At 69.0% G+C, this 47,579-nt stretch carries 47 protein-coding genes, 1 tRNA gene and 2 pseudogenes; 20 read left to right on the forward strand and 30 right to left on the reverse strand.

Features of this window, described 5'->3' with window-relative positions:
* Positions 1 to 155: 155 nt before the first annotated feature.
* Positions 156 to 626, reverse strand: coding sequence for an NUDIX domain-containing protein (locus MFF64_RS01635; protein WP_099901301.1), 471 nt, complete (start codon positions 624 to 626; stop codon positions 156 to 158).
* 132 nt (positions 627 to 758) lie between these two features.
* Complete coding sequence (locus MFF64_RS01640) at positions 759 to 1,457, reverse strand: fumarylacetoacetate hydrolase family protein (protein WP_099901303.1); 699 nt, start codon at positions 1,455 to 1,457, stop codon at positions 759 to 761.
* 125 nt (positions 1,458 to 1,582) lie between these two features.
* On the opposite strand from MFF64_RS01640, the gene MFF64_RS01645 reads away from it, so the two are divergent.
* Both MFF64_RS01645 and MFF64_RS01650 read left to right on the forward strand, forming a co-directional pair.
* Positions 1,583 to 3,052 (forward strand): FAD-binding oxidoreductase, encoded by a 1,470-nt coding sequence (locus MFF64_RS01645; protein WP_238189306.1) that lies wholly within the window; start codon positions 1,583 to 1,585, stop codon positions 3,050 to 3,052.
* Complete coding sequence (locus MFF64_RS01650) at positions 3,049 to 4,119, forward strand: hypothetical protein (protein WP_099903741.1); 1,071 nt, start codon at positions 3,049 to 3,051, stop codon at positions 4,117 to 4,119. Before MFF64_RS01645 ends, MFF64_RS01650 begins: the two co-directional genes overlap by 4 nt.
* A gap of 22 nt (positions 4,120 to 4,141) precedes the next feature.
* Here the strand turns inward: MFF64_RS01650 and MFF64_RS01655 are convergent, their stop codons facing one another.
* From MFF64_RS01655 to MFF64_RS01665, 3 genes are read right to left on the reverse strand one after another with little or no spacing between them, the layout of a single operon-like run.
* Entirely contained in the window at positions 4,142 to 4,921 is a 780-nt protein-coding gene (locus MFF64_RS01655; protein WP_099903739.1) for an ABC transporter ATP-binding protein, read from the reverse strand.
* Positions 4,909 to 5,664, reverse strand: coding sequence for an ABC transporter permease (locus MFF64_RS01660; protein WP_099903737.1), 756 nt, complete (start codon positions 5,662 to 5,664; stop codon positions 4,909 to 4,911). Before MFF64_RS01660 ends, MFF64_RS01655 begins: the two co-directional genes overlap by 13 nt.
* Positions 5,665 to 5,673: 9 nt before the next feature.
* Entirely contained in the window at positions 5,674 to 6,729 is a 1,056-nt protein-coding gene (locus MFF64_RS01665) for an ABC transporter substrate-binding protein (RefSeq protein ID WP_238189249.1), read from the reverse strand.
* 296 nt (positions 6,730 to 7,025) lie between these two features.
* Here MFF64_RS01665 and MFF64_RS01670 point away from each other — a divergent pair, with 296 nt between their 5' ends.
* The 8 genes from MFF64_RS01670 to MFF64_RS01705 all read left to right on the forward strand — a co-directional run bounded on the left by MFF64_RS01670 (position 7,026) and on the right by MFF64_RS01705 (position 15,483).
* Positions 7,026 to 8,258 carry an urea ABC transporter substrate-binding protein gene (locus MFF64_RS01670; RefSeq protein ID WP_099902069.1) on the forward strand — a complete coding sequence of 411 codons (1,233 nt, stop codon included), beginning with the start codon at positions 7,026 to 7,028 and terminating at the stop codon, positions 8,256 to 8,258.
* Between the two features lie 220 nt (positions 8,259 to 8,478).
* Complete coding sequence (locus tag MFF64_RS01675; protein ID WP_238189252.1) at positions 8,479 to 9,345, forward strand: branched-chain amino acid ABC transporter permease; 867 nt, start codon at positions 8,479 to 8,481, stop codon at positions 9,343 to 9,345.
* On the forward strand, positions 9,346 to 10,392 hold the full coding sequence (locus MFF64_RS01680) for an ABC transporter permease subunit (RefSeq protein ID WP_238189253.1): 1,047 nt from the start codon (positions 9,346 to 9,348) through the stop codon (positions 10,390 to 10,392).
* Positions 10,393 to 10,409: 17 nt separating this feature from the next.
* Positions 10,410 to 11,138, forward strand: a complete 729-nt coding sequence (locus MFF64_RS01685; RefSeq protein ID WP_099902531.1) for an ATP-binding cassette domain-containing protein — start codon at positions 10,410 to 10,412, stop codon at positions 11,136 to 11,138.
* Positions 11,135 to 11,836 carry an ABC transporter ATP-binding protein gene (locus MFF64_RS01690; protein ID WP_099902529.1) on the forward strand — a complete coding sequence of 234 codons (702 nt, stop codon included), beginning with the start codon at positions 11,135 to 11,137 and terminating at the stop codon, positions 11,834 to 11,836. Before MFF64_RS01685 ends, MFF64_RS01690 begins: the two co-directional genes overlap by 4 nt.
* A gap of 236 nt (positions 11,837 to 12,072) precedes the next feature.
* Positions 12,073 to 13,587, forward strand: coding sequence for an amidase (locus MFF64_RS01695; RefSeq protein WP_238189256.1), 1,515 nt, complete (start codon positions 12,073 to 12,075; stop codon positions 13,585 to 13,587).
* An 8-nt stretch (positions 13,588 to 13,595) separates the two neighbouring features.
* Positions 13,596 to 13,892, forward strand: coding sequence for a putative quinol monooxygenase (locus tag MFF64_RS01700; protein ID WP_238189257.1), 297 nt, complete (start codon positions 13,596 to 13,598; stop codon positions 13,890 to 13,892).
* A gap of 10 nt (positions 13,893 to 13,902) precedes the next feature.
* Positions 13,903 to 15,483, forward strand: coding sequence for a GMC family oxidoreductase (locus MFF64_RS01705; protein WP_099899726.1), 1,581 nt, complete (start codon positions 13,903 to 13,905; stop codon positions 15,481 to 15,483).
* Between the two features lie 420 nt (positions 15,484 to 15,903).
* Here the strand turns inward: MFF64_RS01705 and MFF64_RS01710 are convergent, their stop codons facing one another.
* The 6 genes from MFF64_RS01710 to MFF64_RS01735 all read right to left on the reverse strand — a co-directional run bounded on the left by MFF64_RS01710 (position 15,904) and on the right by MFF64_RS01735 (position 23,008).
* The gene (locus tag MFF64_RS01710) at positions 15,904 to 18,129 is read right to left on the reverse strand and encodes a xanthine dehydrogenase family protein molybdopterin-binding subunit (protein ID WP_099899720.1); all 2,226 of its coding nucleotides are present in this window, start codon (positions 18,127 to 18,129) and stop codon (positions 15,904 to 15,906) included.
* Positions 18,130 to 18,151: 22 nt separating this feature from the next.
* The gene (locus MFF64_RS01715) at positions 18,152 to 19,120 is read right to left on the reverse strand and encodes an FAD binding domain-containing protein (RefSeq protein ID WP_238189259.1); all 969 of its coding nucleotides are present in this window, start codon (positions 19,118 to 19,120) and stop codon (positions 18,152 to 18,154) included.
* Positions 19,121 to 19,130: 10 nt separating this feature from the next.
* On the reverse strand, positions 19,131 to 19,808 hold the full coding sequence (locus MFF64_RS01720) for a 2Fe-2S iron-sulfur cluster-binding protein (RefSeq protein ID WP_099899713.1): 678 nt from the start codon (positions 19,806 to 19,808) through the stop codon (positions 19,131 to 19,133).
* Between the two features lie 474 nt (positions 19,809 to 20,282).
* Positions 20,283 to 20,702 carry a hypothetical protein gene (locus MFF64_RS01725; RefSeq protein WP_099899707.1) on the reverse strand — a complete coding sequence of 140 codons (420 nt, stop codon included), beginning with the start codon at positions 20,700 to 20,702 and terminating at the stop codon, positions 20,283 to 20,285.
* 201 nt (positions 20,703 to 20,903) lie between these two features.
* Positions 20,904 to 21,392 carry a GNAT family N-acetyltransferase gene (locus tag MFF64_RS01730; protein ID WP_238189261.1) on the reverse strand — a complete coding sequence of 163 codons (489 nt, stop codon included), beginning with the start codon at positions 21,390 to 21,392 and terminating at the stop codon, positions 20,904 to 20,906.
* A complete protein-coding gene (locus tag MFF64_RS01735) occupies positions 21,389 to 23,008 on the reverse strand; it encodes an OpgD/OpgG family glucan biosynthesis protein (protein WP_099899705.1) in 1,620 nt (539 codons plus the stop codon). The genes MFF64_RS01730 and MFF64_RS01735 overlap by 4 nt, the downstream gene beginning before the upstream one ends.
* A gap of 706 nt (positions 23,009 to 23,714) precedes the next feature.
* Between MFF64_RS01735 and MFF64_RS01740 the strand changes: the two genes are divergently transcribed.
* Together MFF64_RS01740 and MFF64_RS01745 are read left to right on the forward strand one after the other, a co-directional pair.
* On the forward strand, positions 23,715 to 24,881 hold the full coding sequence (locus tag MFF64_RS01740; protein ID WP_238189263.1) for a type III PLP-dependent enzyme: 1,167 nt from the start codon (positions 23,715 to 23,717) through the stop codon (positions 24,879 to 24,881).
* A gap of 181 nt (positions 24,882 to 25,062) precedes the next feature.
* Positions 25,063 to 25,599, forward strand: coding sequence for a GNAT family N-acetyltransferase (locus tag MFF64_RS01745; protein WP_099903122.1), 537 nt, complete (start codon positions 25,063 to 25,065; stop codon positions 25,597 to 25,599).
* Positions 25,600 to 25,792: 193 nt separating this feature from the next.
* Here the strand turns inward: MFF64_RS01745 and MFF64_RS01750 are convergent, their stop codons facing one another.
* From MFF64_RS01750 to paaG, 4 genes are all read right to left on the reverse strand, one after another.
* Positions 25,793 to 26,422, reverse strand: coding sequence for a TetR/AcrR family transcriptional regulator (locus MFF64_RS01750; protein WP_099903120.1), 630 nt, complete (start codon positions 26,420 to 26,422; stop codon positions 25,793 to 25,795).
* A 21-nt stretch (positions 26,423 to 26,443) separates the two neighbouring features.
* Positions 26,444 to 27,778 (reverse strand): phenylacetate--CoA ligase PaaK, encoded by a 1,335-nt coding sequence (gene paaK, locus MFF64_RS01755; protein ID WP_238189265.1) that lies wholly within the window; start codon positions 27,776 to 27,778, stop codon positions 26,444 to 26,446.
* Between the two features lie 263 nt (positions 27,779 to 28,041).
* Positions 28,042 to 28,434 (reverse strand): hydroxyphenylacetyl-CoA thioesterase PaaI, encoded by a 393-nt coding sequence (gene paaI / locus MFF64_RS01760; protein WP_238189308.1) that lies wholly within the window; start codon positions 28,432 to 28,434, stop codon positions 28,042 to 28,044.
* 35 nt (positions 28,435 to 28,469) lie between these two features.
* Entirely contained in the window at positions 28,470 to 29,276 is an 807-nt protein-coding gene (gene paaG, locus MFF64_RS01765; protein WP_099906212.1) for a 2-(1,2-epoxy-1,2-dihydrophenyl)acetyl-CoA isomerase PaaG, read from the reverse strand.
* 237 nt (positions 29,277 to 29,513) lie between these two features.
* On the opposite strand from paaG, the gene MFF64_RS01770 reads away from it, so the two are divergent.
* The 4 genes from MFF64_RS01770 to MFF64_RS01785 all read left to right on the forward strand — a co-directional run bounded on the left by MFF64_RS01770 (position 29,514) and on the right by MFF64_RS01785 (position 34,457).
* Positions 29,514 to 30,671, forward strand: coding sequence for an ABC transporter substrate-binding protein (locus tag MFF64_RS01770; protein WP_099906210.1), 1,158 nt, complete (start codon positions 29,514 to 29,516; stop codon positions 30,669 to 30,671).
* Positions 30,672 to 30,898: 227 nt separating this feature from the next.
* Positions 30,899 to 31,936 (forward strand): branched-chain amino acid ABC transporter permease, encoded by a 1,038-nt coding sequence (locus tag MFF64_RS01775; protein WP_099906208.1) that lies wholly within the window; start codon positions 30,899 to 30,901, stop codon positions 31,934 to 31,936.
* Between the two features lie 2 nt (positions 31,937 to 31,938).
* Complete coding sequence (locus MFF64_RS01780) at positions 31,939 to 33,702, forward strand: branched-chain amino acid ABC transporter ATP-binding protein/permease (RefSeq protein ID WP_099906206.1); 1,764 nt, start codon at positions 31,939 to 31,941, stop codon at positions 33,700 to 33,702.
* A complete protein-coding gene (locus tag MFF64_RS01785) occupies positions 33,699 to 34,457 on the forward strand; it encodes an ABC transporter ATP-binding protein (protein ID WP_099906204.1) in 759 nt (252 codons plus the stop codon). Before MFF64_RS01780 ends, MFF64_RS01785 begins: the two co-directional genes overlap by 4 nt.
* A 64-nt stretch (positions 34,458 to 34,521) precedes the next feature.
* On the opposite strand, the gene MFF64_RS37780 is transcribed toward MFF64_RS01785, so the two are convergent.
* Positions 34,522 to 34,644, reverse strand: coding sequence for a hypothetical protein (locus tag MFF64_RS37780; RefSeq protein WP_273557133.1), 123 nt, complete (start codon positions 34,642 to 34,644; stop codon positions 34,522 to 34,524).
* Positions 34,645 to 35,383: 739 nt separating this feature from the next.
* On the opposite strand from MFF64_RS37780, the gene MFF64_RS01790 reads away from it, so the two are divergent.
* Positions 35,384 to 35,668: a hypothetical protein gene (locus MFF64_RS01790; RefSeq protein ID WP_099900951.1), complete on the forward strand. Its 285-nt coding sequence runs from the start codon at positions 35,384 to 35,386 to the stop codon at positions 35,666 to 35,668.
* Positions 35,669 to 35,882: 214 nt separating this feature from the next.
* Positions 35,883 to 35,958 (forward strand) — tRNA-Ile (locus MFF64_RS01795).
* Between the two features lie 66 nt (positions 35,959 to 36,024).
* Here MFF64_RS01795 and MFF64_RS01800 read toward each other — a convergent pair.
* The 5 genes from MFF64_RS01800 to MFF64_RS01815 form a co-directional block, all read right to left on the reverse strand.
* Complete coding sequence (locus MFF64_RS01800) at positions 36,025 to 37,005, reverse strand: tyrosine-type recombinase/integrase (protein ID WP_438823054.1); 981 nt, start codon at positions 37,003 to 37,005, stop codon at positions 36,025 to 36,027.
* The gene (locus MFF64_RS38575) at positions 36,891 to 37,190 is read right to left on the reverse strand and encodes a helix-turn-helix domain-containing protein (protein ID WP_438823053.1); all 300 of its coding nucleotides are present in this window, start codon (positions 37,188 to 37,190) and stop codon (positions 36,891 to 36,893) included. Before MFF64_RS38575 ends, MFF64_RS01800 begins: the two co-directional genes overlap by 115 nt.
* A gap of 3 nt (positions 37,191 to 37,193) precedes the next feature.
* Positions 37,194 to 37,769, reverse strand: coding sequence for a DUF1643 domain-containing protein (locus MFF64_RS01805; protein ID WP_238189269.1), 576 nt, complete (start codon positions 37,767 to 37,769; stop codon positions 37,194 to 37,196).
* Positions 37,759 to 39,009, reverse strand: coding sequence for a zinc finger-like domain-containing protein (locus MFF64_RS01810; protein ID WP_238189271.1), 1,251 nt, complete (start codon positions 39,007 to 39,009; stop codon positions 37,759 to 37,761). Before MFF64_RS01810 ends, MFF64_RS01805 begins: the two co-directional genes overlap by 11 nt.
* 499 nt (positions 39,010 to 39,508) lie before the next feature.
* Positions 39,509 to 40,069: a hypothetical protein gene (locus MFF64_RS01815; RefSeq protein WP_238189273.1), complete on the reverse strand. Its 561-nt coding sequence runs from the start codon at positions 40,067 to 40,069 to the stop codon at positions 39,509 to 39,511.
* 133 nt (positions 40,070 to 40,202) lie between these two features.
* On the opposite strand from MFF64_RS01815, the gene MFF64_RS01820 reads away from it, so the two are divergent.
* A complete protein-coding gene (locus MFF64_RS01820; protein ID WP_238189310.1) occupies positions 40,203 to 40,382 on the forward strand; it encodes a hypothetical protein in 180 nt (59 codons plus the stop codon).
* A gap of 29 nt (positions 40,383 to 40,411) precedes the next feature.
* On the opposite strand, the gene MFF64_RS01825 is transcribed toward MFF64_RS01820, so the two are convergent.
* The 6 genes from MFF64_RS01825 to MFF64_RS01850 are packed head-to-tail and all read right to left on the reverse strand — an operon-like array spanning position 40,412 to position 42,711.
* Positions 40,412 to 40,756, reverse strand: a complete 345-nt coding sequence (locus tag MFF64_RS01825; RefSeq protein ID WP_238189275.1) for a hypothetical protein — start codon at positions 40,754 to 40,756, stop codon at positions 40,412 to 40,414.
* The gene (locus MFF64_RS01830) at positions 40,749 to 41,042 is read right to left on the reverse strand and encodes a hypothetical protein (RefSeq protein WP_238189277.1); all 294 of its coding nucleotides are present in this window, start codon (positions 41,040 to 41,042) and stop codon (positions 40,749 to 40,751) included. Before MFF64_RS01830 ends, MFF64_RS01825 begins: the two co-directional genes overlap by 8 nt.
* Positions 41,039 to 41,539 carry a hypothetical protein gene (locus MFF64_RS01835; RefSeq protein ID WP_238189279.1) on the reverse strand — a complete coding sequence of 167 codons (501 nt, stop codon included), beginning with the start codon at positions 41,537 to 41,539 and terminating at the stop codon, positions 41,039 to 41,041. The genes MFF64_RS01830 and MFF64_RS01835 overlap by 4 nt, the downstream gene beginning before the upstream one ends.
* On the reverse strand, positions 41,536 to 41,874 hold the full coding sequence (locus MFF64_RS01840; RefSeq protein WP_238189281.1) for a helix-turn-helix domain-containing protein: 339 nt from the start codon (positions 41,872 to 41,874) through the stop codon (positions 41,536 to 41,538). The genes MFF64_RS01835 and MFF64_RS01840 overlap by 4 nt, the downstream gene beginning before the upstream one ends.
* The gene (locus MFF64_RS01845) at positions 41,871 to 42,281 is read right to left on the reverse strand and encodes an HNH endonuclease signature motif containing protein (RefSeq protein WP_133123328.1); all 411 of its coding nucleotides are present in this window, start codon (positions 42,279 to 42,281) and stop codon (positions 41,871 to 41,873) included. Before MFF64_RS01845 ends, MFF64_RS01840 begins: the two co-directional genes overlap by 4 nt.
* A 1-nt stretch (position 42,282) precedes the next feature.
* Positions 42,283 to 42,711, reverse strand: a complete 429-nt coding sequence (locus MFF64_RS01850) for a hypothetical protein (RefSeq protein ID WP_238189283.1) — start codon at positions 42,709 to 42,711, stop codon at positions 42,283 to 42,285.
* A 9-nt stretch (positions 42,712 to 42,720) separates the two neighbouring features.
* Between MFF64_RS01850 and MFF64_RS01855 the strand changes: the two are divergent.
* Positions 42,721 to 43,206, forward strand: a pseudogene (locus MFF64_RS01855) (DUF4113 domain-containing protein); the annotation flags it as partial.
* A gap of 215 nt (positions 43,207 to 43,421) precedes the next feature.
* On the opposite strand, the gene MFF64_RS01860 reads toward MFF64_RS01855, so the two are convergent.
* The 3 genes and pseudogenes from MFF64_RS01860 to MFF64_RS01870 all read right to left on the reverse strand — a co-directional run bounded on the left by MFF64_RS01860 (position 43,422) and on the right by MFF64_RS01870 (position 47,380).
* Positions 43,422 to 45,710 (reverse strand): eCIS core domain-containing protein, encoded by a 2,289-nt coding sequence (locus tag MFF64_RS01860; protein ID WP_238189285.1) that lies wholly within the window; start codon positions 45,708 to 45,710, stop codon positions 43,422 to 43,424.
* 248 nt (positions 45,711 to 45,958) lie between these two features.
* Positions 45,959 to 46,213: pseudogene (locus tag MFF64_RS01865) on the reverse strand (integrase core domain-containing protein); the annotation flags it as partial.
* 93 nt (positions 46,214 to 46,306) lie between these two features.
* Positions 46,307 to 47,380 carry an alpha/beta hydrolase family protein gene (locus MFF64_RS01870; RefSeq protein ID WP_238189287.1) on the reverse strand — a complete coding sequence of 358 codons (1,074 nt, stop codon included), beginning with the start codon at positions 47,378 to 47,380 and terminating at the stop codon, positions 46,307 to 46,309.
* Positions 47,381 to 47,579: the final 199 nt, after the last annotated feature.

The raw sequence follows: 47,579 nt of genomic DNA on the forward strand, positions 1-47,579 counted from the left end.
ACCCTCGACCCCAACCTTGGCAAGGTTGTGCTCTACCCCTGAGCTACACCCGCTCGCTGTTTTCCGCCGGCGACACCGTGGCGGCGCCGATGAGCGGCATAAACACCATTCCGCCGGGGAGCGCAAGGGGTTGCGGAGCCGGCTTCCGGCCCTCCCTACCAGGTGGCGGCGGGGGGTGAGCCGTCCCGGATCTCGGCGAGCCGCGCCCGGGTCGCCGGGGTGGTCTCCGGCGGCAGGGCGTCGAGGGGGAAGAAGGCGGCGGCGGCGATCTCGCGGTCGGGCCTCTTCGGCACCGGCACCGTGAAGGCCCGGGCGACGTAGAGCGCGACGTGGTCACGCTTCGAGGCGCGGTCGTTGAAGTAGAAGCCGTGCAGGGCCGGCGTCGCGCTCGCGTCGAGGACGATCCCGGTCTCCTCGCGGAACTCCCGGGCCATCGCCTCGAGCGCCGTCTCGCCCGGCTCGACGCCGCCGCCCGGCAGGTGCCAGCCATCCATGTAGGTGTGGCGCACGAGGCAGACCCGGTTCTCCGGATCGATCGCCGCCCCGCGCACCCCCAGGGTCATTCCGCGGGTGAAGCGCCAGACGAGGTGGGCGCCCCGCATCAGCAGAGCCTGTCGGCGCGTCATCCCGCGATCTCCTCTTCTCATCCGATTGCGTCGTGCCATCGACTTGTCGATGGCGCGACGTTCGGCGCATCAGTGCCGGCGCCCGTGTGGGCTGAGCCGATGTCTTCGAACAGGTCCGAAGACGCTGCGGTGTCAGACGACGGTCAGGCGGATCTCGCCGACGCCCTCGATCGTCCCGACCATGGTCTGGCCGCGGGTGACCGCGCCGACGCCCTCCGGCGTGCCGGCGAAGATCACGTCGCCGGGCTCCAGGACGAAGTAGGTCGACAGGTAGGCGATCTGCTCGGCCACCGACCAGATCATGTCGGAGAGGTCGCCCTTCTGGCGCACGGCGCCGTCGACCGACAGGGTGATCGCGCCCTTGGCCGGGTGGCCGATGACGGAAGCGGGCTTGAGGGTACCGACCGGGCCCGACAGGTCGGCGGCCTTGCCGAGCTCCCACGGGCGGCGCAGCGCCTTGGCCTCGTCCTGGACGTCGCGGCGGGTCATGTCGAGGCCGACCGCGTAGCCGTAGACGTGGTCGAGGGCCTGGTCCACCGGGATGTCGCGCCCGCCCTTGGCGAGGGCCACCACCAGCTCGACCTCGTGGTGGTAGTTCGCGGTCTTCGGCGGATAGGGGTGCTCCACCGTCTCGCCGTCCGGCACCATCTGCAGGGCGTCGGCGGGTTTCATGAAGAAGAAGGGCGGCTCACGGGTCGGGTCGGCCCCCATCTCCCGGGCATGGGCGGCGAAGTTGCGCCCGACGCAGTAGACCCGGCGCACCGGAAACAGGTCGTCGGTGCCTTGGATCGGGAGCGCGGTGCGCGGCGGGTTCGGGATCACGGAGAGCATGAGGCTGCGGTCTCGGACGAGTTTCGCGAAGGGCCGCGCATCTTGGAAAAAGGGCCGGCCGACCGCTATCTAGAGGGCGGTTCCGCGGTACGCCATCCCGCCCCGCCGCAACCCCCTCCCTCATGATGCGTCCCCCCGTGACCCACAACCTGCTCGACACTCTCGCGGCCCGCCTCGGGCCCGCGCACGTCCTCACCGACGCGGCCGACATCGCCCCCCACCTCGGCGAGACCCGCGGCCTCTACCACGGGGAGGCGCTCGCCGTCGTGCGGCCGCGCGACACCCAGGAGGTCGCCTTCGTGGTCGGGACTTGCGCCGCGGCGCGGGTGCCGGTGGTGGCCCATGGCGGCAATACCGGGCTCGTCGGCGGGGGCGTGCCGTTCGGCGGCGTGGTGATCTCGCTCGCCCGCCTCGACCGGGTGCGGGCGGTCGATCCGCTCGACGCCACCATCACGGTCGAGGCCGGCTGCGTGCTCGCCAACGTCCAGCAGGCGGCGGACGCCGCCGGCATGCTGTTCCCGCTCTCGCTCGCCTCCGAGGGCTCCTGCCGCATCGGCGGCAACCTCGCCACCAATGCCGGCGGCACCGCGGTCCTGGCCTATGGCAATGCCCGCGAGTTGACGCTCGGCCTCGAAGTGGTGCTGGCGGACGGGCAGGTCTGGAACGGCCTGCATGCCCTCCGCAAGGACAATTCCGGCTACGACCTGAAGAACCTGTTCGTCGGCTCGGAGGGCACGCTCGGCATCATCACCGCCGCCGTGCTGCGGCTGCACCCCAGGCCCGTCTCGAAGGCGACCGCGTTCCTCGGCCTCGCTTCGGCCCGCGCGGCGCTCGAGGCCTTCGGGCGCCTGCGCGACCGACTCGGGCCCCGGCTCACCGCCTTCGAGTACGTGCCGCGCTTCCCCCTGGAGGTGGTGCTGCGCCACCTGCCCGGCGCGGTGCGCCCGCTCGAAGGCGACCACGCTGCTTATGCCCTCGTCGAGGTCTCCTCGCCGGCGCCCGACGCGCCCGGGGAGCTGGAGGCGCGGCTCGGCGACCTGATCGAGGCCGGGCTGGTCGAGGACGCGGTGCTGGCCCAGAGCGAGGCGCAGGGCGCCGCCCTGTGGCGCCTGCGCGAGAGCCTGTCGGAGATGCAGGGCTACGAGGGCGGCTCGATCAAGCACGACGTCTCGGTGCCGGTCTCCCGGGTGGCGGAGTTCCTGGAGCGGGCGAGCGCCGCCTGCGAGGCGGCCCTGCCGGGGGTGCGGGTCTGCGCCTTCGGACATTTCGGCGACGGCAACATCCACTTCAACCTGACCCAGCCGGTCGGGGCCGAGAAGGCCGCCTTCCTCGCCGAGTGGCCGCGCTTCAACCGCATCGTCCACGACATCGTGCACGGCATGAACGGCTCGATCGCCGCCGAGCACGGCGTCGGGCTGATCAAGCGCGACGAGCTGCCCCGCTACAAGGACCCCGTCGCCCTCGACCTGATGCGCCGCCTCAAGGGCGCCCTCGACCCGCTGGGCATCCTCAATCCCGGCAAGGTCCTGGCCGCGGAAGGCGCGCCGGAGGCGTTCCCGGCCCGAACTCTCCCAGGCAAAGTCACGGCGGCATGATCTCGCTGTTTCGCCAGGCGTCTGCGGCGCCCGTGGGCCTCACCGCGGCGTCCCTGCTCGGCGCCTTCGAGAGCCTCGGCGACAATTGCGAGTTCGGCATCGCCCAGCGCTATGCCGGCACCGATCCCCTCGGGCTGTTCCGCCTCTCCTCAGCGCCGATCGCCGACCTCACCCACGCGGTCGAGACGCAGTTGGCCCATTACGGCGGGGCGGACGACATCGAGGTCCGGGTCGGTGCCGGCGGCTACCTGTTCTGCCACAGCCGCCGTTACGGCTTCGCCTACCATACCGGCGACATGGCGCCCCGGGTGAAGCCCGCCGATATCCTCGCGCGGGAGATCCGCCGGGTCGGCTACCTCAAGGAACGGCTGCTCGCCGACCTCGCGGCAGGGGACAGGATCCTCGTCCGCAAGGGACCGCCTGGAGAGACGGAGGGTGCGGTGCGCCGCCTCTTCGCGGCCCTGCGGGCAATCGGTCCAGTGACCTTGCTGCGGGTATGCGAGGCGGGCGAGGTCCCGCCGGGGCGGGTCGTCTGGCGCGGCGAGGGCCTGATGCAGGGCGCGCTGCCCCATTTCGCCCCCTATGCCGCGGCGACCGATGCCGATCTCGCGGGCTGGCTCGCGGTCTGCGGCCGGGCCTACGCCCTGCGCCACAGCCTGGTCGAGCCCCCTGCCCTGGCACCGGACGGCCCGCCGCTCTTCGAGGCACCGGGGACCGACCGCCACGCGCTCGACGCCGCGTCGCCCGATCCCGGAATGCTCGCAATCTCCCACCCGGTCGACGGCCTGCGGCCGAACCGCCTCCATGTCGTCGCCGCGGAGATCCGGCTGCCGGAGGATTTTTCCGGGACGCGGGCCGCCGTCACCTTCGTCGACGCCGCACCCCATGCCCGCCGGGAGGCGGACCTCGCCCGCCGCGGCACCTGGCAGACCGTCTATGGCGCCACCCGGATGCGCAAGCGCCAGAGCGAGGCGACGATCGGCCTGATGCTCGCGGGTCCGGCCGGCACGGCGGTCGAGACGCGCGGCTGGCGGGTGACGGAGGGGTGCCTGCCGGGGGTGGGGTGAGCGCGTGGACGACGCGCCGTCGTCACCGCGCCTCCTGCAGATCCGGACGCCTCTCGCCCGCGACCCCCGCCAGATCCTCCCGAATGCCCTGCGCGAGCGCCTTCAGCTCCGGCGCCGCCCGGTCCCGCGGCTGGCTTGCCTCGATCCGGTGGGCGGCGACGATGCGGCCCGGGCTGCCGGCCAGAACCACGACCCGGTCGGCGAGGTAGACCGCCTCCTCGATGTCGTGGGTGACGAACAGAACGGTCTGGCCCGAGGCGCGGCAGAGCCGGGCGAGCTCGTCCTGCAGGGTCTCGCGGGTCAGCGCGTCGAGGGCCGAGAACGGCTCGTCCATCAGCAGCACGTGCGGCTCGACCGCCAGGGCGCGCGCGAGCGACACCCGCTGGCGCTGGCCGCCTGAGAGCTGGAACGGCCAGCGCCCGGCGAGCGCGCCCAAGCCCACCCGGTCGAGGGCGGCTTGCGCCCGCCGGCGCCGCTCGGCCCGGGGCAGGCGCAGCTTCTCGAGCCCGAAGGCGACGTTGTCGAGGACCCGGCGCCAGGGCAGCAGGCGCGAATCCTGGAAGACCAGGGCGACTGCCCGGCGGCCGGGCTCGGGCTCGCTCAACCTGACGGTGCCGGCACTGGGCTTCACGAGGTCGGCGATCACCCGCAGCAGCGTCGACTTGCCGACGCCCGAGGCGCCGACGATCGCCAGGAACTCGCCCGGCTCGATGTCGAGATCGAGGCCGGAGAGCACCGTCGTGCGGGCGCCGTCGCGGGTGAAGGTGAGGGCGAGGCCCTGGATCGCGATCAGGCCCGCCATCGGAGCATCCAGCCTTGGAGGGCGGTGAAGGCGGCGTCGAACACGCCGTAGAGCAGCGCCATGGTGAGCATGTAGACGACCACGATGTCGGTCGCGAGGAGCGTCGAGGCCTGCATCATCCGTTGCCCGAGCCCCGCGACGCCGAAGATCTCGGCCGCCACCACCGCCATCCAGGCCTGCCCGATGGCCGTGCGCACGCCGACCAGGATGCCGGGCATGGCCGCCGGCCACACCACCGTGACCAGGCGCTCGAGGGCGGAGCGGAAGCCGAAGGCGGCGGCGAGCTCGATCAGATCCCGGTCGACGCCGCGGATCGCCCCGTGGCTCGCGAAGTAGACGATCCAGAACACCCCGATGGCGACGATGAACAGGGCCGCCTCCGGGCTGACCCCGAACCAGATGATGGCGAAGGGCACCCAGGCGAGGCCCGGCACCGGACGCAGGACCCGCACGATCCAGGCGGTCAGGCCTTCGGCCGTGCGGGACATGCCCGTCAGCGTGCCGACGGCGATGCCGAGGCCGACGCCGAGGGCGAGGCCGCCCAGGTAATGCCCGAGGCTGCCACCGATGGCAGTGAGCCACTGGCCGGAGCGCAATTCGCGCAAAAAGGCCTCCGGCAGGACCGAGGGCGGCGGCAGGAAGGCCGGGTTGACGAGACCGAGCCGCGGCACGGCCTCCCACAGGGCGAAGAAGGCGGCGAGCCCCAGGAGCGGGAGCAGCGCCGCCGCGGGGCGGGATCTCATCAGCGGCGCTTACTTGCCCGCGACCGCACGCTCGTAGAAGCGCGGCTCGAACAACCCGTCGAGGGAGACCTCGCGGTCCAGCGCCCCGATCTTCACCTGGAAGCGCTGCATCGCCGCCGTCGCCTCGACGATGGCACGCGGATCGGCGGCGAAGCGCGTCGCCGGGGAGGCCAGCGCCCGCCGGATGGTGGCAGTGTCGACGAGGCCCTTGCCCAGCGACGCCTCGATGATCGGCGCGACGCGCTCCGGCTCGCGGCCGATCAGGTCGACCGCCCGCACGACGCCCGTCACGATCGCCTGTACGGCCTCCGGCTCCTTGTCGAGCAGGGCGCGCGTCACGGCGACGACGGTGCCGGGCTGGTTCGGGAACATCTCGCCGCCGAGCGCCATCAGGCGGATCGCCGGGTTGCGGCCGGTGACGATGGAGACCGCGGGCTCGCGCAGGGTGCCGCCCTCGACCGCGCCGGCGAGCACCGCCTGCTGGGTCGCGTCGATCCCCATCGAGACGATCGTCACGTCCTTCGGGTCGGCCTTCGCCACCTCCCACAGCCAGTACTGCAAGGTGGTGTTGGGCACGGAGCCGAGGGGCTGGGTCGCGAGCCGCGCCGGCGTGCCGGCGGATTCCCGGTAGCGCCGGAAGACCTCGGCCGGGGCGACGCCCTTCTCGGCGAAGCGGGCGAGCTTCGGGCCGGCGACGAAGACGTTCTCCTCGACCGAGGTGGCGGCCACGACCTTCACGTCGATCCCCTTCGAGCGGGCGACGCCGAGCGGCGCCACGCCGGCGACGTAGACGTCGAGGGTGCCCGATGCCAGGGCCTGGATCATGTTCGGGCCCGACTCGAAGGTCGTGACGGCGAGCGACAGCCCCGCCTCCTTCAGCCAGCCCTCCTTCTCGGCGACGAAGATCGGCGCGGCGGCGAGGATCGGGATCACGCCGACCCGCAGCGGCGCGGCGCGGCCCTGCGCCAGGGCCGAAGTCGTCAAGGCCGGCATCCCGGCTCCCAGCGCGGCACCGGCCGCCAGGACCGGGGCTGCCCCGAGGATGCTGCGTCGCGTGATGGTCATGGCCGGCCGTCTGTGGGGGAAGAGACACGTCCGCTTAGGGCATCCTCCTGCGGCAGCGCAAGAATGGCGCCGATATAAGAAAAATCTCCCATATATCAATTCAATACTGGAATTTTCTGCTATATGACGTCGATGGAGGAGAAGAACGTCCGACCCGCCCCGGGTCGCCGCGCCTCCGCCCCCTGGCACGGCCAGTCCAATTTTTTGGTCAGCACAGGCAAGCGCCGGCGGTCCCGCCTCTTCTAACCTTGGGTCGTCGGCATCGCGCCTCGTGTTGCAAAGGAGCCCGGACCAGGATGGCCCTCTCGCGTCGTGACCTCCTCCGCACCGCGGCTGCCGTTCCGCTCTCTACCCTGGCGATGCCGGCCGTGCTCCGGTCCGCCCGCGGGGAGACGCCGATTCTCGTCGGCTCGCTGCACGACCAGTCCGGGCCGATCGCCGCCTCCGGCACGCCGATGGTCGAGAGCCTGAAGCTCGGGATCGAGGAGGTGAACGCCGCCGGCGGCCTTCTCGGCCGGCCGCTGCAGCTCGTGCATTACGACACGCAGTCCAACATCCAGATGTACTCGCAATACGCCCAGCAGCTCGCCGTGCGCGACAAGGTGGCGGTGGTCCATGGCGGCATCACCTCCGCCTCGCGCGAGGCGATCCGCCCGACCTTCAACCGCTTCCGGGTGCTGTACTTCTACAACGTGCTGTACGAGGGCGGGGTCTGCGACCGCAACACCTTCTGCACCGGCACCACCCCGGCCCAGACGGTGGAGAAGCTGGTGCCGTACGCCATGGGGAAGGACAAGAAGAAGGTCTACATCATCGCCGCCGACTACAATTACGGCCAGATCACCGCCAAGTGGATGCAGAAATACGTCAAGGACCAGGGTGGCGAGACAGTCTCGGTCGATTTCTTCCCCCTCGACGTGACGAATTTCGGCCCGACGATCTCGAAGATCCAGGCGGCGAAGCCGGACCTGCTGCTCTCGGCGCTGGTCGGCGGCAACCATACGGCGTTCTACCGGCAATGGACCTCGGCCGGCATGAAGGACCAGATTCCGATCGCCTCGACCACCTTCGGTCTCGTCAACGAGCCCACCACCCTCAACGCCGCCGAGAGCGACGGCATTCTCGGCGCCTACGGCTATTTCGAGGAGCTGACGACGCCGGCGAGCACGGCCTACGTCGCCAAGCTGAAGAAGCAGTCGCCGAGCATCCCCTACATCAGCGAGCTGGCGGCGGCGACCTACGAGGGGTTCTATCTCTGGGCCGAGGGGGTGAAGAAGGCGAAGTCCATCGACCGGATGGCGGTGACCGAGGCGCTGGAGACCGGGCTCTCCTTCGACGGTCCGACCGGCAAGGTCACGGTGGATCACGCCACCCACCACGTCACCCGCAACGCCTATCTCGCGGCGGTCAAGGACCGGAAATGGGTGGTGCGCGAGACCTTCCCCGATGCCAAGCCGCAGGACACCGCGGCGGTGTGCAACCTGATCAAGAACCCGCGCGACAACAAGCAGTACGAGATCTCGATCTGAGGATCGAGGCGCGCTGACAGTTCGCCCACCCGCCAAGTCATTCCGGGGCCGCGCGGCGAAGCGCAGAATCCAGAAACTCAGCTGGAGAAGAATAGAGCGGCACGCCGTTCGCTCTTTCCTGGATCGTCAGCGGTTCTGGGATGACGCGGACGGCGACAGAGCCGAAGGCCCGTTCGACTGAAAGACACACGGCACCCCCTCCCCCCGCCCGGATGGCTTCATGGATCTGTCGCTCATCATCGCGCTCGACGTCGTGAACGGGGCCGCCTCCCTGTTCCTGCTCTGCCTCGGCCTGGCGATCATCTTCGGGATGATGAAGATCATCAACCTCGCCCACGGCGAGTTCGTGATGCTGGGCGCCTACGCCACGGTGATCTCGGCCAATGCCGGGCTCAACATCTGGATCGCGATGCTGGTGGTGGCGCCGCTCTTCGTCGGCGTCGTCGGTCTCGTGATCGAGCGCTGCCTGATCCGCTTCCTGTACGGGCGCCTGGTCGACTCGATGCTGGCGACCTGGGGCCTCAGCCTCTGCCTGATCGGCTTGGTGACGACCATCTTCGGCAACACCATCAACGGCGTGCCGACGCCGCTCGGCGGGTTCCAGGTCGGGGCCTACCGGTCGAGCTGGTACACGATCTTTCTCCTCGCCATGGCCGTCCTGATGATGGCGCTGGTCTACGGCGTGCTCCGCTTCACCCGGTTCGGCCTCGTCGCCCGGGCGGTGATGCTGAACCCCGGCATGGCCGCGACGCTCGGGGTCAACCCGGCCAAGATCTACATGGCGACCTTCGGCATCGGCGCCGCCATCACCGGCCTCGCCGGCGGGCTCCTGGCGCCGGTCTCCGGCATCACCCCGGTGATGGGCACCGCCTTCGTCGCCAAGTGCTTCATCACCGTCGTCGGCGGCGGCGCGGCGATCATCTCGGGCACGCTGTCGGCCGCCGGGCTGTTCGGCTTCGTCAACCAGCTCGGCGCCTTCTTCACCACCCCGGTCTACGGCGAGGTGATCCTGTTCCTCTCCGCGATCCTGCTGATCCGCCTGCTGCCGCAGGGCATCTCCGGCCGCTTCTTCAAGGGGACGCTCTGAATGCCCGCCGCCCTGTCGCGCGCCCTCCAGGCCCTCGCCGTCTTGGGTGCCATCGCCCTGGTCGTGGTCCTGCCCAGCCATCTCGAGCTCTTCACCCTGATGCAGCTGACGCTGTTCGCCGCCATGGGGGTGCTGGCGCTCAGCCTCGGCTTCATCTGGGGCTTCGGCGGCATCCTGTCCTTCGGCCAGACCGCCTTCTTCGGGCTCGGCGGCTACACCTACGCGATCGCGGCGATCAATTTCGGCGACTCCACCAACGCGATCCTGCTGGCGATCCTGTTTCCGGCCCTCTTCGCCGCGGCGCTCGGCTACTTCGTGTTCTACGGCCGGATCAGCGAGGTCTATCTCGGGGTCATCACCCTCACCGTGACGCTGATCCTGTTCAACGTCGTCAACTCGACGGCGGGCGACGCCTACACGATCGGCCAGGCGCGGCTCGGGGGCTTCAACGGCATCCCGTCGGTGCCGACCTTCAACGCGCCCTACACCCCGGACGCCGTGCTGAGCCCCGAGGCCGGGTGGTGGGTCACCGGCGGCGCGCTCATCGCCGTCTACCTGCTGATGCGGCTCCTGCTCGCCAGCCCCTTCGGCCGCATCGCGGTGGCGGTGCGCGAGAACGAGACCCGCGCGGCGCTGCTGGGCTACGATCCGCGCTTGGTCAAGCTCGGGGTGTTCATGGTCGGCGGCGCCGTCGCCGGTCTCGCCGGCGCGCTCTACGTCAACTGGGGCGCCTTCGTCGGCCCGACGATCTTCTCCCTGTCGCTCTCGGCCGAGATCATCATCTGGATCACCGTCGGCGGCCTCGGCACCTTGATCGGGCCTGTGGTCGGCTGCGTCCTGATCCAGTTCCTCAACGCCAAGATCGGCTCGCAGCAGGCCTTCAACGCCAACCTCGTCCTCGGAGTGATCCTGGTCGGCTTCGTGCTGCTCTTGCCGAAGGGCGTCGTGCCGACTCTGAAGACCGCGCTCCTCGGGCTCGGCCGCAAGGCCAAGCGACGCCCGGCCGCCGCCGCCGCCGCCCGGACCCAGATCGCGGGAGCCGAATGACATGGGAGACGAATAAGATGGATCCCCTCGTCCCCCTCCTGAAGACCGAGCACCTGACGATGCGCTTCGGCGGCGTCGTCGCCAACGACGACGTCAGCTTCACCCTCGGCGAGATGGAGTTGCGCTGCCTCATCGGCCCGAACGGCGCCGGCAAGAGCACCTTCTTCAAGATGCTCACTGGGCAGCTCATTCCGACCTCCGGCACCATCGCGTTCCGCGGCAAGCCGGTGACGGGGCTGCAGAGCCACCAGATCGCCCGGCTCGGCATCGGCATCAAGACGCAGGTGCCGAACGTGTTCAACGGGCTGTCGGTGCGCGAGAACATCTGGCTCTCGGCCCGCCGCAAGACGACGCCGAAATTCACCGGACCTCTGGTGGACGAGATCCTGGAGAAAATCCGGCTGACGCACCTCGCCGGGGCGACCGTCGGCCAGCTCTCGCACGGCCAGCGGCAATGGGTCGAGATCGGCACGGTGCTGGCCGGTGATCCGGAGCTGATCCTCCTCGACGAGCCCGCCGCCGGCATGACCGACGAGGAGACCCACCGCACCGCCGAGATCATCCGCGAGATCAACAAGACCCGGGCGATCGTCGTGGTCGAGCACGACATGGCGTTTATCAAGATGATCGCCCGCACGGTCACGGTGTTCCACCAGGGCCGGATCATGATGGAGGACGGGATCGACGCCGTGCTCGCCGACAGGCGGGTGCGCGACGTCTATCTCGGCAAGAAGGTGGCGGCATGAGCGCGTTGCTGGACGTCGAGAACCTGCGGGCGAGCTACGGCCGGGTGCCGATCCTGATGGGCGTCGACTTCGCCCTGGCGCCCGGGGAATACCTCGGCATCCTCGGCCATAACGGCATGGGAAAGACCACGCTGATGCGGACCCTGATGGGCCATCTGCCGGCCACGGCCGGTACGGTGCGCTTCGCCGGCACCGACGTGACGCGGCTCCCCATCCACCAGCGCGCCCGGCTCGGCATGGGGTTGGTGCCCCAGGGCCGCGAGATCTTCGCGACCCTCAGCGTGCGCGAGAACCTGCGCATGGGGCTCGCCAGCGCCCCGAAGGAAGACCCCCGGATCATCGACGACGTGCTCGCCGACTTCCCCCGCCTCGTGCGCCTGCTCGACCGGCGCGGCGGCGCCCTCTCGGGCGGCGAGCAGCAATTGCTCGCGCTCGCCCGCTGCCTGTGCACCCGGCCGAAGCTCGTCCTCCTCGACGAGCCGACGGAGGGCATCCAGCCCTCGATCATCGAGGAGATCATCGAGACGCTGCTCGCCTTGAAGAAGCGCTGGGACCTGTCGATGATCATCGTCGAGCAGAACCTCGACTTCATCACCTCGCTGTCCGACCGGGTGCTCGGCATCCAGAAGGGCCGCATCACCGGCGAGGTCTCGCGCGAGGACCTGCTGGCCGGGCGGTTCGGGATGGCGGCGGCGTAGCGTCCTCACGCCACGCCCCTTTCCGGGGCACATGCAGCGACAGCCGAATGCGCCCGGGGACCCAGCACAATCATCGTGAAGCGACCGTATGTCTGCACCGCTGCAAAGATAGAGCCGCTTCGCGGCGAGTCCCCCCGCTGGATCCCGGATCTCCTTCCACTCCGTTTCAGTCGTCCGGGAAAGGGGGGAGCCTGAATGAACGATTCCTTTCCTCTTCATCAACCAGGAGACGCCCCATGGCCATCACCCGTCCGAGCGCAGCCCAGGTCCGCGAGCTCGCCGCCAGCCTCTACATGTCGATGTCGCACGAGGAGGCCGCCGCCTACCGGGCGCTGATGGACGCCTCGTTCGACGCCTACGACGTGGTCGACGCCCTGCCGGACCACATCCCCGCGGTGACGTATCCCCGCACCCCCGGCACCCGGCCGAGCCCTGAGGAGAACCCGCTCGGCGCCTGGTACTGGAAGAGCACCGTGACGGGGGCCGACACCGGCAAGCTCAAGGGCAAGACGGTGGCGCTCAAGGACAACGTGGCGCTCGCCGGCGTGCCGATGATGAACGGCGCCTCGACCCTCGAAGGCTTCGTGCCGGCCGCGGACGCCACCATCGTGACCCGGATGCTGGATGCGGGCGCGACCATCCTCGGCAAGGCGGTGTGCGAGCATTTCTGCCTCTCGGGTGGCAGCCACACCTCGGATCCGGGTCCGGTCCACAACCCGCACCGCAAGGGCTACTCGGCCGGCGGCTCGTCCTCGGGCAGCGGCGCGCTCGTCGCCGCCGGCGAGGTCGACATGGCGATCGGCGGCGACCAGGGCGGGTCGATCCGCATCCCCGCCTCGTATTGCGGCATCTACGGCATGAAGCCGACCCACGGCCTCGTGCCCTATACCGGCGTGATGCCGATCGAGACCACGATCGACCATACCGGCCCGATGACCGCGAGCGTCGCCGACAACGCCCTGCTGCTCGAGGTTCTGGCCGGGCCCGACGGGCTCGACCCGCGCCAGTATGCACCGCAGGTCGCGGCCTACACGGAAGCGCTGAAGAAGGGCGCGAAGGGCCTGAAGATCGGCCTCCTCCTGGAGGGTTTCGCCGCCCCCGGCATGCAGGAGGCGGTGGCCGACAAGGTCCGTGCTGCGGCTGCCCGGTTCGAGGCCCTCGGCGCCACGATCGAGGAGGTCTCGCTGCCGGCCTACACGACGGCGGCGGCGGTCTGGCAGCCGATCGGCCTCGAAGGGCTGACGCAGCAGATGATGCTCGGCAACGGCATGGGCTTCAACTGGAAGGGCGCCTACGACGTCGGCCTGTTCGACGCCCACTCGGCCTGGCGCGACAAGGCCGACGACCTGTCCGAGACGCTGAAGATCTCGATGCTCATCGGCCAGTGGGGCCTGACCCATTACCGCGGGCGCTACTACGCCAAGGCGCAGAACATCGCCCGCAAGGTGCGGGAGGATTTCGCGACCTGCTTCAAGACGTACGACCTGCTGCTGTGCCCGACCCTGCCCTGCACCGCCACCAAGCTGCCGGAGAAGGGCGCGCCGCTGGAGGAGGTCGTCGCCCGCGCCTTCGAGATGGTCGCCTCGACCTCGCCGATGGACGTGACCGGCAATCCCTCGATGTCGATCCCCTGCGGCCTCGTCGACGGCCTGCCGGTCGGCCTGATGCTGACGGCGAAGGACTGGAACGAGAGCGCGATCTACCAGGCCGCCGCCGCCTTCGAGGCGGCCGGCGACTGGAAGACCTTCTGAGGCCGGCGGTGAAGACCATCAGCGCCATCCTCCGCGCCCGGCCGGGCGCGGAGGACACCCTGCGGGCCGCCCTCCTTGACGTCGCGGCCCACGTCGCCGCAAACGAGCCGGACACGGTCGGCTTCTTCGTCTCGCAGGATGCGGCGGATCCGACCCGCTTCACCACCTACGAGCGGTTCACCGACGAGTCGGCGATGGACCGGCACAACGGCTCGGAGGCGGTGGCGCGGTTCTTCCGGATCGCGCAGCCGATCCTCGACGGGGAGGTGATCCTGGTGACGGCCGACGAGATCTCTTGCCGATAATGTCTTGCTGATGACCACCTACGACACCGTGATCGTCGGCGCCGGCAGCGCCGGCTGCGTGCTCGCCGGGCGGCTCAGCGCCGATCCGGCGCGCCGGGTGCTGCTGCTCGAGGCGGGGGGCGAGCCGCCGCTCGGCGCCGTCGTCCCGTCGGACTGGCCGAGCCTGTTCAACACCGGCGTCGACTGGGGCTTCCACACCGAGCCTCAACCCGGCTGCCGCCATCGGCGGATCTTCTGGCCCCGCGGCCGGATGCTCGGCGGCTCCGGCTCGCTCAACGCCATGATCTACCTGCGCGGGCTGCCGTCGGATTACGATGCCTGGGAGGCGATGGGCTGCCCCGGCTGGGGCTGGCGCGACGTGCTGCCGGACTTCCTCGCCTCCGAGGACAACCGTCGTTTCGGCAACCATCCGCTGCACGGCACCGGCGGCCCGCTGCCGGTCGAGGATTGCCCGTTCCGCGACCAGGGCGAGACGCTCTGGCACGATTCCGCCGTGGCGGCCGGCTACAGGGCCAATCCGGATTTCAACGGCGGCAGCCAGGAGGGCGTCGGCTACTTCCAGCTGACGACGAAGGGCGGCGAGCGCTTCGGCACCAAGCGGGCCTATCTCGATCCGGCGCGGGAGCGACGAAACCTCACGATCGAGACCGGCGTGCTCGTCACCCGCCTCGTGGTCGAGAACGGCCGCGCCGTCGGCGTCGAGTACCTGCGCAACGGACGGCCCGAGCGGGCATCGGCCGGGCAGATCGTGCTCGCGGCCGGCGCCATCGCCTCGCCCCATCTCCTCATGCTCTCCGGCATCGGCCCGGCGGACGCGCTGACGCGCGTCGGGGTCGCCTCGGTGCACGACCTCCCCGGGGTCGGCCAGGACCTGCAGGACCATCCGGCCATCACTCTCGCCTTCGCGGCGAAGCGCCCGATCGGCCTCGGCGCCATGGACGAGGCGGCCCATCGGCGGGCTGTCGCCGAGTGGCAGGCGCACCGCACCGGGCCACGAACCTCGAACTGGGCGTCGGCCGGCGGCCATGTCGCGACGCGGCCGGACATCGAGCCCGACCTCCAGCTCTACGGCATCGCCGCGCCGCACCGCGATTACGGCCGATTCCTCTATCCGGGCTCCGGCTTCACCCTGTTCGCGGTGCTGCAGCGGCCGGAGAGCCGCGGCGAGATCCGCCTGCGTTCGGCCGACCCGCTCGCGGCACCGGCGATCGACCCGCGTTACCTCGGCGATGAGGGCGGTCGCGACCTCGCCACCCTGGTCGAGGGCGTGAGGATCAACCGGGCCATCGCAGCGGCGGGCCCGCTCGCGGAAGCGATCGCCCACGAGCTCAGCCCCTCGGCGGAATGCCTGGACGAGGCGGGCATCGCCCGGCACGTGCGCGGCCATCTCGCCTCGCTCTACCACCCGTCGAGCACCTGCCGGATGGGCACCGATCCCGGCGCCGTCGTCGATCCGCGGAGCTTCGCTGTCCACGGGCTCGACGGACTGTTCGTCGCCGACGCCTCGGTGTTTCCGCGGATGATCTCGGCCAACCTCAACGCGACGGTGATCCTGGTGGCCGAGCGGGCGGCCGCAGCGCTCGGACGGTGAGACCCTGTCATACGATGTCCGATTGATTGCGTCGCAATGCGGAAATCGGCTTCGCTCAGGCGCCGCGCGGGTTGCTGAGACGAGTTCCGGAAGGAATCGTCCGGAGATCGTCTCATACCCTCGCGCCCTGCCATCGGCACGTCGATGGCAGGGCGTCCGGCGCATCAGCGCCGGCGCCCGTTCGGGCTTGCCTTACGCCTCCGAACGAGTCAGTTCGAAGGCGCGGCGGTATCAGAGCCTGTTTGATCCGCTCGACCCGATCGGCACGCACGATCGTCATCCGGATCGGGCATCCCGCCAAGGCGGGATGGCATCACCGCACGACCGAACCGGCACACGATTCCGGGCTCCGCCGCGCAGCCCCGGAATGACCAAGAGGGTGTTGCCCGGTGTCGAGAGGCAAGCCGTCTCTCAGGGCGCTCACGCCCGCCGCTGCCCGGTCTCGCGCGCCATGAACCCGTCCAGGACCTTGTCCAGGGTCAGCGGATAATCCCGGATCCGGATGCCGGTCGCGTTGTAGACCGCGTTCGCCACGGCCGCACCGGCTCCACAGATGCCGAGCTCGCCCAATCCCTTGCTCTTCAGCGGGTTCGCCTTGTCGTCGAGTTCGGGCAGGAACACCGCGTCGATCTCCGGCAGATCGGCATGGACCGGGACGTGGTACTCGGCGAGGTCGTGGTTGACGAAGGTGCCGTAGCGGGGATCGACCTCGACCGCCTCCATCAGCGCCGCGCCGACGCCGAACACCATGCCACCGATCGCCTGCGAGCGCGCGGTCTTCGGGTTGAGGATGCGACCGCCGGTGAACACGCCGAGCATTCGCCGCAGGCGGATCTCGCCGGTGTCGGCATCGACGCCGACCTCGGCGAAGTGCGCGCCGTAAGAGTATTGCGAGAACTTCTTCTCGTTCTCGCCCGGCTTGATCTCGCCCTCGGCCTCCATCCCGGAGCCGATCAGGTCGCGCAGGGCCTCCGAGCGGTTGCCCGAGATGATCCGGCCGTCCGCGAAGACGGCGTTCTCACGCGCCAGGTCGGTCTTCGCCAGGAGCTGCTGCCGCAGGGCCTCGCAGGCCACGTAGAGCGCTGAGCCGGACGACGCCGCGCCGAAGGAGCCGCCGGAGCCGGAGGAGGCCGGATCTGCGGTGTCGCCGAGGATCATCCGCACCTGCGCGACCTTCACGCCCAGCATCTCGGCCGCGATCTGGCTCAGGATCGTGTAGGTGCCGGTGCCGATATCGGTCATCGCCATCCGGGCGGTGAGCGTTCCGTCGGGGTCGAGGCGCACCCGCGCCTTGGCGGGCTGGAGCGGGTTGAGCCGGGCCGCCGCCGAGACGCCGGTGCCGACCAGCCACTGCCCGTCCCGGGTCGCGCCGGGCTTCGGATTGCGCCTGTCCCAGCCGAAGAGCCGCGCCCCCTCGCGCAGGCAGGGCACGAGCTGGCGGGTCGAGAACGGGACGTGCTTCTCGGGGTCCTGGGCCGGCTCGTTGCGGATCCGCAGCTCGATCGGATCGAGGGCCAGCGCCTCCGCCAACTCGTCCATGGCGCATTCGAAGGCCAGCATGCCGACGGCCTCGCCAGGCGCGCGCATCGAGGAGGCCATCGGCAGGTTGAGCGACGCCAACCGATGCGCCGTCAGGCGGTTGGGGGCGGCGTAGAGCGAGCGGGTGACGTTGGCCGAGGTCTCGAAGAAGCTGTCGCCGGGCGTGGTGTCGGACCAGGATTCGTGCGCGATCGCCGTGAGCTTGCCGTCCCGGTCGGCGCCGAGGCGCACCCGTTGCACCGTGTCCGAACGGCGGGTCGTGGTGGTGAAGACCTGCTGGCGGGTGAGCGCGATCTTCACCGGCCGGCCGTCGAGGTTCCTCGAGGCGAGCGCCGCCAGGATCGCGTCGGCCTGCGGCTGGAGCTTGCCGCCGAAGCCGCCGCCGATGAAGCGGCTGATCAGGCGCACATTGTCCTTCGGCAACTTGAAGACCGAGGCGAGGGCGTCCTGGCCGCGATTCGGCATCTGGTTGGCGGTGATGAGGGTGACGTGATCGCCGTCCCAGGACGCGATCGTGGCGTGCGGCTCCATCATCGCGTGACTCTGCACCGGAGTGGTGTAGCGCGCATCGATCTTGACCGGCGCCGCCGCGAAGCCGGCCTCGAAATCCCCGAGGGTCGAATCCGGCGGCGTCCGCGCCTTCTCGGGCTTCTTCGCCTCCCCGAGCGCATCGGCGAGGACGTAAGATCCCGTCTCCTGATCGTAAGCGACGCGGATCGCCGCCGCCGCGGCGCGGGCCTCCTCGAAGCTCTCGGCCACGACGAGCGCGACCGGCTGGCCCCAATGCTTGATCTCGGTGCCGGTGAGGAGAGGAGCGACCTGTTCCTTCTTCTCCCCTTGCGGCGGTGCGTTGCGGTGGGTCAGCACGTGGACGACGCCGGGCATCCGCTCGGCGGTCGCGGTGTCGATGTCGCGGATGCGGCCCTTGGCGATGGTCGCCGTGACGACGAAGCCGTAGCCGGGATTCGTCATCTCCCGGCTCTCGTAGGCATACGTCGCGTGGCCGGTGACCTTCAGCGGTCCGTCGACGCGGTCGATCGGCTGGCCCACCGGGCCGTTGGCTTGCGTGTCGAGGGGCGTGACGCCGATCGGCTGGCTCATATCCATGGCTGTTCTCCGAGTCCGGCGATCAGGCGCGTCGCGCTTCCGCCACGGCGGCGGCGAGGGTGCGCTTGGCGAGCGGGATCTTGAAGTCGTTGGCGCCGTAGCCGCGGGCGCCCCTCAAGGCCGCCTCGCCGGCGGCGCCGACGCCCTCGCGCACCAGAGCCTCCTCGGCCTCCGCCACCCGCCACGGTTTGTGAGCGAGACCGCCGAAGGCCAGGCGGGCGGAGCGCACCTTGTCGCCATCCGCTTCGATCACCGCCGCCACCGAGACGAGGGCGAAGGCATAGGACGCGCGGTCGCGCACCTTGCGGTATACGTGGCGGCCCTTCACTGGCGCCGGCAGGGTCACGGCCGTGATGATTTCGCCGGGCTTGAGAGTGGTCTCGACCTGGGGCGTGTCGCCGGGCAGGCGGTGCAGGTCGGCGATCGACATCGTGCGCTCCGCCCCCTCCGGCGTCACGGTCTCGACCGTGGCATCGAGGGCCCGCATCGCGACTGCCATGTCGGACGGGTGGGTGGCGATGCAGTGCTCGGAGGTGCCGACCACCGCCAGGATGCGGTTGAACCCTTCGATCGCCGAGCAGCCGGAGCCGGGCCGACGTTTGTTGCACGGCATCGCCGTGTCGTAGAAGTACGGGCAGCGGGTGCGCTGCAGCAGGTTGCCGGCGGTGGTCGCCTTGTTGCGCAGCTGGCCCGAGGCGCCAGCGAGCAGCGCCCGCGACAGCACACCGTAATCGCGCCGCACCCGCTCGTCGGCGGCGAGATCGGCGTTGCGCACCATCGCGCCGATGCGCAACCCGCCCTCCGGCGTCGGCTCGATCCTGTCGAGCGGCAGCCGATTGACGTCGACGAGGTGGGTCGGCGTCTCGATCTGCAGCTTCATCAGGTCGAGGAGGTTGGTGCCGCCGGCGATGAAGCGGGCGTTCGGTTGCGCGACGACCGCCTTGGCGGCGTCCGCCACGGTGGCGGGGCGCTCGTAGGTGAAAGCCTTCATGATCGCCCCCTCAGAGCCGCGTCGCCGCGCCGCCGGCGTCGCGGATCGCCGCGACGATGTTCGGGTAGGCGGAGCAGCGGCAGATGTTGCCGCTCATCCGCTCGCGGATCTCCGCATCGGTCAAAGCGACCGCCGCGGTCAGATCCTGCGTCACGGTGCTGGGCCATCCGGCCTTGGCCTCGGTCAGCATCCCGGCGGCCGAGCAGATCTGGCCCGGCGTGCAGTAGCCGCACTGGAAGCCGTCATGCTTGACGAAGGCGGCCTGGAGCGGGTGCAGGTGGTCGCCCTCGGCCAACCCCTCGATGGTCTGAATCTCGTCGCCCTCGTGCATCACCGCGAGCGTCAGGCAGGAATTGATCCGCCGCCCGTTCACCAGCACCGTGCAGGCGCCGCACTGGCCGTGGTCGCAGCCCTTCTTCGAGCCGGTGAGGCCGATGCGCTCGCGCAGGGCATCGAGGAGCGTGGTGCGCGGATCGACCTCGAGGGGGCGGGCCTGGCCGTTGACCTGAAGGGTCACGGGCATGCGGGGCGTGGCCGGCTCGGCGGCGAGGGCCTGCGGCGCGGCCCCTTGCGCCGGCGGCGGCGCGGCCCGGAGCGGCCCGGCGAAGCCGAGCACCGCCGCGGCGGCGACGCCGCTCTCCAGAACGCTCCGGCGCGTCGGCCGCGGCGCGGAATCGGACTTGTCCATGGTGCCTCCCGGCCCGGAAACGAGGTGACGGCGCGCGAGCGCCGGCGCCGGCTCGGCCGTTGGGCCGCGACGCGATCGCTCACCAAACGTTCGGGCGGGCAGCGGGGTCCCGGGAAGGGCGCGGGTGCGGCATCGCGCGCGGCAAGGCGCGGAGGGTGATGGCACGCGACGCCTCGCGCGCCGACAGGCGCCGGAAGCAGGACAGAGCCTCGCCCGCCCTGACCACCATCCGCCGAGGACGTGCCGTGTCGGAGAGTCTGTTCGACCGCTTTCTCAGGTCATTCCACCCACGACCTCATCCCGAGGTGCCGGAGCGTAGCGGAGGCCTCGAAGGAGGCCTCCAGAAATCTCTGCGGCAGCGGGAGCCCTCCTTCGAGGCTCCCTCTGGTCGCACCTCAGGATGAGATCGTGGATGGATCAGAAAGACAACAGAAAAGAGGTCCATGATGCGGCTGCTGTCAACAAGCAGGCTCCTCACATCCCCTGCATGTGCCGATCCACGAAGGCCTGCACGCTTCCGACGTGCTCGGCCATGCGCTCGTTCACGCACATCTGCACGGTGGTGCCGTAATACAGCATCCCGCGGCTCTTCTGCTTGTGGCACTCGTAGACCGGCTGGGCGCAGAGGCTGCCGGCGAGCAGCACCGGCAGAGCCAGCACCTTGGCGACGGCCGCGAGGCCGCCGAGGAGGCGGCTGCCGGACGGCGCGGGGGCCGGTGTCCAGACGATCTCGATGGTTCGCACGTCGCGGGATTCGCGGTGGGCAGGGCGCCGAGAGCCAGCCTCGAAGCGATGCGGTATCCGGTCGGGCAAGGTCAGGGGCGGGAGCGGCCGGACCGCGTGGTCGCGGTGCTCGGCGATCATCCTGCGGAAATCGGCGTTGGTCAGGGCCATGGCTGCCACCTCATTCCCAAAGGTCTCAGAGTGAGGCACCCTGTGCCTCGGTCTCCGGGATCTCTGCGTCTGGCGTGCCAACGGAAACCGACTGGAAACCATGCCGCCACGGAACATGTCGCTAGGGAAAGCGGGCTCAGTGGTATTTCAATCCGTCCTGCTCGTAGCGTGGTTGTATCAGGACGGGGCAGGCGGGACGGCTCAGCGCCCCTCTCCTTCGGCGAGGCGCTTCTCGTAGCGCCAGGCGGTGGTGCCGTCCTCGTAATAGTCCGGCACGGTCTCGAAGCGGTGATAGCCGCTGCGCTCGTAGAGGCGGATGCCGGCGCCGTTATCCTCGCGCACCTCCAGGCGCAAGGTGTCGCAGCCCCGGGCCAGGGCCTCGGCCTCGGCGGCGGCGAGCAGCACCCGGCCGAGCCCGGTCCCGGACCGGCTCGGCGCCACCGCGATCGAGGACAGGCGGGCGCGCCGGCTGCCGCGGCGGCGCTCGATCGTGGCGGCGCCGATCAGCACCGCGTCGTCGAGAGCGACGAGGAGCGAGATCGACGGCGACGCGATGGCGTGGCGGATCGCCCGGCGCTCCGCCCGGTCGGTGGCGAAGGCCGCGACCTCGAGCGCCATCAGGGCGTCGAGATCCTCTCGGATCGCCGGCCGGATCGTGACGGCCGACGCGCGCGCGGGGTGACCGCTCACGCGGCCGTCCACGGATAGGTCCAGGTCTCGGTCAGGGTCTGGCCACGGGCGCGCAGGAAGGCGCGCAGCTCGGTCGATTGCCCGGGCTGGTCGAGCCGCACGTCGATCGCGGCGCGAAAGCCCTTCACGTGCAGGTTGGGCACCAGAGAGACCGCCAGGACCTTGCCCTGCGTCGTCGAGGGCACGATCTCGACCGCCTTCGGATCGGTGAGCCAGTAGGAGAGATCGCCGCCCGAGAAGTCGACGAGGAAGCGCCGGGTGCGCGGCTCGCTGGCATCGGCCGAGCCGCCGCTCGCCGTAGTGCGGGCGACGTAGGTGTTCACCACCCGGCCGCCGGGATGCAGGTCGTCGGTCTCGGCGAGCGCCCGGATCTTGTAGGACAGCTCCACCGCCTCGCCGGGCTTGTAGGGCTGCTTGGGCTGCCAGGAGGCCACGATGTTGTCGTGGGTCTCGTTCTCGGTCGGCAGCTCGACGAGGCGCACCGTGCCCTCGCCCCACTCGCCCTGCGGCTCGACCCAGTAGCCCGGGCGGCGGTGATAGAACGCCTCGAGGTCCTGGTAATCCTCGAACACCCGGTCACGCTGCATCAGCCCGAAGCCCTTCGGGTTGCGGTCCTCGAAGGCCGAGATCCAGCGCTCCTTCGGGTTGCGCAGGGGCCGCCAGATCCACTCGCCGCCGCCGGACTGCATCAGCAGCCCGTCGGAATCGTGCAGCTCGGGGCGGTAATCGTCCGAGTGGTGGCGGTCGTTCTCGCCGATGAAGAACATCGAGGTCAGCGGCGCGATCCCGACCGTGGTCAGTTCGCGGCGCGGATGCAGCGAGCAGCGCACGTCGACGACGGTCTCGTCGCCCGGATAGACCAGGAACTGGAACGCGCCGGTGCAGGACGGCCCGTCGAGGAGGGCGTAGATCACCGCCCGGTCGGCGCCCTTCGGCGGCATCTCGATCCAGAATTCGCGGAAGACCGGGAATTCCTCCGGCCCGCCGACGCCCTCGACGTTGACGGCGAGCCCCCTCGCCGACAGCCCGTAGAGCTGGTCGCGGCCGAGGAAGCGGTAGTAGCTGGCGCCCAGGAACGCGATCAGCTCGTCGAGCACGCCGGGCTTGTTGAGCGGGTAGTGCAGCCGGAAGCCGGCGAAGCCGAGATTGACCGGCAGCGGCTTGTCGATGGTGGTGCGGCCGTAATCGAACAGGCCGGGCTGGTAGGGCACCGGCGTCGGCACCCCGTCGCGCACGACGTTCACCGTCACCGGACGGGTATAGAGGAAGCCGAGATGGAACAGCTGGAGCCGGAACGGCCCGTCCTGGTCTCCGAGCAGCGCCTTGTCGGGCCGGAAGCGGATGTCGCGCCAGGCGTCGTAATCGAGCGAGGCGAGCGGCGCCGGCAGCGGCGCCACGTTGGCCTCGAACGGCACGCCCGCCAGGGCCTTCGCCCGGCGCACCACCTCGTCGAAGCGGAAGCGGGCTGGGCCGGACGGGGCCGGGCTCGGCGCCGGCGGCGGCAGGGCGCTCGGGCCGGGCTGGGTCGGCCCGACCTGGGCGGAGGCCGCCCCGGTCAGGGCGGCGGAGGAGAGCAGGCCGGCGAGGAGCGCGCGGCGCGAGGGTGCGATGGTCATGGCGGTCCGGATATAAGGCGCGCGTCGTGAACGCGCGTGCGCGTCGCCGCGCTGAATGGCCCGTCCGGCGCCGCTTGAGAAGGCCCCGCCACGTGACGTTGTCTTCATGCGGGGGCCCCGGCCGTGCCGCGGGCTGTATCCATCGTGCCACGTTGGGGAAATCCGGCGAAAATCCGCAAGACGGGGCTTGCGGCGGGGGGCCATGGTCCGTATCTACCGCCTTGCCCAATTTCGCACGTGCCTGTGGCCGCGTGCCGGTTGGTGGGCATCCGGACAAGAGGCCGGACAGCCGCCAGGGGTCTTAAAGGATCGATGGTCGGATAGGGGTGGATCCCTCCGGCCGGCATCCAGGTGGCGACACCGGACCCCGACAACAACCGGCAGCCGGAGGCAAAACCGGCGAACCCCGCTCTCCACGGGGGACGCAGCTTAAAGCAACGACGAACGGGCTTTTTTGGTCTCGTCGGCCCTCCAAAGGCCGACACCGAAGAGGCTTGTTTCTCCTTGCCCCGAGTGCGGATCGGGTTTCCCCGTTCCAAGCAAAGGCAGCTTCCGGGTGCTCTGTGCCCGCGTCGCACGGCGTGTCTCCACAGCACGTCCGCGCCGCGCCGCATCGCCCCCTGACGCCGGACGGCCGACGCGCGCCGTCTCGATCTCGACTTCGGGTTCCCGCGGGAGCCCTCTCGAACCTTTGGTGGGGCTGATCATGACCGATCGCATCCGCGATTTCCTGCGCGTGCGCCGAGAGCTCGGCCGGGACGAGGGTCCCGTGATGGTCCTCGACCTCGACGTCGTGCGCGACAACTACACCGCCTTCGCCCGCGCCCTGCCGGATACCCGGGTCTTCTACGCCGTGAAGGCGAACCCGGCTCCCGAGGTGCTGCGCGCGCTCGCCGAGATGGGTTCCTGCTTCGACACCGCCTCGGTCGTCGAGATCCAGATGGCGCTGGCCGCCGGCGCCACCGCCGACCGCGTGTCGTTCGGCAACACCATCAAGAAGGAGCGCTGCATCGCCCGCGCGCTCCAGCTCGGCGTGCGGCTCTTCGCCGTCGACTGCCAGGCCGAGGTCGACAAGATCGCCCGCGCTGCCGACGCGGTCAAGGTCGCCCGCGAGGACGTGCAGGTGTTCTGCCGCATCCTGTGCGACGGCGCCGGCGCCGAGTGGCCGCTGTCGCGCAAGTTCGGCTGCGTGCCCGAGATGGCGGTGGACGTGCTGGAGCACGCCTACCGGGGGGGCCTCAACGCCTACGGCGTGTCGTTCCACGTCGGCTCGCAGCAGGGCAACACGGAAGCCTGGGACGGGGCGCTCGCCTCCGCCTCGATGATCTTCCGCGAATGCGCCACCCGCGGCATCCATCTCTCGATGGTCAATCTCGGCGGCGGCTTCCCGACCAGGTACCTCAAGGCGGTGCCGGGCGTGGAATCCTACGGCGACGCGATCTTCCGGGCGCTGACCAAGCATTTCGGCAACCAGCTGCCGGAGACGATCATCGAGCCGGGCCGCGGCATGGTCGGCAATGCCGGCATGATCGAGGCCGAGGTCGTCCTGGTCTCGCAGAAGTCCGACGCCGCCGACGAGGTGCGGTGGGTCTATCTCGACATCGGCAAGTTCGGCGGCCTCGCCGAGACGATGGACGAGTCGATCCGCTACCGCATCGTCACCGAGCACGACGAGGACCGTACGGTCCCCTGCGTGCTCGCCGGCCCGACCTGCGACTCGGCCGACGTGCTCTACGAGAAGACCCCGTACCCGCTGCCGATCTCGCTCGCGATCGGCGACAAGGTGCTGATCGAAGGCGCCGGTGCCTACACCACCACCTACGCGGCGGTGGCGTTCAACGGCTTCCCGCCGCTTCAGTCCTACGTGATCTGAGGAATCGGCGCCGAACGGCGCCGCTTCTTCGGAACGATGCGCCGGCTCGACCGTTTTCGCGGGCCCCGGCGCTTTCCGCGTCTCTTGCAGCCACCGAACAAGTCCCGGACGGCCCGCCGCATGCGGCGGGTGCGAGGGCTGTCCTTTGCCCGTCTTCTGTCAGTATCGGGAGGGTACGGCCGTGTTCCAGATCCGCGACGAGCGCGCCGCCGATAGCGCCGCGCGCGAGCACCTGCTCGACTTGTGCTTCGGCGAAGCCCGCTTCGCCAAGACCTGCGAGCGCCTGCGCGAAGGGCGACTTCCGGCGGAAGGCCTCGCCCTGGTGGTCGAGATGGACGGCCGCCTGGTCGCAACCGTGAGACTGTGGAACGTCGAGGCCGGCGGCATCCCCGCCCTGATGCTCGGCCCGATCGCGGTCGACCCCGCGCTCCACGGACTCGGCATCGGCAACAAGCTGATGCGGGAGGCTCTGTCCCGCGCGGCGTCGTTCGGCCACCGGGCGGTGATCCTGGTCGGGGATGCGCCCTACTACGCCCGCTTCGGCTTCAGCCACGAGCGGGTCGGCACCTTGGGCCTGCCCGGCCCCTACGCGCCGGAGCGGTTCCTGGCCCTCGACCTCGTGCCGGGGGCCCTCGACGGCGCCGACGGCATGGTGCGGGCGACCGGGCGGGTGGTGCCGATGACGGTTCCAGCGGAGGAGTTCCGCGTCGCGGCGTAACGAGGCGGGCGGGTTCCAGACCCGCCCCTTTCCCTGACGATCGTCGCGAAGCGGCCCTGTACGCTGCACCGTTGCAGACGGACGCTTCGCGACTTTTTGCGCTGGACCCCGGATCTCCTTCCACGTCGTCTCAGTCGTCCGGGACAGGGCGCAGTGCCTGATTGCTCAAGTGCTGAGGTTGCCAGGCGGTCGTTTACCCCCCGACCACCCGCACCTCCGGCACACCCTCCTCCACGATCCCCCGTGCTCCCTCGGCGATCAGCCGCGTGACGAGGTCCGCGTAATCCGCCCGCGTCAGCCCCGCGCCGGGCCGGAACCAGAGATAGTGCCAGTTGACCATGCCGAAGAACGACATGGTCACGGGCTTCAAGAGCGCCGTGCCGGCGAGATGCGGCGCGACGCCGGCAATCGCCTCGGAGAACAGGCGGACCAGTTCGCGCTCGCTCTCCTTCAGCTCTGCCTGCCGCTCGGGCGAGAGCAGGCCGAGATGGTTGATCTGCACCTTGTGCTGGGCGTCGGCATCCCGGTAGGCCTCGAGCAGGGCGCCGGCGAGGCTGCGCAGGCGCGGCTCGGGCGCAAGGCCCGGACGGTCGGCGGCCTCGACCGCCTCCAGCAGCTCCTCGAGGTGCAGCCGGATCACGTCGAAGAGGATCTCGTCCTTGTCACGATAGTAGTGGTAGAGGTTCGCCTTCGAGACGCCACAGGCCTCGGCGATCCGGCTCATCGAGGCGCGGTCGTAGCCGTGGGCGGCGAACAGCTCGGCCGAGCGATCGAGGATCGCCCGGCGCTTGTCGTCGTAGTCGCTGGCGCGGGTGCGGGCCATGGGGTCTCGTCGCTACTCACACTATTCTCGGGGGCGCTGGTCGATGACGCGGCGGGCCTTGCCGAGGGAGCGCTCGATGCCTCCCGGGGGCAGCACCTCCACCGTCGCGGTGACGCCGATCGTGTCCTTGACCGCGTGGCAGAGCCGGTCGGCGGCGGCCTCCCGCAGGTCGGCGATGTCGGCCTCCGGCCGCGCCTCGACGCGGATCGTCATGGTATCGAGCCGGCCCTCGCGGGAGAGCACCACCTGGTAATGGGCCGAGAGGGCCGGGATGGTGAGGATCTTCTCCTCGATCTGGCTCGGGAAGACGTTGACCCCGCGCACGATCATCATGTCGTCGGAACGCCCGGTGATCTTCTCCATCCGGCGCATCGCCCGGGCGGTGCCGGGGAGCAGCCGGGTCAGGTCGCGGGTGCGGTAGCGGATCACCGGCATCGCCTGCTTGGTGAGCGAGGTGAAGACCAGCTCCCCCTCCTCCCCGTCCGGCAGGACCTCGCCGGTGCGCGGATCGACGATCTCCGGGAAGAAGTGGTCCTCCCAGATGTGCAGCCCATCCTTGGTCTCGACGCACTCGCTCGCGACCCCCGGCCCCATCACCTCGGACAACCCGTAGATGTCGACGGCGTGGAGGTCGAACGCCTCCTCGATCTCGGCGCGCATCGCGTTGGTCCAGGGCTCGGCCCCGAAGATGCCCACCTTGAGCGAGGAGGCGCGCGGGTCGAGCCCCTGGCGCCGGAACTCGTCGAGGATTGCCAGCATGTAGGACGGCGTCACCATGATGATGTCGGGCTTGAAGTCCTGGATCAGCTGGACCTGGCGCTCGGTCATCCCGCCCGACATCGGGATCACCGTGCAGCCGAGGCGCTCGGCGCCGTAATGCGCCCCCAAGCCCCCCGTGAACAGCCCGTAGCCGTAGGCGACGTGGATCAGCATCCCGGGCCGCCCGCCCGCCGCCCGGATCGAGCGCGCCACCACGTCGGCCCAGACATCGATGTCGGCCTTGGTGTAGCCCACCACCGTCGGCTTGCCGGTGGTGCCCGACGAGGCGTGGATGCGCGCCACCTCCTCGCGCGACACCGCGAACATCCCGAAGGGATAGTTCGCCCGCAGGTCGGCCTTGGCGGTGAAGGGGAAGCGGGCGAGGTCAGGCAGGTCCGAGAAGTCGCGCGGGTGCACACCGGCGGCATCGAAGGCGGCGCGATAATGCGGGACGTTGGCGTAGGCGTGGTGCAGGGTCTCGCGCAGCTTCTCGCGTTGCCAGGCGGCGAGCTCGTCCCGCGAGGCGGTCTCGAACCGGTCGAGCTCGGAAGCGTCCGGCACCATGCGGGCGAGCTTGCGGGGGGCGATCTGGAGCATGGCGTTTCTCCCTGGAAGAGTGTCCCTGAGATACTTCTTATGATTATCCGATCGACGTCATTGGCCGGTCTGACACCCTCGGCATCATCCCGGGGCTCGCCGCAGGCGAGAGCCCGGGATCGAGAACCGCAGGTGGCGCAGAACGCGCAACGCGTTCCGCTAGACTTCGAAGATCCTGCGCTTCCGGCTTTCGGGCTCGGCTACGCACCCCCGGAACGACCCGGTGGGCTGCAAGTCGGTCGAGCAGATCGAGCAGTCGCCGCTCAGCCCTCCCCCGCCAATACCGTCCCCGGCACGGTCCGCGAATGCCCGCGGAACTCCGCCACCACCCGCCCTTCCGCGTCGGTGACCGTCACGTCGTAGATGCCCGAGCGCCCCTCGCGCACCCGCTCGACGGCCCGCGCCGTCAGCACCTCGCCGCGCCGGCCCGGGCGCAGGAAGGTGACCGCACAATGCTGCGCCACCGCCCGCTGATCGTAGGCGTTGCACGCGAAGGCGAAGGCAGAATCGGCGAGGGCGAAGATGAAGCCGCCGTGGCAGGAGCCATGGCCGTTCACCATGTCGTCGCGCACCCGCATCGACACAACCGCCTCCCCGGGCCCGGCATGGTCGAGGCTCATGCCGAGCCCCTGGCTCGCCCGATCCTCCTCCCACATCGCGGCGGCGCAGGCGCGGGCCCGCTCCTCCGGTGTCACCGGGAGCGTCCGGTGAAGCGGGCCGGGCGCTTCTCGAGAAAGGCCGCCACGCCCTCGCGGTAATCCGGCGAGCGCCCGGCCTCGCCCTGAAGGTCGCGCTCGACGTCGAGCTGCGCGGCGAGGTCGCTCGTCTCCGAGGCGTCGAGGGCGCGGCGGATGAGCGCCAGGCCGTAGGTCGGCGCCTGCGCCAGGTGCGCGGCGAGGCGATGGGCCTCCGCCATCAGCTCGGCATCGTCGACCACCCGCCAGATCATGCCCCAGGATTCCGCCTGCTCGGCGGTGATCGGCTCGGCGAGCAGGGCCATGCCGCGGGCCCGGGCCCGGCCGGCGAGGCGCGGCAGGAGCCAGGTGCCGCCGGCATCCGGGATCAGCCCGAGCTTGGCGAAGGCCTGGAGGAACTTCGCCGAGCGCGCCGCGAGCACGAGGTCGCCGTGGAAGGCGAGGCTGGCGCCCGCGCCCGCCGCCACGCCGTTGACGGCGCAGATCAACGGCATCGGCAGGTCGCGGATCTGCTTGACCAGCGGGTTGTAGAACGCCTCGAGGGTGCGCGAGAGGTCGGGCTCGACGTCCGGCGCGAAGTTGCGAGCGGCGAGGTCCTGGCCGGCGCAGAAGCCGCGGCCGGCCCCGGTGAGGATCAGCGCCCGGCATTCCGGATCGGCGGCAGCGTCGCTCAACGCCTCGCGCAGGGCGAGGTGCAGCGGCTCGTTGAAGGCGTTGAGCCGGTCGGGCCGGTTGAGCACCAGAACGCGGTAGCCCGCGTGGCGCTCCGTCAGCACGAGAGTCTCGCCGGTTGCCTCGCTCATGGTGCGCCCTCCCCGTCCCGCCGTGTCGGATGTCCCCGCCGGCGCGATCTATTGACCAACCGGACGGTAAATTATAAAGCTGTGCGGGCGAAGTCAAACGTGCGCGCCGTTAGCCGAACGCCAGGGTGGACGGACGCCGCGCAGGATTGCAAAGCACGCACGGGCGGGCTCTCAGAGGCCCGTGACGCCAGCGACCGGGCTCCAACCGGCGTGGCCCGTAAACGGGAGGACACCACCATGAGGCGCATCGTCTGGGCGCTCGCCCTTGCCGGCACCGTGCTGGCCGGTCCCGTGCTGGCGCAGCCGATCAAGATCGGCGTCACGATCGCCAAGACCGGCCCGGCGGCCTCGCTGGGCATCCCGCAGTCCAACACCGTGACGCTGCTGCCGACCGAGATCGGCGGCCAGAAGGTCGAGTGGATCGTCCTCGACGACGCGACCGACACCACCAAGGGCGTCGCCAACGCGCGCAAGCTCGCCAGCGACGACAAGGTCGACGCGATCGTCGGCTCGTCGGTGACGCCGGTCTCCCTGGCGCTGATCGAGGTGGCGGCCGAGGCCAAGGTGCCGCTGATCAGCCTCGCCGCCTCCTCCAAGATCGTCGCCCCGATGGACGACAAGCGCCGCTGGGTGTTCAAGGCGCCGCAGAACGACGCCCTGATGGCCGAGGCGATCGCCACCCACATGGCGAAGGCCGGGGTGAAGTCCGTCGGCTTCATCGGCTTCAACGACGCCTACGGCGACGGCTGGCTCTCCGAGATCGCGCCCCGGCTCGAGGCCAAGGGCATCAAGCTCGCCGCCACCGAGCGCTACGCCCGGACCGATACCAGCGTGACCGGCCAGGTGCTGAAGGTGATGGCGGCGAAGCCCGACGCGGTGCTGATCGCCGGCTCCGGCACCCCCGCCGCCCTGCCGCAGAAGACGCTCAAGGAGCGCGGCTACGCCGGCAAGTACTACCAGACCCACGGCGTTGCCAACGCCGACTTCCTGCGCGTCGGCGGCAAGGACGTGGACGGTACGGTGCTGCCGGCCGGGCCCCTGCTGGTGGCCGAGCAGCTGCCCGAATCGAACCCGGTGCGCAAGGTCGCTCTCGACTACACCAAGGCCTACGAGGCGAAGTTCGGCGCGGGCTCGCTCGCGACCTTCGGCGGCCATGCCTACGACGCCGAGGTGCTGCTGGCGAACGCGATCCCCGTCGCGCTGAAGACCGCCAAGCCCGGCACGCCCGAGTTCCGCGCCGCGCTCCGAGACGCGATCGAGGGCCTGAAGGAGGTCGTCTACACCAACGGCGTCGTCACCATGACCCCGACCGACCATGTCGGCCAGGACGACCGCGCCCGCGTGATGGTGACGATCGAGAACGGCCGCTGGAAGCTCTTGTCCGCGACGAACTGAGGCGGGGCTGCCGCCTGCTCAGTGAGACAATCCGTCAACGATCGGGATCCCCTCCCCCGTGTGGGAGAGGGGACCATGCGTCGGATTTTCGGCGCGTATCAAGCGGAAGCCGAGTGAGATCCCTGGGGCCCTCCTTCGAGGCTGCCGCTCGCGGCAGCACCTCAGGATGAGGTCGCAGGGAGGATGAGCTTAGACAAACCAACCCGACAGGCCCCGAGTTCTCCGCCGTGGACGCCACGATCCTCCTTCTCCTCCTCCAGGATGGCGTCGTGAACGGCGCGATCTACGCGCTGATCGCCCTGTCGCTGGTCCTGGTCTTCACCGTCACGCGGGTGATCCTGATCCCGCAGGGCGAGTTCGTCGCCTACGGGGCACTGACCCTGGCGAGCCTGGAGGCCGGCACCCTGCCCGGCACCGTGCCGCTGCTCCTCGGCCTCGGGGCCCTCGCCTTCCTGGCCGATTGCGCCGAGACGCGCCCGACCATGAGCGGCCGGGTGCTGCTGCGCCTCGCCCTTCGCGACCTCGCCCTGCCGATCGTGGTGGCGGCCATCGCCTGGTTCCTCGCACCGATGAAGCCCGGCCTCGTGGTCGAGATCCTGCTGACGCTCGCCATCGTGACGCCGATGGGCGGCTTCCTGCACGCGGTGGCGTTCCGGCCGCTCGCCCACGCCTCGGTGCTCGTGCTGCTGATCGCCTCGGTCGGCGTGCACCTGGCGCTGACGGGCCTCGGCCTCGTCTTCTTCGGCGCGGAAGGCTCGCGCACCCCGCCGCTCTCAGAGGCCTCGTTCCCCGCCGGTCCCCTGCTGGTCAGCGGGCAGTCCCTGTGGATGATCGGCCTCACCCTCGCGATCATCGTCGCGCTCTGGCTGTTCTTCTCGCGCACGCTGCTCGGCAAGGCCTTGATCGCCACCGCCGTGAACCGGCTCGGCGCCCGGCTGATGGGCATCGCGCCCTCGCTCGCCGGGAGGCTGAGCTTCTCGGTCGCGGCCTTCATCGGGGCTCTCTCGGGCGTGCTGATCGCGCCGCTCACCACCGTCTACTACGACACGGGCTTCCTCATCGGCCTCAAGGGATTCGTCGCCGCGATCATCGGTGGGCTCGCGAGCTACCCGGCGGCGGCGGCCGCCGCGATCCTGGTCGGCATCATCGAATCCGTCGCCTCGTTCGAGGCCAGCGCCTTCAAGGAGGTGATCGTGTTCATGGCGATCATCCCGGTCCTGCTCTGGCGCTCCCTGCGCTCGGCCCCGATCGAGGACGAGGAGTAACCATGCCGACCCGCGTCCTCGCCGGCCTCACGGCGCTGCTGATCGTCGCCCTGCCCTTCCTGCCCGGCGTGCCGCCGTTCTGGCTCACGCTCCTCACCTATGCGGGCCTCTCGGCCATCGTGGTCACGGGGCTCGTGGTGCTCACCGGGGTCGCGGGCATCACGTCGTTCGGACAAGCGATGTTCGTCGGCATCAGCGCCTACGCCACGGCGCTCCTCACCACGCAGGGCGGCCTGTCGCCGTGGCTGTCCCTGCCGGTGGCCCTGCTGCTGTCGGCGGCGGCGGCCTGGGTCATCGGCGCGATCACGCTCCGGCTCTCGGGCCATTACCTGCCGCTGGGCACCATCGCCTGGAACATCTCGTTCTTCTACGTGCTGGGCAACACCGACGCGCTCGGCCGCTACGACGGCCTCACCGGCCTGCCGCCGATCAGCGTGCTCGGCCACCCGATCCTCGGCGGGGCCGAGGCGCTGCTCCTCACCTGGGGGTTCCTGGCCCTGAGCCTGTGGCTGACCCACCGCCTGCTGCGCTCGCGCACCGGCCGTGCGATCCGGGCGCTCAAGGGCGGGGTCGTGGCGGCCGAATCGTTCGGGGTCGACACCGCGCGGGTGAAGATCGTCGCCTTCGTCTACGCGGCGATGCTGGCGGCCCTGTCCGGCTGGCTCTACGCCCATATCCAGCGCGCCATCAACCCGACGCCGTTCGGCATCAATGCCGGTATCGAGTACCTGCTGATGGCGGTGATCGGCGGCGCCGGCTCGATCGGCGGCGGCGTCTTCGGGGCCGTACTGGTGACGGTGCTGAAGGACCAGCTCCAGAACGTGCTGCCGCTCATCTTCGGCGCGCAAGGAAATTTCGAGGCGATCGTGTTCGGGATCCTGCTGGTGCTGATGCTCCAGCGCGCGCCGGACGGGTTGTGGCCGCTGATCGTCCGCCGCTCCGTCGCCGCCCCGCCCGACCGCGGGCCGGCGGGCCAGCCCCTGGCGCCGCGCCCGGCTGCCGCGCCCGGCACGGTGCTGCTGGAGGCCGCGAACCTGCGAAAGACCTTCGGGGGCCTCGTCGCCGTCAACGATATCGGCTTCACGGTCGCGGCCGGCGAGGTGGTGGCGCTGATCGGACCGAATGGGGCTGGCAAGAGCACCACCTTCAACCTCGTCACCGGCGTGGCTCGCCTCACCGCCGGGGCAGTGCGCCTGACCGGGCGCGACGTCGCCGGCCTGCCGGCCCGGCGCATCGCCCGGCTCGGCTGCGCCCGCACCTTCCAGCACGTCAAGCTCGTCGCCGGCATGTCGGTGATCGAGAACGTGGCGCTCGGCGCCCACTTGCGCGGCTCCGCCGGCCCGGTCCGCGGGGCGCTCGGCCTCGACGCCGCCGAGGAGGCGGCGCTCTTCGCCGAAGCCGACAGGCAGCTCGCCCGGGTCGGCCTGTCCGCCTGCCGCGACCTGCCGGCCGGCAGCCTGGCGCTCGGCCAGCAGCGCATCGTCGAGATCGCCCGCGCCTTGTGCCTCGGCCCCCAGCTCCTCCTCCTCGACGAGCCGGCCGCGGGGCTGCGCCATCAGGAGAAGCAGGCGCTCGGCGACCTCCTGCGCCGCCTGCGGCAAGAGGGCCTGGGCATCCTGCTCGTCGAGCACGACATGGATTTCGTGATGGGGCTCGCCGACCGGCTGGTGGTGATGAATTTCGGCGCCAAGCTGTGCGAGGGCGCGCCGGCGGCCGTGCGCCGCGATCCCGCGGTGGTCGAGGCCTATCTGGGGAGCGCCGCATGACCGTCCCGATGCTCGAAGCGGAGAACCTCTCCGTCGCCTACGGCAAGGTCGAGGCGGTGCGAGGCGTGTCGCTGCGGGTCGAGCCCGGGCGGCTCGTCACGGTGCTGGGCGCCAACGGCGCTGGCAAGACGACGCTCCTCAACGCGCTGATGGGGGTGCTGCCGGCCCGCGGCCGCATCCGCTTCGAGGGACGCGACGTTGCGCGACTTCCGGTCGAGGCGCGCGTCGCACAGGGCCTGAGTCTGATCCCCGAGCGCCGCGAGCTGTTCTCGACCATGAGCGTCGAGGACAACCTGAAGCTCGGCGCCTTCCGGTTCCGCAACACGGGCAGCAAGGGCGGCGATCTCGAGGAGATGTACCGCCTCTTCCCCCGCCTCGCCGAGCGCCGGCGCCAGCACGCCGGCACCCTCTCAGGGGGCGAGCGCCAGATGCTCGCCATGGCGCGCGCCCTCATGGGCCGCCCGCGCCTCCTGATGCTCGATGAGCCGAGCCTCGGCCTCGCGCCGCTCATCGTCGCCGAGGTGATGCGCACGGTGGCGCGCCTGCGCGACGAGGGGGTGGCGATCCTCCTCGTCGAACAGAATGCCCGCGCGGCGCTCCAGATCGCCGATCACGGCTACGTCCTCGACGGCGGTAGCGTCGTACTCCAGGGCGACAGCCGCACGCTGCAGGGCGATGCACGGGTGGTCGAGACCTATCTCGGCACCCTCGCGGTCGACGAAGCCCCGCCGAGCCGCGCCGCCTCCGGACGCTGAGCCGGGACGGCTCCGCCTTTGGATGTCATTCGATGTACACTCGCCCGGCGAGCTGACCGATCCGCTACGCGGGGATCCAGGCGAAGCGCCCGGCCTCATCCCAGGCGCCGGCCTCGCCGAGCGATGCGGCGAAGACGCCGGAGAGACGCGCCCGCCCGGCCTCGACCATCGGCCCGTCGAAAGCCACCGGCCGGCAGCGCGCGGCAAGGCCCGGCCCGAAGGCGCCGGCGCGGACTCGGACCGGCTGCTGATCGTGAGGCAGTGCGGCACCGTGGATGGCGCGCTGTACTGCAAAGAACTTTCCGCGAACGGCAGACCTTTTCCGTCTGTACTGCAATGACACGCATAGGAACTACCGCCGATCGGCAGGGTAATTTCTCTCTGCAATGTATTGCTTGAATCGTTATACGTTGGAAAACCCTGTACCGCAGAACCATCGACGGTTGATAGTACACTATCGATGCTCCCGGTTTGATCATGCAAATCGAGCGCACCTCGCGCGAATATGGCACCGCCGCCCACGTCCTTGAAATTGACTCCAAATTTGATGCTGAACATGCCGAGCCCCAACACTTAAAAACAAATTTTTAGGCTAATTCTTGCAAGAAGATCAGATTTATCCATGGCAGACATGCAACAGTGAGCCTGCCCATCGCGTTCCAGGCAGGCAGGCCGGAGGAAGGTCAGCAGCGTATCCTGCCGCTCTCTCGTCCGACGATGGAGGACGGCCGTTTTTCGCGCCCTCGAACCCCATGCTCCGTGCTCCGTGCCGATCGTGCAAAACTTCGTCCCTGGGCAAATTCCAGTTGTCATTCAATCTGATGATGCCGATTAAATCAGATCAGCGCATAGATGACATCAAATCGATAACCGAAACGGGTGATCAACCGGCACGCATACGATAACTGAGATCTTGGGAGGGATGAATGCGTCTGCTCGCTGCGCCGCTCGCGGCGTTGTTGATGGTCGGCTGCGTGGTGCCTGCGTCGGCGCGCTGCCCGCTCTACCTGCCGATGCGCGTCGGTCCGGCCACCGGGAACCCGGAGAAGGACACAGTCGGGCTGTTCTGCGCGCAGCCCGAGGCCGCCCTGGCCACGGCGCCCGCCGGTGGCAGCCGCTCGCCGGTGCGCGTGGGCGCGCCGATGGGAGACGCGGAGAAGGACACGATGGGTTTCGCACCGTCGTCGAGCACGGAGCAAGCCGCGCGGTGATCCGTGACCGGGGCGAGGATCCGCGCCGGCCCAGGGCCACTGATCCCAGCACGGTGTGCGGGGTGCGTTCCACCGAATGCCTTCCTCCGGGCCCGGATCCTCGCAAGGGGCTTGCCGGAACCGCCGGTCCCAGGTACCTACGGGCAGGGTGTCTGTCGCCGAGGCTGTCGTCCAATCGCACACTAGGCGCTCGGAGAGTGAAGACCAAACCCGAGGGCCTGTAGCTCAATGGTTAGAGCCGACCGCTCATAACGGTCTGGTTGCAGGTTCGAGTCCTGCCGGGCCCACCACTCTAACCCCTTGAAAATACTGCAAAGCGCCATCCGCACTACGGAGTGATCTTCGGTTCAACGAACCTAAGAGGCAGCCTTGCGCACGCTCGTGAAGTCCAGCACGTCGGCGGCCTTCCGGAGGTGGGTCGGGCTGAAACGACCGTAGACCCGCTCGGTGATCGCCGTGTTCGAGTGGCCCAGCATCTGCGCTACTTCGGCCATCGGCACGCCGGCCTCGACCATGTGAACCGCTGCCGTGTGGCGCAGGACGTGGGGCGAGACCTTCTCCAGGCCGGCCGCCTTCACCGCGGCGTTGAACCCTGTCTTGATGCTGGCGACTGGGCCCCCGGCCCATTCGATCACGTAGTCGGATAGAGCCTCGCGCTGCGCCTTGCTGAGGGCTGCCCGGAGCCCTGCATTCATCGGGACGATCGCCCGCCCTTTGCGCGGGCCGGTGTCGGAGGTGCGCAGGTTGATCTGCCCGCGTTCGAAATCGACCCGGTCCCATGTCAGCTCGAGCACGGCGCCGACGCGGGCGCCTGTGGCGAGCATGAGGTGGATCGCGTTCTGGATGTGCGGCGCGGCCGGCGCGTCAAGGAGCTTTGCGATCTCGGGACGGGTCAGGTACCGCTCTTTCGGCGCGGGCTTCGCCGGACGTTCGATCTTCGGCGCCTTGTCCGGCCCGAGGGCCCAGAGCAGCACCGTGCGCAGATGCCCGAGCTCGGTCCAGATCGTGCCGTCGTGCTTGCCGGCGGCGCGGCGCTTCGCCGTGTAGTCCTTGCACATGTCGTTGTTGATCTGGTCGGGCCGAAGATGCCCGAAGTGCGGCCCCATCGCCTTCCATTCGTGCATCATCGCGACCGCGACGCGTCGACCATCCTTCTCCCGCCGGTACCCCTCCCAGAGATCGGCGATAGTCGCGCCCTTGGGAGCGGCGACCTCGCGCCGGATCACGTCGAGGGCTTCGCGCTCCGCGTCCTTGGCCGTGAGTGCGTCAAGACGATAACGCCGTCGCTTGCCGTCGGCCCACCAGGAGACGACGTAGCGGCCATTGAGTCGTCCGATCCGATAGTCGCCTGACATTGCTCGAATTCCACCACCGCGTCGGGCGGTATCCTAAGCAGCCGCGAGCCGACGCGGAAAGCCCGCAATTCGCGCCGCTTGATGAGGTTGCGGACGTGGTTCGCCGAGCAGCCCCAGCGCTCGGCAACCTGCTCGGGTGTTAGGGGCCGCGGCACGGCGCTCGCCATGTCTTAGACCTCCTCTCCATCTGTGGGGACCGGTGCGGGGCGGTCGGCCCGCCACCCAACGAGCGGCATCCCGAGCGGCACGCGGCTGTGGCCGCGCGCCAGCGGATGGATCGGCGCGCCGTCGGCGGTGAGCGCGAAGGCGTCCAATGGGTGGGTGCCGTCGAGCGACAGCGCCGCGATCACCCGGTCAGCGTGAAGCCCGGGCGCCAGCAGGTTGCCCCAAGCGACGATGCGCACGGACGCCGCGGCGGAGAGCGTTCGGATGCGGGCGAGGTTCGCGTGGCGCGCGGCCTTGAGCGCGGCCACGTCCTGGCCAGCCAGCAACGCCTCAAGCTCCCGCGGATCGGTGGCGATCCGGTCATCAGCGTTGACGACCGTGAACCCGCCGATGCCGGGCCGGTCCTGCAGGAGCGCCCGCAGCCGACAGATGGTCGGGTCGTTTCGATCCGCGCCGGCCGTGCTCGGGTTGCGCATGCAGACCAGCGCGCGCGGCTCATTGGACCACCAGCGGTCCAGTCGGTAGCGGTGCAGGCCGCAGGAGGAGAGCTCGGCCGAGCCGCGGAGGGGGTCAGTTCGCATGCGCGCTCTCCCCGGCAGACGGGGTGGCCGTCACCAAATCAGCATCATCACCCGGCAAGACTCCGCGCCCGTGCCGGTTGGCTCGCTTGTGCCGGATCTTCGCGACGATCTCGGGCTTCATCGTGCGGGCAAGCTCAGCCTCAGCGCACGCCATCATGTCGAGGCCGGCCCACGCCGCGAGCGCGGCCAGGGTGTTCAGCGTGCCGCCCATCTCCAGTGCCGGCGTGCCGGCCGGGCGGCCCCATACGTAGCGGCCGATCGCGATATACCCCTCGAGCGTCTGGCCGAGAGCCTGCTGCAGCTCGGCATGCTCTTCGCCGGCGCGGTCCCGGCGCTCGGGCATGTCGGTTGGGTCATCCCCCGCGACGTACTGGAAATGCCGATAGACGCGGTCCTGGTAGCTGCCGCCGCAGCCGACCTGGAGCCCCCGGAGAGCGGACCGAACCCACGGATGATCATCGCCACGGCCGCTCACGAAGAGCGCCGCGAGGTCGCTCATGTGCCGCTCCTCGGCCTCATCGGCGGCGAGGCGGCGGGCCTGCGCGATCGCGTCGCCGGGGGCTTCGGTCGCGCGAGCTGTCACGGGTCCCGACAGCAGATCCTGCAGCGCGACAGCAGTGTGCTCCGCTTGGTCGGCCGAGACGCCAGCCCGAACGGCGGCGCCATCCCGGAAGTACCGGATACTGGCCTTCACTCGCTCCTCTAGGATGGACACCGTACCGGCCTGCCGCGCGCCCGGCACTGCCTCGAACCGCCCGTCGTCCATCTCAGCAGTCGAGCGGGCCCAGGCGAGGTTGCCATTCAGGGAGCGGTAGACGACGACCTCGGCGCCGTCGGAGAGCGGCGCACCGGCCTGAATCGCGGCCGTGTAGAGAAGCCTGTAACCATCAGGCGCCGTTTTGTGTGATGAGAGCGTGACCTGGCCGGTCCTGCTGCACCGATAGACCAGGACAAGGTCATAATCGGTCAGCGGCTCGTTGGTCTGTACCCGGGCGCCGCGGAACAGCACCTCGTAGAGACGGCCAGAGCGGATGTGTCGGACGATCTCGGGCCCAGGCAGCTGCGCTCCTGGCACCGCGAACGGCCACGAGGTCTCGCGGCTCTCGCCGGAGCGGGATGGCACCTGGCCGGTCCCGCCGCAGGTCCGGCACTGGTCCTGCCGCGTCTCGGTATGCCGGTCCTCGTAGGTGGCCGAGCCGGTGCCGGAGCACGTGGCGCAGGGGACGGTGATGGTGGGCATTGCTGTGCCTCATTTTGGGGTGAGCTAAGCTGGCGCGATAAAGCATCGAGTTGATCTTGAAAAAATTGTTGTCAATTTATTCGCCTTATCCTTGTGAGCGATGAATGTAACCCCATTTAACCTGAGCCTCGAACACATCTCCAGATGTATCGTTTACTCGTTGACTTTTTTTAATGATTTCATTTCTGAATGTCATTTGATGTTGATCTGTGTTTATTGTTGCGGAGGCCCGCCGATGGAACGAGAATACAAAACGTGATCGGAAATCGAGGACATAGTCATAGAACATGTTCGTCGGCGTCCTATCGGAGACAGGATGGTAAATTTTAAATTCATATTCGAAGATGGTCATGGAGATCCGCATATTTTCGAAATGGAAACCTTAGGTATAGACGAAAAAGGGTGCATATTTTTTGATGAATACATTAGGCAACTCATTGAAGCGCTCGACGAGACTTACAAAATAGTTCGGCCTGAGCCGAATTGAGATATACATTCCTCATGATTCTATGACATCTGCGAACGAGGCGGGCATGGCGCTTACTGCCGCTTCGAAGAGCGGTAGGTCAGGTGCGCAGTGTCGGCTGCCCCTTCGGTCGATCAAGCCGCAGCGCGGGGATTGTAATCGTTCAACAAGTCGCTCTAAAAATTTCCAGTGATCCGGCACAAATCTCCGAAATTTCAAGCGATCACTGGATGTTGGATCGATTTGGGAGCAAGAAAGTTGGCGCGCGCAAAGTCGAATACGCTGATGAGGCGCTGTACCCTCTGGGTGGAGGGCAAAGGCAAAGCGATTTTGTGCGATGTGCGCGATGTCAGAAGCTCTGGTGCTCTCGTTGTCGTTGACCCAGGTGTTTGCCCTCACGACAGGATTGTTCTTCGGTTGCGCAACGCCAGAGATTTCCTTCTCTGTCGAGTCGTATGGCGCGGGCGAAACGAGATCGCCGTGGTCTTTCTCTCCAGGCGCGAGAAGGTCGAGTTTGGATTGGCAGCGTACTGACGTTTCCTCGAACGCGCCGCCGCCGCCCGCGAAGCTATGGATGATCATGTCGCGCGGCATCACGGCTGCTCCGGCGTGCTGTCGATGTTGGTGGGGTGAGCGAATCAGCCTGAGCCCGGCCTGAACTGGAACAGGCCGAGAGCGTTGACGTGCCTTCAGGAGGAGGCACACCATGAACACGGACAACGGGAAGATGGCCGAGTCCACCTACGATGCCGGCAAGGGCAAGCCCGCCTCTCAAGCGACCGAGGACGACATTGCTGCTCCCCGCCTGACTCCGCAGGGGCGCGAGAACCCGGAAGCCGCCGGTGAGGATGCGACCGATCCGAACGGCGGAGCGAAGCAGGGACAGCGCGATAAGGCGGAGGGATAGCGGCTCGCGATCAAGGCTGCGGTCGACCATCAGCGCCCGCTCACGCTCGTCGCCACCATCGGCAGCTCGCCGCGCTCGGCCAGCGCCTCGAGGTCCGGGATCATCTCCGCCTTGATCTCGGCCCGGGCGTAGGACCAGCCCGGCAATAGGTCGTGCTGGTACTGGCCGTTGACCCGGCACAAGCCCGGGACGCCGGACCACCGCTCGATCCACACCCCGCGGCGCGGGCGGGTCATGTCGATGTGCATCACGTTGCGTTCCCCGAGCCGGGTGTGGTCGGCGATGACGGCGTGGAGGGTCCGGGCGGCGCGGGCCGCGGCGGCACGCTCCTGCATGGTCGGCGGTGGGAGGGGCTTCTGGGCACGGTCAGTCACATCCGCCTCCCGACGATCCGCCATCACTGGACGAGGACGAGCCGCCATCCGACGCGCAGGACCCGTCGTCGTGGCTGTGGCTCACCGACGTGTCGGGTGCCGCGTGGCCGCCGTAGAGCGGCGACAGCGGGTGCAGCGGGCTGAGCGTGTCGAGGGAATTGCCGGGCAGCGAGGCGCTCGCGCTCGGCGCCCCGTTGGCTCGCCACTGGTACTCGCGGCGCCGAGCCTCCATTGCCTCCCGGCGCGCCCTCTCCTCGCGGCGGCGTTTGGACCATTCGACAATCATGCCGTCCTCCCCGCCGTCGCTGCCGGCCCGATCGCCCGGTGCACTGCCGCCGTCAGGGCCCGTGCCCGGCTCAGCCGCACCTCCGGCGCCCCGCGTGGCCGCACCGGCTGCTCGACCGTGACGCGCCCGCCTGCCTCGACAGCTTCGACCGCCTCGACGAGGCAGGGATGGCGCTCCATGAGGTTGGCGACGCGCCGCAGGTCGAGGCGCCTGCCGCCGATCTGGACGAAAAGGGGCGGCGCATCGTCCGATGGCGGCTGACCGGTCCGTTCATCGGCAAGGAATCGGCTGACGGCCATTACGAGCCGATCGGCTCCCGCGAGCGCCGAGACCGTCACGTCGATATTGGCTCGCGCCTGATGGGTGACCGGCAGGTCGTGCAGGCCCTCCAATCGCTCGGCATGCCGCCGGCAGCGGTCCTGGTGCAGGGCCGCGGTTTGGAGGTCGCGCCCGAGGGCGCCCAGGTCGTGATCGCGCAGGGCGTCGGCGAGGGTCATCGCGCGACCTCCCTGCGAGCGAGGTCGGCCATCAGGCGCCCGATGTAGGCCCGACCCTCAGCCGGAAGGGTGCGCAGCGTCCGGACCGTGTCGGCCTCGTCACGAGAGAGGCTGAGAGCTTGGGCGTCCCAAGCCAGGTCGCCGACATCGACCTCGAGCGCGGCGGCAATCCGCGCCAGCTTGTCGTGCGGTATTGCACCGCCGCGCTCGTAACCGGAGACGGCGCCGCGGGCCAGCCTTGCCCGGTCCGCCAGCTCGACCTGGGTCATACGCCGCCGTTTGCGGATCTGGACGATGCGCTCGCTGACGGCGCGGTCGCGCGTGCTGCTGCTCATGACGGGCTCCTCTGGCTGTAGAGGGATCGACGGGGCGGGAGGGACTTGGTCAGCGGCGCGGTCGCGCGGCGGGCCGGCCGGCCTGGCGGCAGCGGCTGGCCGCCGGCGATTGGGCGGGCGTGCGGATCCCTGACGCCGTGGTGGGCGTCGGACTGGCGCCGGGCCTTGTCGATCCGCCTGCGGTCGTTCGCCGTCTTGCGGTCGTGGCAGTCGGTGCAGAGGACCTGAGCGTTCGAGAGGACCGCGGGGCCGCCGAGGGCATCCGGAACCACGTGGTCGACCTCGAACCGGCCGACCTGCAGGCGGCAAGAGCAGCGCTCACCTGTCGACAACAGGCCCTCGCACTGGCCGGCGGCGCGCTTGATGGCCTCGCGCTGCACTTTCTTGGAGAAATTCGTCCGGGCCATCTCAGGCGGCCCTCCCCGCCTCACGGGACAGCGTGCCGGGTGCGGTGCCGATCAGCTCGTCGATGACCGAGAGCACCGCGTCTTTCGACCGCTGGAAACCATCTCGGCCCATCGCGCGCATGCTTTGGCTCTTGGCCGTCCAGCGCACGACGACGGAATCCTTCACCCGAACCACGGCCGTATCCTCAACCGGACGGAGGAACGCGGCGATTCGGATTGCCTCGGCCTTCGAGGAGGCGACGAAGGTCACCTCGTCCCGATAGCCAGCCCGGATGAGCGCCCACTTGCGCAGGTGGTCGGGTGTCGGAAATCGGCCCGCCAGATCCTCCGGGAGGTTCGACCATCCGTCCCGGACACAGGCGAAATAGTGAGCGTGAGAGGCGGCGCTGCGGGCCTCGTGCTCGACGAGGATGTAGCGCTCGCCGATCACGAACTGCCGGTCGCACAGCTCGGGGAGAAGCTGCGGCGCGACGGGCTCGCGGTCTCGGCCGTGACGGTCTTCTATCACACGAGCGAGCATGACCGCGGCGACCCGATGCGCTCGGTCTCGACGGTGGTGCACATGCCGGAGGCAACGAACGACACCCGGCGCCTGATCGACGCTGCGATCCGCGGCGTCGCGAAGACCTGGCGCGAGCAGGGACCGGCGCCTTGGCGCTACAGCAAGGCGGGCCTGGTCACCACCGACCTCGTGCCGCTCGAGGAGGCGCCCCGACCCCTCTTCGATGCGCTCGACCGCGAGAAGTCCGGTGCGCTGATGGCGGCGATGGACGCTTGCAACAGCCGGTTCGGGCGCGGCGCCGTGGTGCCGGCGCGGGCGGGACTAGTAGAGAAGCGCAGTTGGAGCACCAAATTCGAGATGCGGTCGCCGCGGTTCACGACGCGGTTGAGCGAAGTGCCGATGGTAAGCGCGGCTGCTCAATGAGACCGCCTGCACCCTAACCGCTGCTATGGGCACAGGCTGTGTGAAAACTCGGGCGCGCCCCAAGGGTGCAGAACATTCTTCCGCGCTGCCGCCATTTGAGCATCCTGGAAGGCCGCCGAGATGGTGCAGGATGCCCTAAACGGCGCGGCCTAGGATGCGCGCGGGGGAAATCCTTCTACGGGCTCTGAGTTTTTACACAGCCTCGAACGGAAGCGTCACTTTCCGGCGGCAACAGATCCCAACCTTCTCACGGAAGAGAGCAACAAGGCGCTCCAGCTGTCCAAGAACTGTATGTCGGATCCCATCATGGTCTCGACCTTATGGAAGGACTGAGATGCGCTGTTCAATGCGCCTTCGATTCTGCTCAGATCTTGCGACGCGGCGAACAGCTTCGCCAATTCCGCGGTGCCGAACGTGGCCGCCGCGAGTGCGGCCGATGCCTTCGGGTCCTCCAGAATGGCAAGGGCGGCCTTTTCCTTGGCGCGAACTTCCACCAGAGCCTTATCGATCTTCTTGATCCGGTCGTCCAGATCTCGCCGGATCGGATCTATTTGCGACCGGAGCTCTGAAACGTTCGCCAAGGCCTTCGCAGCGCTTTCGGCATCCGCGCCGCTCTTGTACAATGCAACCCCCGTGCCCTGCACGGAGTCGGAGAAACCCGGATAGGCCGCTTCGATTTCGCTAGCGCTATTCTGGACAATCTCTGCCTGCTTGATGTAATTCGTGAGAATAAATCCTTCCCATTTCATTCCGCTTTGAGCCATCCCAATGAATTCTTCTAACATCTGCAAATTCAAAACAACCTGAATGACGTTGACAGCGGTCGTCAGGGCACGCGCGACCCTCAGGATTTTATAATCATTGGCGATTGAGGACGCGGCAGAGCGAGCCGCGGCCCGCATGTCCCCGCTCGCTGTTTCCGCCCCCGAGAGCTTTGGAACGCCCGACCTGGGGGCCTCGGTAGCGGGCGCCGGGACCGCTAGCTTGGGTCCCCCCGCTTCGCGAGCAGCAGAACCAGGCTTTGGTCCCGCGGGGCGCCGGGGCTCGGGGAGTTCCGCAGTGCCGGTTGGGTGCACCGGGGCATGGCTGACCAGGTCGACTTTCGGAAGCGTGCCGGCAGTCTCAAAGCTGGCGCGGATGCAGCCCGAACAGGCCGGGTACGGCTCTAACACTGTCTGTCCCTTGACTTCGCGGACGCGCACCGTAGTGAAATGGATGGTACCCTTGGCATCTTTCGGCAATCGGCCGATGATGTCCTCGAAGAGCTTCATCTCCGCATCATTGATATGTGCGAAAGGGAATTCGCGCCGAGGACCCGAGCCGGCGATGCTGCGCGTAGCCGATAGGGTACGGTCGGTCGGGCTGCTGGCGTGATATACCGACGCTCCCTGTCTCAACGAGTCGGTGTCCGCGCCGCTGATGGCTCGCATTTCCTTGGGACCCTGGTATCCCTCTACGTCGATAATTGCGGCTCCGATAACTTTTGCTTTTCCCGTTGTCGGTAGCGGCCCGCCGGTACGGATGATCTGATCCAGGCGCACCTGAGCGGCGGGTCCGATCTCCTCGATGACCTTCAAGCGGGCTTCCAGACCAGGGCGCGTGGGCGGCGACGATCCGGGGGGATCCGGCGCCCGCTGCAGGCCCGCCACGCCGCCCTTCTGCTGCAGCGTGTGGGTCAACTCATGGGCCAGGAGATGACGGCCATCGGCGGTGTGGGGTGCATACTGGCTGCGCCCGAACACCACATGCTGGCCAACGGTGTAGGCGCGAGCGTGCACGGAGCGCGCCGATTCGGCGGCGCGCGCATCTGCGTGTATCCGCACCTGGCTGAAGTCGGTGCCAAAGCGGGGCTCGAAGTAGGCCCGGCTCTCCAAATCGAGTGGCTGACCAGACGTGCGGAGTACATCTCGCACGACGCCGGCCTCTTCGCACACACGAGCTTCTGACGAACTAGCTATTTTGGTCTGCAGCCATTGCGCTTCGTGCCCGCAAGCGGCGCATTTGCGGCTAATTTCATGGGGCGCAGTCGTGACGGACGGTGCGGGATCCTGCATCCGCATTACATGGCCGGCGATGCGGTCTGCCTCTTGTTCGAAAGGATCGTTGACGCCTCCGGCAGTCAGTTTCGCTTGTAAGACATCAGGCAGAGGCGGTGCTCTGAGGGAGGATCGCGCATGAGCTTGGTTTGGTCGGTCAGGCGGAAATACCGAGATCTGACCTAAGTCCCATGGGGGGACACGCGCTGCCCCTCGGGCTGTCATGTTCTCCGGGGAGGCTTTTTGCTCGTGCCGCTCCATAGGATCCTGTGCAGAGAGGTTGGAAAGCCACTGTGTCACGTAGCGCAACGTGGCCTGGTTTCCGGTCGTCCTTTGGAGCATCCGCACGTGTTCTACCGCAGCACAGGCAAGCGGTCGCGCTGCAAATGTCGAATGCTGCGGTGGCTGTTTGCAGATCGAACTTTCGGCCGCCTTCGTTTGTGGCTTGCCGACCTTAGGAGCAAACATCGGCGAATCCCTCCCTAGTTATGGGGGACGACGCGGCCGAGCCGCGATATAGGCTCCTTGGATAATACCAGCGCAGCTGCCCCACTTGGGACTACGCTACCGAAGCGGATCGTTGAGACGGGAACATCCGTCTCAATAAGGCTGTTTAATGCACTCTGGCACGAGACCCTGGGAACGCCTAGAATTTTCTAGGACGGACGACACACCCCAATAGCGACCTATGGCTATGCCTTCGCCTCGACGATCGACTAGCTGTTCGGTCCCGGCATGTGGTGTGACAGATCGAGCCTGAAGCGTTCGGGCTCTTTCGTCCATCTCTGGCAGATGAACTCGTAAGGCGTGAGGCCGCGCAGGGTCTTGAGCCGGCGGCCATAGTTGTAGGCATCGACGAACAGCTGCAGGTGCTGGCGCAGCTCGTCGTGGCTGGCGTAATAGTAGCGCTTAACCGTGGCGTCTTTGATGGTGCGGTTCATCCGCTCGACTTGACCGTTCGTATGGGGATAGGTGGACGATCCCGGGTGTCAGTTTCCAGCGATGGGCTGAGAGCCACCAGTTAGAGGCCGCGTGCACTCCCGTCTCAACGACGCCGCCGAGCCTCAGGCGCGCCGCTTCCTGACCGATCGCAGCGTCTCGACCTGGAACGGCATCGGCGCCGCAGCCAGGATCGGCCTCCAGGTCGCGCTCCAGTCTTCGAGGGGGGCGGGATCGGACTTGTAGACAAGGTCGAGGAAGGCGAGCCCTACCTCGGCGGTGGCCCGCTTCACCAAAGGGTTTAGCGGCCCGCCGTTACGGAGGGAGCGGTCGGTGAAGACGCTGTGCGAGCCGCCATGGAATACGACCAAGGCCTTCTGGGGGGTTGGAATAGCCGCGTAGACGTCAATGCGGTCCTGGACGGGCGAATAGCGGCCCGGGATGCGGATCGTGTCCTCCGTCGTGGTGACATGGAGCGAGGGGACGTCGACCGACGCGAGGACCGCCGCGAGGTCGGTCTCGCCGTAGAAGGGCGGCGCCGAGATCACGATGCTCGCCGTGAAACGCGGGTCCCGGAAACCTAATAGCTTCCCGTCGCGGATCACCTGGGCGCCAGTGAGGATCAGGGTCGTGTTCGCCCCGAAGGAGTGCCCAGCCGCGACGATGCGCTTGCGGTCGACGGCGGCATGGAAGGGGCTGTCACGCTGCAGCAGGCGGTCGAGGCCAAAGCTCACGTCCCGCGTCCGTTCGATGGCCTCGCGCTCGTCCGCCGCGCCGCCGAGGCGGTCGAGGAGCATAATCGGATTGCCCTGCCATAGCGACTCGTCGCTGCCGACGTGCTGGATGTGCAGGCTGGCGGTACCGCGTGCCGACCATCCCTCGCCGAGATAGCTGTAGCCCTTCCGGGAGCCGCCGAGCCCGTGGGAGAAGACGATCAACGGGACCAGACCACTCCGAGTCGAGGCGGCCGGCCAATAGAGCCGGGCCGGCACGACACGGTCGCGGGCGGTGTCGACCCATTCGAAGTCGATGAACCGGGCCTCATCGGACGCTGGCAGCGCCAGGGCCGACCGGCATGGGAGCAGGCTTCCGGCACCGGCCGCCAGCACCATGGCGCCGAAGCGGCGGCGGTCGAGGCCACGCGAGGCTGCCCCGGTGGAGGTGAGCGGCTGGAATGGAGTGGCGTCGAAGATGGCCATGGATGTCTCGCAGGAGCCCGGCTGTCGGATCGTACCGGCCAAAACCTTGTGGCTTCGGTTTGACGCTGGTGGGCTCGGACGGATGTGTTCCCTCGCACAGTCACGAGCCTAGATCGCGGCCCGTTGGTGAAGGCCGGTTCAGGGTCCAGGCTGTGTGAGAACGCGGTTTTGGTGGATGGGCAGGTGAGTGAGCCCTTGC

It is taken from the genome of Methylobacterium frigidaeris, assembly GCF_022179185.1.
In the GTDB taxonomy this organism is placed as follows: Bacteria; Pseudomonadota; Alphaproteobacteria; order Rhizobiales; family Beijerinckiaceae; genus Methylobacterium; species Methylobacterium frigidaeris.

Coding starts and splice junctions, on each gene's coding strand:
- MFF64_RS01635 (WP_099901301.1), bottom strand. CDS start 626: ATGACGCGCCGACAGGCTCTGCTGATGCGGGGCGCCCACCTCGTCTGG.
- MFF64_RS01640 (WP_099901303.1), bottom strand. CDS start 1,457: ATGCTCTCCGTGATCCCGAACCCGCCGCGCACCGCGCTCCCGATCCAA.
- MFF64_RS01645 (WP_238189306.1), top strand. CDS start 1,583: ATGCGTCCCCCCGTGACCCACAACCTGCTCGACACTCTCGCGGCCCGC.
- MFF64_RS01650 (WP_099903741.1), top strand. CDS start 3,049: ATGATCTCGCTGTTTCGCCAGGCGTCTGCGGCGCCCGTGGGCCTCACC.
- MFF64_RS01655 (WP_099903739.1), bottom strand. CDS start 4,921: ATGGCGGGCCTGATCGCGATCCAGGGCCTCGCCCTCACCTTCACCCGC.
- MFF64_RS01660 (WP_099903737.1), bottom strand. CDS start 5,664: ATGAGATCCCGCCCCGCGGCGGCGCTGCTCCCGCTCCTGGGGCTCGCC.
- MFF64_RS01665 (WP_238189249.1), bottom strand. CDS start 6,729: ATGACCATCACGCGACGCAGCATCCTCGGGGCAGCCCCGGTCCTGGCG.
- MFF64_RS01670 (WP_099902069.1), top strand. CDS start 7,026: ATGGCCCTCTCGCGTCGTGACCTCCTCCGCACCGCGGCTGCCGTTCCG.
- MFF64_RS01675 (WP_238189252.1), top strand. CDS start 8,479: ATGGATCTGTCGCTCATCATCGCGCTCGACGTCGTGAACGGGGCCGCC.
- MFF64_RS01680 (WP_238189253.1), top strand. CDS start 9,346: ATGCCCGCCGCCCTGTCGCGCGCCCTCCAGGCCCTCGCCGTCTTGGGT.
- MFF64_RS01685 (WP_099902531.1), top strand. CDS start 10,410: ATGGATCCCCTCGTCCCCCTCCTGAAGACCGAGCACCTGACGATGCGC.
- MFF64_RS01690 (WP_099902529.1), top strand. CDS start 11,135: ATGAGCGCGTTGCTGGACGTCGAGAACCTGCGGGCGAGCTACGGCCGG.
- MFF64_RS01695 (WP_238189256.1), top strand. CDS start 12,073: ATGGCCATCACCCGTCCGAGCGCAGCCCAGGTCCGCGAGCTCGCCGCC.
- MFF64_RS01705 (WP_099899726.1), top strand. CDS start 13,903: ATGACCACCTACGACACCGTGATCGTCGGCGCCGGCAGCGCCGGCTGC.
- MFF64_RS01710 (WP_099899720.1), bottom strand. CDS start 18,129: ATGGATATGAGCCAGCCGATCGGCGTCACGCCCCTCGACACGCAAGCC.
- MFF64_RS01715 (WP_238189259.1), bottom strand. CDS start 19,120: ATGAAGGCTTTCACCTACGAGCGCCCCGCCACCGTGGCGGACGCCGCC.
- MFF64_RS01720 (WP_099899713.1), bottom strand. CDS start 19,808: ATGGACAAGTCCGATTCCGCGCCGCGGCCGACGCGCCGGAGCGTTCTG.
- MFF64_RS01725 (WP_099899707.1), bottom strand. CDS start 20,702: ATGGCCCTGACCAACGCCGATTTCCGCAGGATGATCGCCGAGCACCGC.
- MFF64_RS01735 (WP_099899705.1), bottom strand. CDS start 23,008: ATGACCATCGCACCCTCGCGCCGCGCGCTCCTCGCCGGCCTGCTCTCC.
- MFF64_RS01740 (WP_238189263.1), top strand. CDS start 23,715: ATGACCGATCGCATCCGCGATTTCCTGCGCGTGCGCCGAGAGCTCGGC.
- MFF64_RS01750 (WP_099903120.1), bottom strand. CDS start 26,422: ATGGCCCGCACCCGCGCCAGCGACTACGACGACAAGCGCCGGGCGATC.
- paaK (WP_238189265.1), bottom strand. CDS start 27,778: ATGCTCCAGATCGCCCCCCGCAAGCTCGCCCGCATGGTGCCGGACGCT.
- paaI (WP_238189308.1), bottom strand. CDS start 28,434: ATGTGGGAGGAGGATCGGGCGAGCCAGGGGCTCGGCATGAGCCTCGAC.
- paaG (WP_099906212.1), bottom strand. CDS start 29,276: ATGAGCGAGGCAACCGGCGAGACTCTCGTGCTGACGGAGCGCCACGCG.
- MFF64_RS01770 (WP_099906210.1), top strand. CDS start 29,514: ATGAGGCGCATCGTCTGGGCGCTCGCCCTTGCCGGCACCGTGCTGGCC.
- MFF64_RS01780 (WP_099906206.1), top strand. CDS start 31,939: ATGCCGACCCGCGTCCTCGCCGGCCTCACGGCGCTGCTGATCGTCGCC.
- MFF64_RS01785 (WP_099906204.1), top strand. CDS start 33,699: ATGACCGTCCCGATGCTCGAAGCGGAGAACCTCTCCGTCGCCTACGGC.
- MFF64_RS01790 (WP_099900951.1), top strand. CDS start 35,384: ATGCGTCTGCTCGCTGCGCCGCTCGCGGCGTTGTTGATGGTCGGCTGC.
- MFF64_RS38575 (WP_438823053.1), bottom strand. CDS start 37,190: ATGGCGAGCGCCGTGCCGCGGCCCCTAACACCCGAGCAGGTTGCCGAG.
- MFF64_RS01805 (WP_238189269.1), bottom strand. CDS start 37,769: ATGCGAACTGACCCCCTCCGCGGCTCGGCCGAGCTCTCCTCCTGCGGC.
- MFF64_RS01810 (WP_238189271.1), bottom strand. CDS start 39,009: ATGCCCACCATCACCGTCCCCTGCGCCACGTGCTCCGGCACCGGCTCG.
- MFF64_RS01815 (WP_238189273.1), bottom strand. CDS start 40,069: ATGCCGCGCGACATGATCATCCATAGCTTCGCGGGCGGCGGCGGCGCG.
- MFF64_RS01820 (WP_238189310.1), top strand. CDS start 40,203: ATGGCCGAGTCCACCTACGATGCCGGCAAGGGCAAGCCCGCCTCTCAA.
- MFF64_RS01830 (WP_238189277.1), bottom strand. CDS start 41,042: ATGATTGTCGAATGGTCCAAACGCCGCCGCGAGGAGAGGGCGCGCCGG.
- MFF64_RS01835 (WP_238189279.1), bottom strand. CDS start 41,539: ATGACCCTCGCCGACGCCCTGCGCGATCACGACCTGGGCGCCCTCGGG.
- MFF64_RS01840 (WP_238189281.1), bottom strand. CDS start 41,874: ATGAGCAGCAGCACGCGCGACCGCGCCGTCAGCGAGCGCATCGTCCAG.
- MFF64_RS01845 (WP_133123328.1), bottom strand. CDS start 42,281: ATGGCCCGGACGAATTTCTCCAAGAAAGTGCAGCGCGAGGCCATCAAG.
- MFF64_RS01860 (WP_238189285.1), bottom strand. CDS start 45,710: ATGTTTGCTCCTAAGGTCGGCAAGCCACAAACGAAGGCGGCCGAAAGT.
- MFF64_RS01870 (WP_238189287.1), bottom strand. CDS start 47,380: ATGGCCATCTTCGACGCCACTCCATTCCAGCCGCTCACCTCCACCGGG.